This window comes from Pseudomonas sp. Irchel s3f19 (assembly GCF_900187555.1).
Lineage (GTDB): Bacteria > Pseudomonadota > Gammaproteobacteria > Pseudomonadales > Pseudomonadaceae > Aquipseudomonas > Aquipseudomonas capeferrum.
The window spans coordinates 1-56,564 of the sequence record NZ_FYDW01000013.1 but is presented as its reverse complement, the minus strand read 5'-3'; the positions used below and the strand labels follow the sequence as shown (position 1 = coordinate 56,564).

Annotated in this window: 52 protein-coding genes, 1 tRNA gene and 2 pseudogenes (1 of these 55 running past the window's edge); 26 read left to right on the top strand and 29 right to left on the bottom strand. The window is 61.5% G+C overall.

Annotation, left to right across the window (positions count from 1 at the left end; translation table 11 throughout):
- From dapA to CKW22_RS27625, 7 genes and pseudogenes are all read left to right on the top strand, one after another.
- A protein-coding gene (dapA, locus tag CKW22_RS22755; RefSeq protein WP_033699825.1) for a 4-hydroxy-tetrahydrodipicolinate synthase crosses the window boundary here: on the top strand, positions 1-720 show its 3' portion. Its footprint begins 159 nt before the window's first position; 720 of the gene's 879 nt are visible here — the last part of the coding sequence; the start codon falls outside the window, past its left edge; it ends in the stop codon at positions 718-720.
- Positions 721-737: 17 nt separating this feature from the next.
- Entirely contained in the window at positions 738-1,856 is a 1,119-nt protein-coding gene (gene bamC, locus CKW22_RS22750) for an outer membrane protein assembly factor BamC (protein WP_033699823.1), read from the top strand.
- Positions 1,857-2,615 carry an MBL fold metallo-hydrolase gene (locus CKW22_RS22745; protein WP_033699821.1) on the top strand — a complete coding sequence of 253 codons (759 nt, stop codon included), beginning with the start codon at positions 1,857-1,859 and terminating at the stop codon, positions 2,613-2,615.
- Between the two features lie 29 nt (positions 2,616-2,644).
- Positions 2,645-3,355, top strand: a complete 711-nt coding sequence (purC, locus tag CKW22_RS22740) for a phosphoribosylaminoimidazolesuccinocarboxamide synthase (RefSeq protein WP_012315794.1) — start codon at positions 2,645-2,647, stop codon at positions 3,353-3,355.
- 92 nt (positions 3,356-3,447) lie between these two features.
- Positions 3,448-3,537 (top strand) — tRNA-Ser (locus tag CKW22_RS22735).
- A gap of 109 nt (positions 3,538-3,646) precedes the next feature.
- Positions 3,647-4,092 (top strand): annotated as a pseudogene (locus tag CKW22_RS27990) (structural protein P5).
- Positions 4,064-4,575 (top strand): annotated as a pseudogene (locus CKW22_RS27625) (DUF2514 domain-containing protein). The pseudogenes CKW22_RS27990 and CKW22_RS27625 overlap by 29 nt, the downstream one beginning before the upstream one ends.
- 595 nt (positions 4,576-5,170) lie before the next feature.
- Here the strand turns inward: CKW22_RS27625 and CKW22_RS27385 are convergent.
- The 10 genes from CKW22_RS27385 to CKW22_RS22680 form a co-directional block, all read right to left on the bottom strand.
- Positions 5,171-6,013 carry a hypothetical protein gene (locus CKW22_RS27385; RefSeq protein WP_143500793.1) on the bottom strand — a complete coding sequence of 281 codons (843 nt, stop codon included), beginning with the start codon at positions 6,011-6,013 and terminating at the stop codon, positions 5,171-5,173.
- Between the two features lie 5 nt (positions 6,014-6,018).
- Positions 6,019-6,552 carry a fimbrial protein gene (locus tag CKW22_RS22715; RefSeq protein ID WP_050506092.1) on the bottom strand — a complete coding sequence of 178 codons (534 nt, stop codon included), beginning with the start codon at positions 6,550-6,552 and terminating at the stop codon, positions 6,019-6,021.
- Between the two features lie 8 nt (positions 6,553-6,560).
- The gene (locus tag CKW22_RS22710) at positions 6,561-7,064 is read right to left on the bottom strand and encodes a fimbrial protein (RefSeq protein WP_050506091.1); all 504 of its coding nucleotides are present in this window, start codon (positions 7,062-7,064) and stop codon (positions 6,561-6,563) included.
- Positions 7,061-7,540 (bottom strand): fimbrial protein, encoded by a 480-nt coding sequence (locus CKW22_RS22705; protein ID WP_160015248.1) that lies wholly within the window; start codon positions 7,538-7,540, stop codon positions 7,061-7,063. Before CKW22_RS22705 ends, CKW22_RS22710 begins: the two co-directional genes overlap by 4 nt.
- A 10-nt stretch (positions 7,541-7,550) precedes the next feature.
- Entirely contained in the window at positions 7,551-8,069 is a 519-nt protein-coding gene (locus CKW22_RS22700; protein WP_160015246.1) for a fimbrial protein, read from the bottom strand.
- A gap of 86 nt (positions 8,070-8,155) precedes the next feature.
- Positions 8,156-8,914 carry a fimbria/pilus periplasmic chaperone gene (locus CKW22_RS22695; RefSeq protein ID WP_047583240.1) on the bottom strand — a complete coding sequence of 253 codons (759 nt, stop codon included), beginning with the start codon at positions 8,912-8,914 and terminating at the stop codon, positions 8,156-8,158.
- Between the two features lie 22 nt (positions 8,915-8,936).
- A complete protein-coding gene (locus CKW22_RS22690) occupies positions 8,937-11,426 on the bottom strand; it encodes an outer membrane usher protein (protein WP_201773250.1) in 2,490 nt (829 codons plus the stop codon).
- Between the two features lie 46 nt (positions 11,427-11,472).
- Positions 11,473-11,997 carry a fimbrial protein gene (locus CKW22_RS27380; protein ID WP_033699814.1) on the bottom strand — a complete coding sequence of 175 codons (525 nt, stop codon included), beginning with the start codon at positions 11,995-11,997 and terminating at the stop codon, positions 11,473-11,475.
- Positions 11,998-12,202: 205 nt separating this feature from the next.
- The gene (locus CKW22_RS22685; protein WP_033699813.1) at positions 12,203-12,757 is read right to left on the bottom strand and encodes a fimbrial protein; all 555 of its coding nucleotides are present in this window, start codon (positions 12,755-12,757) and stop codon (positions 12,203-12,205) included.
- 179 nt (positions 12,758-12,936) lie between these two features.
- On the bottom strand, positions 12,937-13,563 hold the full coding sequence (locus tag CKW22_RS22680) for a response regulator transcription factor (protein WP_033699811.1): 627 nt from the start codon (positions 13,561-13,563) through the stop codon (positions 12,937-12,939).
- 199 nt (positions 13,564-13,762) lie between these two features.
- Here CKW22_RS22680 and CKW22_RS22675 point away from each other — a divergent pair, with 199 nt between their 5' ends.
- Positions 13,763-14,947: an EAL domain-containing protein gene (locus tag CKW22_RS22675; protein ID WP_033699810.1), complete on the top strand. Its 1,185-nt coding sequence runs from the start codon at positions 13,763-13,765 to the stop codon at positions 14,945-14,947.
- 95 nt (positions 14,948-15,042) lie between these two features.
- Complete coding sequence (locus tag CKW22_RS22670) at positions 15,043-18,672, top strand: ATP-binding protein (RefSeq protein ID WP_256577330.1); 3,630 nt, start codon at positions 15,043-15,045, stop codon at positions 18,670-18,672.
- Positions 18,673-18,896: 224 nt separating this feature from the next.
- On the opposite strand, the gene CKW22_RS22665 is transcribed toward CKW22_RS22670, so the two are convergent.
- The 3 genes from CKW22_RS22665 to CKW22_RS22655 all read right to left on the bottom strand — a co-directional run bounded on the left by CKW22_RS22665 (position 18,897) and on the right by CKW22_RS22655 (position 20,609).
- Positions 18,897-19,169 carry a DUF3077 domain-containing protein gene (locus CKW22_RS22665; RefSeq protein WP_095065173.1) on the bottom strand — a complete coding sequence of 91 codons (273 nt, stop codon included), beginning with the start codon at positions 19,167-19,169 and terminating at the stop codon, positions 18,897-18,899.
- A gap of 95 nt (positions 19,170-19,264) precedes the next feature.
- Positions 19,265-19,528, bottom strand: coding sequence for a hypothetical protein (locus tag CKW22_RS22660; protein WP_033699806.1), 264 nt, complete (start codon positions 19,526-19,528; stop codon positions 19,265-19,267).
- A 463-nt stretch (positions 19,529-19,991) separates the two neighbouring features.
- A complete protein-coding gene (locus CKW22_RS22655) occupies positions 19,992-20,609 on the bottom strand; it encodes a LysE family transporter (protein ID WP_047583238.1) in 618 nt (205 codons plus the stop codon).
- Positions 20,610-20,813: 204 nt separating this feature from the next.
- Here CKW22_RS22655 and CKW22_RS22650 point away from each other — a divergent pair, with 204 nt between their 5' ends.
- Entirely contained in the window at positions 20,814-21,005 is a 192-nt protein-coding gene (locus CKW22_RS22650; RefSeq protein ID WP_027594641.1) for a DUF4223 family protein, read from the top strand.
- Between the two features lie 85 nt (positions 21,006-21,090).
- Here the strand turns inward: CKW22_RS22650 and CKW22_RS22645 are convergent, their stop codons facing one another.
- From CKW22_RS22645 to CKW22_RS22635, 3 genes are all read right to left on the bottom strand, one after another.
- Positions 21,091-23,532, bottom strand: a complete 2,442-nt coding sequence (locus tag CKW22_RS22645; RefSeq protein ID WP_095065171.1) for a TonB-dependent siderophore receptor — start codon at positions 23,530-23,532, stop codon at positions 21,091-21,093.
- Positions 23,533-23,758: 226 nt separating this feature from the next.
- Positions 23,759-24,724 (bottom strand): FecR domain-containing protein, encoded by a 966-nt coding sequence (locus CKW22_RS22640; RefSeq protein WP_033699801.1) that lies wholly within the window; start codon positions 24,722-24,724, stop codon positions 23,759-23,761.
- 4 nt (positions 24,725-24,728) lie between these two features.
- Positions 24,729-25,259: a sigma-70 family RNA polymerase sigma factor gene (locus CKW22_RS22635; RefSeq protein ID WP_095065169.1), complete on the bottom strand. Its 531-nt coding sequence runs from the start codon at positions 25,257-25,259 to the stop codon at positions 24,729-24,731.
- Between the two features lie 334 nt (positions 25,260-25,593).
- Here CKW22_RS22635 and mqo point away from each other — a divergent pair, with 334 nt between their 5' ends.
- Positions 25,594-27,231 carry a malate dehydrogenase (quinone) gene (gene mqo / locus CKW22_RS22630; protein WP_033699799.1) on the top strand — a complete coding sequence of 546 codons (1,638 nt, stop codon included), beginning with the start codon at positions 25,594-25,596 and terminating at the stop codon, positions 27,229-27,231.
- A gap of 220 nt (positions 27,232-27,451) precedes the next feature.
- Here mqo and CKW22_RS22625 read toward each other — a convergent pair whose 3' ends face one another.
- Positions 27,452-27,787 (bottom strand): helix-turn-helix transcriptional regulator, encoded by a 336-nt coding sequence (locus CKW22_RS22625; RefSeq protein ID WP_033699797.1) that lies wholly within the window; start codon positions 27,785-27,787, stop codon positions 27,452-27,454.
- Between the two features lie 50 nt (positions 27,788-27,837).
- Between CKW22_RS22625 and xenA the strand changes: the two genes are divergently transcribed.
- Positions 27,838-28,929 (top strand): xenobiotic reductase XenA, encoded by a 1,092-nt coding sequence (gene xenA, locus CKW22_RS22620; RefSeq protein ID WP_033699795.1) that lies wholly within the window; start codon positions 27,838-27,840, stop codon positions 28,927-28,929.
- A 130-nt stretch (positions 28,930-29,059) separates the two neighbouring features.
- On the opposite strand, the gene CKW22_RS22615 is transcribed toward xenA, so the two are convergent.
- The 5 genes from CKW22_RS22615 to CKW22_RS22590 all read right to left on the bottom strand — a co-directional run bounded on the left by CKW22_RS22615 (position 29,060) and on the right by CKW22_RS22590 (position 35,690).
- Positions 29,060-30,316 (bottom strand): FAD-binding oxidoreductase, encoded by a 1,257-nt coding sequence (locus tag CKW22_RS22615; RefSeq protein WP_047583237.1) that lies wholly within the window; start codon positions 30,314-30,316, stop codon positions 29,060-29,062.
- 3 nt (positions 30,317-30,319) lie between these two features.
- A complete protein-coding gene (locus CKW22_RS22610; RefSeq protein WP_033699793.1) occupies positions 30,320-31,897 on the bottom strand; it encodes an aldehyde dehydrogenase (NADP(+)) in 1,578 nt (525 codons plus the stop codon).
- 218 nt (positions 31,898-32,115) lie between these two features.
- Complete coding sequence (locus CKW22_RS22600; RefSeq protein ID WP_095065167.1) at positions 32,116-33,063, bottom strand: dihydrodipicolinate synthase family protein; 948 nt, start codon at positions 33,061-33,063, stop codon at positions 32,116-32,118.
- A gap of 55 nt (positions 33,064-33,118) precedes the next feature.
- Positions 33,119-34,045 (bottom strand): 4-hydroxyproline epimerase, encoded by a 927-nt coding sequence (locus tag CKW22_RS22595; protein WP_033699791.1) that lies wholly within the window; start codon positions 34,043-34,045, stop codon positions 33,119-33,121.
- Positions 34,046-34,073: 28 nt separating this feature from the next.
- Positions 34,074-35,690: an APC family permease gene (locus CKW22_RS22590; protein ID WP_047583235.1), complete on the bottom strand. Its 1,617-nt coding sequence runs from the start codon at positions 35,688-35,690 to the stop codon at positions 34,074-34,076.
- A 319-nt stretch (positions 35,691-36,009) separates the two neighbouring features.
- On the opposite strand from CKW22_RS22590, the gene CKW22_RS22585 reads away from it, so the two are divergent.
- On the top strand, positions 36,010-36,792 hold the full coding sequence (locus tag CKW22_RS22585) for an AraC family transcriptional regulator (RefSeq protein WP_033699787.1): 783 nt from the start codon (positions 36,010-36,012) through the stop codon (positions 36,790-36,792).
- On the opposite strand, the gene CKW22_RS22580 is transcribed toward CKW22_RS22585, so the two are convergent.
- On the bottom strand, positions 36,780-37,667 hold the full coding sequence (locus tag CKW22_RS22580; protein ID WP_033699786.1) for a LysR family transcriptional regulator: 888 nt from the start codon (positions 37,665-37,667) through the stop codon (positions 36,780-36,782). The two genes, CKW22_RS22585 and CKW22_RS22580, sit on opposite strands and share 13 nt — an antisense overlap.
- Before the next feature lie 140 nt (positions 37,668-37,807).
- Here CKW22_RS22580 and moaB point away from each other — a divergent pair, with 140 nt between their 5' ends.
- The gene (gene moaB / locus CKW22_RS22575; protein ID WP_033699785.1) at positions 37,808-38,347 is read left to right on the top strand and encodes a molybdenum cofactor biosynthesis protein B; all 540 of its coding nucleotides are present in this window, start codon (positions 37,808-37,810) and stop codon (positions 38,345-38,347) included.
- 25 nt (positions 38,348-38,372) lie between these two features.
- On the opposite strand, the gene CKW22_RS22570 is transcribed toward moaB, so the two are convergent.
- A complete protein-coding gene (locus CKW22_RS22570; protein WP_095065165.1) occupies positions 38,373-39,272 on the bottom strand; it encodes a bestrophin family protein in 900 nt (299 codons plus the stop codon).
- 20 nt (positions 39,273-39,292) lie between these two features.
- On the bottom strand, positions 39,293-40,297 hold the full coding sequence (moaA, locus tag CKW22_RS22565) for a GTP 3',8-cyclase MoaA (protein WP_033699783.1): 1,005 nt from the start codon (positions 40,295-40,297) through the stop codon (positions 39,293-39,295).
- 219 nt (positions 40,298-40,516) lie between these two features.
- Between moaA and CKW22_RS22560 the strand changes: the two genes are divergently transcribed.
- Positions 40,517-42,847: an FdhF/YdeP family oxidoreductase gene (locus CKW22_RS22560; RefSeq protein WP_095065163.1), complete on the top strand. Its 2,331-nt coding sequence runs from the start codon at positions 40,517-40,519 to the stop codon at positions 42,845-42,847.
- A 31-nt stretch (positions 42,848-42,878) separates the two neighbouring features.
- Here CKW22_RS22560 and CKW22_RS22555 read toward each other — a convergent pair whose 3' ends face one another.
- Positions 42,879-43,340, bottom strand: a complete 462-nt coding sequence (locus tag CKW22_RS22555) for an Lrp/AsnC family transcriptional regulator (protein ID WP_033699780.1) — start codon at positions 43,338-43,340, stop codon at positions 42,879-42,881.
- Between the two features lie 128 nt (positions 43,341-43,468).
- Here CKW22_RS22555 and CKW22_RS22550 point away from each other — a divergent pair, with 128 nt between their 5' ends.
- Positions 43,469-44,653: a PLP-dependent aspartate aminotransferase family protein gene (locus CKW22_RS22550; protein ID WP_033699778.1), complete on the top strand. Its 1,185-nt coding sequence runs from the start codon at positions 43,469-43,471 to the stop codon at positions 44,651-44,653.
- A 68-nt stretch (positions 44,654-44,721) separates the two neighbouring features.
- Here CKW22_RS22550 and CKW22_RS22545 read toward each other — a convergent pair whose 3' ends face one another.
- Positions 44,722-44,958, bottom strand: a complete 237-nt coding sequence (locus CKW22_RS22545) for a YdcH family protein (protein WP_033699777.1) — start codon at positions 44,956-44,958, stop codon at positions 44,722-44,724.
- A gap of 298 nt (positions 44,959-45,256) precedes the next feature.
- Here CKW22_RS22545 and CKW22_RS22540 point away from each other — a divergent pair, with 298 nt between their 5' ends.
- The 4 genes from CKW22_RS22540 (at position 45,257) to CKW22_RS22525 (ending at position 49,438) form a co-directional block, all read left to right on the top strand.
- Positions 45,257-46,894 (top strand): phosphoethanolamine transferase, encoded by a 1,638-nt coding sequence (locus CKW22_RS22540; protein ID WP_033699776.1) that lies wholly within the window; start codon positions 45,257-45,259, stop codon positions 46,892-46,894.
- A gap of 108 nt (positions 46,895-47,002) precedes the next feature.
- Complete coding sequence (gene rnd, locus CKW22_RS22535; RefSeq protein ID WP_033699775.1) at positions 47,003-48,136, top strand: ribonuclease D; 1,134 nt, start codon at positions 47,003-47,005, stop codon at positions 48,134-48,136.
- Positions 48,133-48,426 carry a YcgL domain-containing protein gene (locus CKW22_RS22530; RefSeq protein WP_033699773.1) on the top strand — a complete coding sequence of 98 codons (294 nt, stop codon included), beginning with the start codon at positions 48,133-48,135 and terminating at the stop codon, positions 48,424-48,426. The genes rnd and CKW22_RS22530 overlap by 4 nt, the downstream gene beginning before the upstream one ends.
- 79 nt (positions 48,427-48,505) lie before the next feature.
- A complete protein-coding gene (locus CKW22_RS22525) occupies positions 48,506-49,438 on the top strand; it encodes a D-2-hydroxyacid dehydrogenase (RefSeq protein WP_033699772.1) in 933 nt (310 codons plus the stop codon).
- A 125-nt stretch (positions 49,439-49,563) separates the two neighbouring features.
- On the opposite strand, the gene CKW22_RS22520 is transcribed toward CKW22_RS22525, so the two are convergent.
- Positions 49,564-50,157, bottom strand: a complete 594-nt coding sequence (locus CKW22_RS22520; RefSeq protein ID WP_033699771.1) for a nitroreductase family protein — start codon at positions 50,155-50,157, stop codon at positions 49,564-49,566.
- Positions 50,158-50,302: 145 nt separating this feature from the next.
- Here CKW22_RS22520 and CKW22_RS22515 point away from each other — a divergent pair, with 145 nt between their 5' ends.
- Together CKW22_RS22515 and CKW22_RS22510 are read left to right on the top strand one after the other, a co-directional pair.
- A complete protein-coding gene (locus CKW22_RS22515; protein WP_033700206.1) occupies positions 50,303-50,752 on the top strand; it encodes a YcgN family cysteine cluster protein in 450 nt (149 codons plus the stop codon).
- 41 nt (positions 50,753-50,793) lie between these two features.
- Positions 50,794-52,008, top strand: coding sequence for a hypothetical protein (locus tag CKW22_RS22510; RefSeq protein ID WP_095065161.1), 1,215 nt, complete (start codon positions 50,794-50,796; stop codon positions 52,006-52,008).
- A 50-nt stretch (positions 52,009-52,058) separates the two neighbouring features.
- Here CKW22_RS22510 and CKW22_RS22505 read toward each other — a convergent pair whose 3' ends face one another.
- Positions 52,059-52,400 (bottom strand): DUF2892 domain-containing protein, encoded by a 342-nt coding sequence (locus tag CKW22_RS22505; RefSeq protein ID WP_033699769.1) that lies wholly within the window; start codon positions 52,398-52,400, stop codon positions 52,059-52,061.
- Positions 52,401-52,739: 339 nt separating this feature from the next.
- Between CKW22_RS22505 and CKW22_RS22500 the strand changes: the two genes are divergently transcribed.
- The 4 genes from CKW22_RS22500 to CKW22_RS22485 form a co-directional block, all read left to right on the top strand.
- Positions 52,740-53,468 (top strand): GntR family transcriptional regulator, encoded by a 729-nt coding sequence (locus CKW22_RS22500; protein ID WP_033699768.1) that lies wholly within the window; start codon positions 52,740-52,742, stop codon positions 53,466-53,468.
- A gap of 61 nt (positions 53,469-53,529) precedes the next feature.
- Complete coding sequence (locus CKW22_RS22495; protein ID WP_033699766.1) at positions 53,530-54,849, top strand: FAD-binding oxidoreductase; 1,320 nt, start codon at positions 53,530-53,532, stop codon at positions 54,847-54,849.
- Positions 54,850-55,033: 184 nt separating this feature from the next.
- A complete protein-coding gene (locus CKW22_RS22490; protein ID WP_047583229.1) occupies positions 55,034-56,362 on the top strand; it encodes an MFS transporter in 1,329 nt (442 codons plus the stop codon).
- Between the two features lie 74 nt (positions 56,363-56,436).
- Positions 56,437-56,564, top strand: a 128-nt coding sequence (locus CKW22_RS22485) for a dihydrodipicolinate synthase family protein (RefSeq protein WP_177447958.1), incomplete at its 3' end; no start/stop codon positions are given.

Sequence of the window (56,564 nt, the reverse complement as noted above, 5' to 3'; positions counted from 1 at the left end):
GAAGAGCACATCGAGGTCATCGAATTCGTGGTCAAGCGTGTCGCTGGCCGCATCCCGGTCATCGCGGGCACTGGCGCCAACTCCACCTCGGAAGCCGTGCACCTGACCCAGAACGCCAAAAACGCCGGCGCCGACGCCTGCCTGCTGGTCGTGCCGTACTACAACAAGCCGACCCAGGAAGGCTTGTACCAGCACTTCAAGCACATCGCCGAAGCCGTCGACATCCCGCAGATCCTCTACAACGTACCCGGCCGCACCTCCTGCGACATGCAGGCCGAGACCGTGATCCGCCTGTCGACCGTGCCGAACATCATCGGCATCAAGGAAGCCACCGGCGACCTGGCCCGTGCCAAGGCCATCCTCGATGGCGTCAGCAAAGACTTCATCGTCATGTCCGGCGACGACCCGACGGCTGTCGAGCTGATCCTGCTGGGCGGCAAGGGCAACATCTCCGTGACGGCCAACGTCGCCCCGCGCGAAATGGCCGACTTGTGCGAGGCCGCCCTTGAGGGCAATGCCGAGAAGGCCCGCGCAATCAACGAAACACTCATGCCGCTGCATAAAGACCTGTTCTGCGAAGCCAACCCGATTCCGGTGAAATGGGCGCTCGTCGAAATGGGCCTGATGCACAAAGGCATTCGCCTGCCGCTGACCTGGTTGAGCGAAGGCTGTCACGAAAAAGTCCGTACTGCCTTGCGCCAGTCCGGCGTACTGGTTTAATCGAGGAAGTACACCGCATGAAGCGACTGGCTGGTCTTTCCGCCCTTGCCCTGATCATTTCCAGCACCAGCGGTTGCGGCTGGCTGTGGGGCGACGAGGGTTATTTCCGCGACCGCGGCAGCGATTACCTGCAGGCGCACCCGACCGCGCCGATGCAGCTGCCGCCGGACGCCAGCAACGTCAAGCGCCTCGACCCGCTGTTGCCTATTCCGCGTAACGTTGCCGATGACAGCGCCACCGGCGAGTTCGAAGTGCCGCGTCCGCAACCGCTGACGGCCGGTGCCGAAGTCAGCGACTTCAGCTTGCAACGCAGCGGCAACAGCCGTTGGGTGCTGGCCCAGCGCTCGCCAGCCGAAGTCTGGCCTGCGGCCCGTCAGTTCTTTGAAGACAATGGCTTCCGCATTGCCGAAGAGCGCCCGCAAACCGGCGAATTCAATACCAGCTGGCAGCGTTTCGATGAACTCTCGGCCTCGCTCGGCCAGCGCCTGGCGAGCACCGCCAGCAGCGGCGACAGCGAAGTGCGCGTGCGTGTACGCATGGAGCCCGGCGTGCAGCGCAACACCTCCGAGGTGTACATCGTCAGCGTCGAGCGCCCGGCTGGCAGCACCGCCGAGCCTGGTTTCCCGTCCACCTCCAGCAATACCGGCGCCGATGCCCTGCTGGTTGACGAAATGCTCGCCAGCATGAACCGCAGCGCCGAGAAGGGCGGGTCTGTCTCGCTGCTGGCCGCGCGCGATTTCGATGCGCCAAGCCGCGTCAGCCTGAGCGAAGACGGCAGCGGCAACCCGGTACTGTTCCTGGGCGCCGACCTGGATCGCGCCTGGTCCAGCGTGGGCCGTGCCCTGGAGCAAGGTGGCGAGTGGCGTGTCGAAGACATCAACCGCAGCCTGGGCCTGTACTACATCAACCTGTCCGAAAAGCCTGACGACAAGCAGAACGAGCCGGGCTTCTTCAGCCGCATGTTCGGCAGTGCACCGACCAAGGAAGAGCGTGAAGCCCGTGCCGAGCGCTACCAGGTACGCCTGAGCAAGGTCGGCGAGAGCGTGCAGGTCACCGTCGAGAAAAACATCAACACCGTGGCTCCGGCCGATGTCGCCCGCCGTGTGCTGAGCGCCATTCAGGACCACCTGGGTTAAGTGCGCTTCGCGGTACTCGGAAGCGGCAGCCAGGGAAACGGCACGCTGATCGCCAGTGGTGACACGTTCATCCTGGTCGATTGCGGGTTCTCCCTGCGTGAGACCGAGCGGCGCCTGGCGCTGCTCGGGGTCTCGGCGGCACAGCTGAGCGCGGTGCTGGTTACCCACGAACATGCCGACCATGTGCATGGGGTGGGGTTGCTGTCGCGGCGCTACAATGTACCGGTCTACCTCAGCCAAGGGACGTTGCGCGGCCTGCGCAAGCCGGTGGAGGTGGCCGGTTTTCTCGCTTGTGGCGACAGCCTGCGCATCGGTGGCCTGGAGGTGACGGCAGCGCGCGTCGAGCACGACGCCTACGAGCCGTTGCAGTACGTGCTCAGCGACGGCCGGCGGCGTTTCGGCATGCTCACCGACCTGGGCTCGTACGATGCCTTGTTGCTGGAGCGCTACCAGGGCCTGGATGCCCTGTTGATCGAAGCCAATCACTGCCGCGACATGCTGGCACGCGGTCACTACCCGTCGTTCCTGAAGCAGCGGGTAGGTGGCATGCAAGGGCATTTGAACAATCACCAGGCCGCGCGCCTGGTGGACGAGTTGGGCTGGAGCAACCTGCAACACCTGGTGCTGGCCCACCTCAGCAGCAAGAACAACCTGCCACAACTGGCCCGCCAGTGCTTCGTCGACACCCTTGGGTGCGACCCAGACTGGCTTCAGGTGGCGAATCAGGAACACGGGCTCGACTGGCGCGAAATCGCCTAGCCCAACTACTCAAGCAAGCGGAGCCCATCATGGAAAAACGCGAAGAACTTTACCGCGGCAAGGCCAAATCGGTTTACAAGACCGACGACGCCGACCGCTTGATCCTGCTGTTCCGCAACGACACCTCGGCGTTCGACGGCAAGCGTATCGAACAGCTCGACCGCAAAGGCATGGTGAACAACAAGTTCAACGCCTTCATCATGCAAAAGCTCGAAGAAGCCGGCGTGCCGACCCAGTTCGACAAGCTGCTGGGCGACAACGAGTGCCTGGTGAAGAAGCTCGACATGATCCCGGTCGAGTGCGTGGTGCGTAACTACGCGGCGGGCAGCCTGGTCAAGCGTCTGGGCGTGGAGGAGGGCATCAAGCTGGAGCCGTCCACCTTCGAACTGTTCCTGAAGAACGACGAGAAGGGCGACCCCTTCATCAACGAATCCCACGTTGTCGCGTTCGGCTGGGGCACCGCCGAGCAGCTGGCAGAGATGAAAAAGCTGTCGCTGAAAGTCAACGAAGTGCTGAACAAGCTGTTCGATGACGCAGGCCTGTTGCTGGTCGACTTCAAGCTGGAGTTCGGCGTGTTCCACGGCCAGATCGTCCTGGGCGACGAATTCAGCCCCGACGGCTGCCGCCTGTGGGACAAAGAAACCCGCAAGAAGATGGACAAGGACCGCTTCCGCCAGGGCCTGGGCGACGTGATCGAAGCCTACGAAGAAGTTGCCAAGCGCCTGGGCGTGCCGCTGTAAGCGGCCTGTTCACGCAAGCGCCTGATACCACGCGATTTTTTTGAAAATAAAGGTTTGCGTTTTCAGAATTCGCTGGTATGATGCGCGGCATTGGAGAGATGCCGGAGTGGTCGAACGGGACGGATTCGAAATCCGTTGTACTGGCAACAGTACCTAGGGTTCAAATCCCTATCTCTCCGCCATATTAAAGGCCCCGAGCGCTGTATAGCCCTCGGGGTTTTTTCGTTTGGGGAAATTTGGGGGAATGGGGGAGCGTGTATTTCCCCCCAAGCGTTCGCTATCATTCCGCCATTGCCTACTACGAAAAGCGGCGTTCGGACCAAGAACCCCTGCAACATCAATTACAATCCGCGCAACGCCTAGCAGTGGCAGCTCGGCCGGAAAGAAGAGGCGGAAGCCCGCGCTTTGCCCGATTTGACAATACAGAGAATGGCATCCGTGCCTTGCAAGCTGCTGATCAACTACCGCGGCAAGGCCGGTATGCCTGGCGTGGGCGGGAACGGCATCGATACAGGGCTCGAGACCATCAACCGTTGGGTACCGAGCAGCGAGAACGACACCCAGGGCTATGCTGCTGTCGTGGTCAAGCGCCTGGGCGTCCGGGCGCGGACCCGATCGACATCAAAGACCCAGCCACGCTGCGCAAGGTGGTGCTCGGTATCATCATCCATGAGAGCGGCGGTAACCTGTATCCGTTGATGATAATTGATGAGTGTATCCGGCGGGCTTTGGCATGAGCGTCTGGCCTGCGCGGCTGCCGCTCTTCTTGTACTTCTGGCGTCCCATTGGGGGGCTACCAGCACGGCATAGCGGGCGAAGGGCGGTCAGGCATCAGTGCAACGGGGCAGCGGCGACCGCTTGGTCGAGGTAATCGGCGAACGATCGGCGCACCAGGAAGATCACCGGAGCGCAAACGCGCAGCAAGAGGCGCGGGTAAAAGCGTATGACGAAAGAACGATTGCTGGTGCTGGCGCTACTGACGCCGATGCTGCTGGTCACCGGCTGCGCAGTTAAGCCACCCAGCTCATAGTCACCGTCAGTTGCCCCGGTATGTATATCGCCGCTATCACCCAAGGCCAGGCAGCCACCCTTCCGCCACGGTGCTCTCAGATTTACTCACACGGGCCGATGCTCGAGCGGGAGAATTGGCGAAAGCTTATGACCGAGCCCTGTCAACTGGGCGTGCGTGTAAGGCGTCTTACATTGCTCTAAAAAGATAAACAAAATGCAGGAGTAGGGCTCTGTAAGGTCGTGATTCTGAACTCGATTAAGCCTTCGAGGTGAAGGTTGTCGAGCCGCGAAAAGTAGAAGGCTTTCTGTACTTAGAGTTTAGAGTTCTTTAGATGACCGCCCTCGATGATCATGATCAATCTGTGAGTGAGTCGCCCAATACGATTCGTTATCATAAGGTTGCGCTGCAGGGCTTGCTGAGATGAGATGCTAAAAGTATTTTGCATTAAAGAGTCGGAGCGCATATATTTACAGAGAGCTTGGACTTAATTGAATTTCTTGTCTAGTTGGTGGAGCTGGATTTATGCTTGTGCTTGATGACTTTCGCTTTGAATCCCATCGCTTGTTGCTTGAAATTGACGCTTCAACAAATCTCCTTATGATGCTTGTAGTGGCAAGGAACGTAACGGGTGATGTGTGGGCTAATGCAGTGAGTCGTCACGAAGCGGCCTATGAGGCGTGGGTTAGCATGCTCCGTAGTTCCTCTATTAGCAAATAGGACGTTTAGACACTCGTGACAGGATGTCAGGGAACTAGCGACGGCTTAACTTGTTTTTTTGCCATCCAGTCACGAGGGCATTAAATTTAAGGTGGTGTAACGGTAATAACTGTCGAGCCAGAGAACGCACCGGGGGCCACGGTTCCCCGGGTGGCAAGGGTCGACTCGATGTTTAATGGGGCTTGGCCATTTGGAACGGTCACGTTGATACCCGCTGTGGCGTCCTTGCCATTGATCGTGATCTTCGAGTACAGGCTTTTGTCGTCTCTGAGCTGCACCCCGTTAGTGTCTGTTCTGGATGCTGAGACGGTGACGCTGGCCGGGCCCCGACACTTTAGCTGGAGCTTGGTCGAAGCCTTAGCCCCGTTGGCTTCAATGTCGGATAAAGTTTTGTGGTTGATATTGGTGTCCCCTGTGATATCGCATTGTAGCGTCGGAGCAACAACACGGGTGCACGGGCCGAACAAGTTAAATGCGGCGCCAAGATTTCCAGAGGTTGTTGCATATGCAAAAGAGATACATAAATTATTGCTTGCGTCTTGGTTAGCTACTAGAATCGAGCCGCTTAGAGGAACTCTGAAGCCGACAGCCTGTAGGTCGGAGTACAGGTCGCCCAAGGTTGAAAGTTCTCGCCGAATAGGTACGCTCCATATAGCGTAATGACCTACCTGGTAGCCCGGCCCCCACGAAACCTTGGTCGCTGACAACATAATATTGCAAGTGTTTAATAGTGGGTCGCTATCCCTACACGGATTTACCCCACTTGTAGTTGTTGTCCAGTCGGTTACGGTAAAGTAGTAACGTACACCCCCCTGCTCATAACGACTTTGCGTCGTCGTGATGTTGATCGCTTGTGCTTGTGCAGCTACAACACACAGTAGTACTAATGCAATGGTGCGGCGTAACGTGGTCGTGTATGAGGCTTTCATGGTCGTTACTCGTAACTCAGTTCAAAGGTCATTGACGCTTCAAAATCGCCTAGTCCTAGGGTGCGATTGGCTAGAACCTCGGGTGCTCCTTTCAAGTAGGCATTGAAGTTGAGCGCGTTATAGCCGCTGGTCAGTTCGCCCATGGGATGGTTCTTGTTCAGCGGCAGTGCGGTACCGCCCGCCGTCTCCAGTCCTACCATCAAGCCTTGTACAGTGGTGCTTTGCAGCAACAGCAGGCCCGGCGGTTCGCTGCTTTCATTGCCGCTGAACGTGATATTGACCATGCGTTTTCCGACGTCTAAGTCGCAATTGTTCAACCGCAGCACGATCGGCCGCCCTTTGGTTCTCCCGTTGAGATAAAGGTCCTTGTTGACCACGCTTTTGAAGTCCAATTTGATCAACTCATCTCTCTCATCAAGCACGCAAGGCTCATTCACCAGCGTTCCTGAGAAGTACAGGTTATCTTCTGCTGCTTGCACCGCCGAGACCCACAGGCTGGCGGAGAGCCAGATGGTCAGGATAATGGCCCAATTGCCCATACAGCCTCCTAGTAGAGTTCAGCCATCAGAAGTGCCGAAGCGGTAAAGTTGGTGCTGGGTAACTCCGCAGCGGCAAGCTTCACCGGCACGGCCTCCAGTATCGGTGGTGTGGATGCGTTCACATCGATCTCTCGAGGCTCATTAGGAATGAGTGTGGTACCGCCGAGCAGTACCTTGATGCCTAGGTCGTTCACAGAGCTTGTCAGTGCGGTATGGTCGAAATCCGCATACTTGCCTATGAGAGTCAAGCGCATGTGCCAAGTGATACCAGTCCCGGAAGCACCCGGGCATGAGATCTGGTACGGAATCGCCTGGCGATAAAGTTCGCCATCAATGCGATTAACGGCGATATTGCGCTCGAAGCGCACATTGATACGGCCGCCTTTGTCGCTGACAGTGCAGCCCGGCGGCGCCAGCAGGTTGCCGGTGAACTTCAGGTTGTCCGCGCCAGCACAAATTAGGGGCAGGGTGGCGATCGAAAGTATCGCAAAGGTGCGGTGCAGCATAATCATCGATAATCCACCACGAGAGTTGCGCTGGCATCCAATTTGCCGGCTTGAACCTCACTGTTTTCGCGCTTGACCAAGACGGCTTGCAGCACAGGCTGTTTGCGGGTGTCTATATCTGCCCAGGTATTGAGCGCAAGCGGCACACCGTCTTTCTTCAAGGCGATACCGAGGTTGTCGTAACCGCGTACCACTAACAGTTGAGGATCGAACGCTGGGGTACCGCGTACTTGAATGCGTAACTCATTGGTCGCGGAGCGGCTGCAGTCGAGTGCGTATTCCAGGGTGATGGTCTTGTACGTGCCATCGATGCCGGTGGTCTGCACATCGCCAAAGGGGGCAGTGATGGGGGCGTTTTTATTGATCACGCACGGGATCGCCGCATAGATGACACCCTCGATCGTCACCTTTTGCTCGATGGCATGCGTCATGGTTGCGCAAGCAAACAGTATGGCTAGCAGTGCGGGCCGTGCGACGGTCATTGCCAGACCCTTAGTCATATGCAAGATTCACATTGAGGCTGGCGCGGAAGGCGCCCGGGCGCAAAGGGGCGGATGTGCGCTCAGGGCGGATGTAGTATGTCAGTTGGTTGTCACCCGGGGAGACGAACCACCCGGGGGCGGTTCGGCCCAGGCGTACATCGTTGCCTTGGATATCTAGCAGGCGTAGGCCGAAACCCTCGGCGCCGCTCACCCTTATAAGCGCGGGCGTATTGGCATCGGCGACCGCGTTGAACGCCATCGTGGCTACCGGCTCGATGGCGCTCCAGACCAAGGTGCCTTGCTGCTCATCCTGACGTCCGCCGTTGACGCGTATACAGCCTTGCAGTTTGAGATGCAGGGCTATAGGCGCACCCTGATCGCCAATGCGCAACAGGCGGGCAGTGCTCAAATCGCCCAGCGACAGAGTCTGGTACGCAGAACTGGGGTCCAGGTAGCAGGCGCTTTCTAACAAGGTGCCGGTGACCTGGAATTCGGCCGTCTGAGCAAGATTGCCGGCGGCATGGGTCAAGACACTGGCATTACATAGCCAGGCGGCAAGACAGATACGGAGTCCAGGCTTCATGATTTGCCCTCACTGGAATAAGTCGTCGGGTGTCAGCGATTGCTGTCAACGGGGCTGGCGTTGCAGCTGTCTGCAGTACAGTTGAACTGCAGTTGCGGGCGGCCGCCAAAGTCATTGACGTAGGTCAGCACTGGCTTGTCGCCCAGCGCCTTGCTGCTTACGCCCAGGTCGAGTTGGCCTCTAGGGGCGATCATCAGGGGTTTGAAGTCGGTTGCGCTGGCGGCCTTGAGGTTGGGCGTGGCATCGATCAGGGTGACGTAGTATGGCGTCGGATTGTTCACTAGATAGCGGTCGTTCTGGCGGGTCAGGGTCAGCTTTTCCTGCCACGGGGCTTCGTTAACACCGGACCTCGCGACGATCGCCGCCGGTCGATAAAACAGCTTCACACGCGTTTGCAGGGCAATTTGCAAGGTATTGGGCTGGTCGCTGCGTGGCGGGATTTCGCGCAGGTTGAAGTAGAACAACGATTCGCGGTCCTGGGGCAGTTGGCTAAGCTCAGGCAAGCCTTGAATCTTTACCTGGCTGTTGCCCCCTGCTTCCAGCCGCTGGATGGGCGGCACTACCACCAGGGGGCTAGTAATTTTTTCGGCCTGCTCATTCTCGATCCACGCCTGTGCAAGGTAGGGCAGTTGGGTGTTCTGGTTACTGACGCTGAGGCTGATCGATTTCTCGCTGCCGGTAAAAATGACTCGGGTACGGTCTAGCGACACTGCGGCCAGGCAGGTTTTCGCCGCGCAGGTGCCAGCGAGGGCAAGCAAAGTCAGGCTGATGCATTTAAAACGGGTGTTCATAGAAGTACCTATTGCAAATAGATTAAGCGGCGGAGTCGTCCGTATCGCTGACGGGCTGGCAAAGCAGTTCCAGTTGTCGTTCGGGCGATACCACCTGGTCAGGCAGTGTGAAATGGCAGCGCGCGCTGCCGTCCCATTGCAGCGACATGGTTTCGCCTGGCTTCATGCCGCTCAGGTAAGTCGATCCTTCTTCGCCAACAATGCCGGTCTCCTGGCCGCGGCTGTTCCGTGCGCTGGCGCCAAAGGGCGGCGCGCGGTGATTGGCCATGCGAATGATGACCATGGCCTTACGGCCGGAGATCACATCGAAACGGCGGTAGCCGATCGCGCCTTCGGTCAGGGTTGCCTGGGTGATCGACTGGGTGGCTTCGACATCGTCGGCCAAGTCGTCCAGCACAATGCTGGCCTGGTTGCGGTAGTAGCTGTTGACGTCCGTCACCACCGCCTTGCCGAAACGGTTGGTGCGAGTTATCCCGCCGTTGCCGCGCACGGGTACGTCGGCAACGCCCTGGGTATCAACCAGCAGGCGCGTGCCGCCCATGATATTGCTGCGATGCAGGGCCGCACCTTGTGCAGTCAGCGTGGCACCGCCTTGCAGAGACAGTCCTGCCGACGTGTACTCACCGGCCTGGTAACTGGCGCTCGCAACTACCTGAGCTTCATCCCCGTCATGCGACAGAAAACCGCTGGCCATTGCTCCGCTGGAGGACTTACCCGCGCTGAGCATGTAATTGTTACGCGCATCGATACGGTCGTAATAGCTCAGGCTATGAGAAGTGTCGCCGCGATTGACCGACGAGCTGTAACTGAACGAGCCCGTGCTGTCCCAGGGGATGTTGACCGATAAGTAGGCACCATCATCAGAGGTGCCTTTGCCCTTGTTCTGGTACGCGGTCAGGGATAGGCTGAGGTTCTTCAAACCACCGACATCGAAATAGCGCGACACTGACAGGCTGTAGCGGTCGCTTGCCTGGCTGTTCCAGTAAGTCTGGTGGTTGTAGTTGAAGTACATGCTGAGAGCTGAATCGCGAAATTGTTTGCTCACCGTCGCGGTGTACAGCTCCTTGCTCTGGTTCAAAGGTTGGCTGCCACGCCGGGCCTCGATGAATTCGTTCATGCTCATGTAGTTCTCTTCGGAGAACCGGTAGCCGGCGAAGGTAATCTGGCTGTCGTACTCGTCGAACCGCTTGGAATAACTGGCACGGTAGGACTTACCGCTCAGTGTGTCACGTTCCGGGATCGTGGCCCGTGACTGCGTGACGTCGAATGACAATGCACCGAAAGCCATCAGGTCGCGACCAACGCCAACGGCGAGGGATCCATAGTCCTTGGCACCAAGGCTACCGCCATACAGCGACCAGCCGTTGCTCACACCCCAAGAAAACTCACCGGTGGCGAAAGCGGGGCCATCGAGTTGATGTTCCCAGTCAGAGGGTTTGCCGGTGGCCAGCTTGTAGCGCACCGTGCCAGGACGTGTCAGGTAGGGAATGCTGGCCGTGTCCATCTGGAATTCCTGGACGCTGCCATCCTGTTCCTCGACGCGCACGTCTAGCTGGCCAGAAACCGCATCGTTGAGATCCTGAATTCGAAACGCCCCTGGGGGGACTTGGGTGTCGTAAAGCACGCGGCCTTGCTGGCGAATGATCACGCGCGCGTTGGTGCGGGCCACACCGCTGACTTCCGGGGCATAACCCCTTAGATTGGGGGGCAGCATGTTGTCGTTGCTGCTCAGGTTCACCCCGGTGTAGCGGAAACTACCGAACAGGTTGGAGTCGAGGTAGTCTTCCCCGACGATCAGGTTCGAGCGCAGAGACGGCATCGCGCGTAGCGCATAGAAACGGCTCCAGGCGAATTGGTTTTGTGACGGCTGGTTGTCACTACGTTGCATCTGGGTCTGCCAGTCGCCACGCAAGCGCCAGGCGCCGAGATTGATCCCGGCGGTACCGTTGCCGCTGAGGTTGTCGCTGCGGCCTTTGCCCCGCGTGCGGTCGGTGGTCTGGGCATTGAGGTTGTAATCGAAAAGCACACCGGAAATGCCCTCGTCCCAGCGAGATGGTGGGTCCCAGTTCGGCGCAGTATATTCCAACTGTTCTTGGGGAATGCTCACGTACAATGCCGAAGTGCCCAGGTTGCCACGGGCCTGCATGCCGGTAACGCTGGCCAGGTCCAGGCAGGCGCCATCGCGCCACCAGGTGAGCGACTTAATAACCTGTTCTTTCAGACCCAGTTCATTGACCAATGCCGGCGAAAGACAGGGGACGCTGCTTTTCGGATCGTCTTCGGCCGGAAGATAGTCGACAGCAAACTCCGTCAACGTATCGCGGTTCACGTGTACCATCAGGTTGTATTGGCCGGGCATGATGAAGTTGGCCGAAGCAAACACCCCAAGATCAAGGTTCTCGCGATCTTTGAGGTCCAGTACATCTGTGTTGAATTGGAACTCTTCGGCTGCACTTGCCCACGTCGCGATACAGCACAACGCCGTGGTAGCCAGTACCTTACGGTGATTCACGTGACTAAGTCCTTGAGCGAAACTGCACAAATGATTGTGGGGCAGTTCAGAAGTGCTGAATGTTAAGCTTGATGGTGGCGTGATAATCGCCTGCTTCCAGTGCATGTCCGACGCCAACGAGCGTCAATGAGTAGTTGAGCATTAGGCTGTCAGTAGACAGTTCGTTGTGCTCAAGTACCATGCCTGGCGATACTAATTTACCCTGGCGGTCTTTTATTTGCAGGGCAATGCCTTTAGCGATGCCCTCGATAGCAAAGTACTTTCCATTGGGTTGTCCTTCGAATGTCAGTTTAAAGCGCTGGGAAACATCGGTGTCGTTGGGCTTTTCCGATGCAATACAGTCGCTGATATAGAGGGTTAAGGAATGCTGCGATGATGTATCGCCGTTTAGCAGGCCATTCAGTGTCATAGGTTTGAACGCAATCGTTTGACGATCGCTACCCACTCGCATATTACAGGCGCTGTCCACGATGCTCCCGCCCAGTTGTACATGCCCTTCGAGTGCATCGGCAGCACTGGTGGGCATGATTAGAGGGCATAGAGTCAGCAGCAGGACGGTTGAGCGAATCATTTAAACCTCCGCAAACTCCCCGCAATAAGCGATCCGTGCTTACTGCGGGGCACCTCATCACGCGATCCGTGCGTACTGCGGAGCACCTCATCATTACGCGATCCGTGCGTACTGCGGGGCGCCTCATTACGCGATCCGTGCGTACTTCGGAGCACCTCATCACGCTATCCTTGCGTACTGCGGAGCACCTCAGTAACGGATTAGCTTACTGATAAGCGAGGGTGAAGTTGGCGAACGTTTCGAAGTCACCCGGTTTGATTGCGGCTCCTGTTGCTGCGCCGCCACCAGCTGGGGCAACCATGTCACCCTGCAGATAGGCTTTGAACTCGAGGTAGGTGTCGCCATTGGACAGCGTCTGGGCAGGAGAAGCGTCACCCAGCTTGATCAGCTCACCGGTGTGATCGGCGATGGCCAGGCTGGCGCCTTGGGCCGTACCTCTGATAGCCAGCAGGTCGGGGTTGGACGCAGGCGAACCGGTGAAGGTTGCAGTGGCCGACTTCAGTGCGCCCAGTTCACAACCGCGCAGTTCGATCTTGAAGGTTTTCGGAGTGGATTTTCCGCCGTCTTTCAGGGAAACATTGGAGACTTGATCCATCTCGACGGTTTGGTATGCCGACTCTTGGGCGATGGAGCACGGTGCCTCAATAATTGCGCCCCTGAAGGTAATGCGACCGTGACCTTGATCTTGGGCAAAGGTGACAGCCGAGGTGGATGCCAAGGCAACTGCCATGATCGCGCCAGCCAACGAACTAACTTTCATTTCATACTCCTAGGTTGATAGTGAAGTGCTTGAAGGGGGCTTAGTTGAACACTCTCTTTCTGCTCGGGTATCTGTGTACCGTTGAGCTGGAGTAAGCCTAGGGGGCGAAAGGGAAGAAATGAGTAGGAAATTGCCTACGGAAGCATAGGAAATTTCCTACGGGTGCATTTATGCAGCGATTACCGCGTCAATTCATTGCGTTTGGCAAACTCCGCCAGGTCAACCAGCGACGTAGCGCCCAGCTTTTGCAATAGCCGCGTTTTGTAGGTGCTCACAGTTTTATTGCTCAAAAAGAGCATGTCGCCAATTTGTTTGTTCGAGTAGCCCTGCGCCAAGTATTGCAATACCGTCACTTCCCGGGCGGTTAATGAGCGAATCTGCTCCAGTTCCGACAGTTGGTCGGCAGGGTTGACACTGTCGAACGTGAGCGAGGGAAAAAACGTATAGCCGGCATCCACCGATTTGATCGCTGTAATCAGGCTGCCCAGGTCCTCTTCCTTGTTGACGAAACCGCGTGCACCTAACTGGATACAGCGACGGCATACCGAATCGGCAGGTTGCGAAGTCAGGATAAGCACCTTGCTACGCACATCTAGCGTTTTAATCTTGGTGATAACGGTAAACCCATCCAGTTTGGGAATACCAATATCGAGAATGACCACCTGCGGGTTGAGCTCGCGTACCAGCTGAACCGCATCCAGGCCATTGTCCGCTTCGCCCACCACGCGCATGCCGTGCTTTTCCAGCAGCACCCGGACTGCAAGTCGAATGACTGGATGATCGTCAACTATCAGAACGCTATGCATAGTGTGAATCTACCTTGAGAACGCGCTTGTTACGGAACGGTATCGATAAGCCACTAGCAGGTTATCACCATTAGCTGCGTAGGACAGAGCTGTACTTGCTTCGGAAATTTCCGATGGATGAGAGGAAATTTCCCATGGAGGTGTCAGATGCGAGCCTTGCAGACTGTGGCTCCTTCAATTGCGTGCGTGTAGACCTGCGATGCAAGACTTGACTGTTCTGGTGCTGGAGGATGAACCCTTCCAGCGCCTTGTCACCGTGACTGCACTGGAAAAAGTGTTGCCGGGGCCCATTCTGCAAGCGGCGGACGGCCACGAGGCCGTTGCTGTGCTGTCAGCCTGCGACGCGGTAGACATTATTATCTGTGACTTGAGAATGGCTGGCATGGACGGCTTGGCGTTTCTTCGCCAAGCCAGTAGCAGCGGCAAAATTGGGGCTGTGGTGCTATGCAGCGAACTGGACCCGGCGCTGCGTCAAGCCACGGTCGCGATGATCCACTGTCTGGGCCTGACTTTTTTGGGCGACTTGGGCAAGCCTTTCAACCTGGAAGGATTCAGCCAGGTGGTCAAACGCTATAGGGAACACTGCAGCGCCGCGCCTAAAGTGTTGTCGCCGGCAGAGCTCCCCACGCTGAACGATGTGCAGCAAGGCTTGGACAACGGAGAGTTCGAGGCCTATTACCAACCCAAATTTACCCTGCAGGGGCAGCAACTGGTTGGCGCAGAAGTGCTTGCACGCTGGACGCACCCTCAATGGGGGGTGCTGCCACCCGCACATTTTTTACCGGTGATGGAAGCGCACAACCTGATCAACCGCTTGTTCTGGCAGCTGTTCGAACAGGGCCTGTCTCTTCAGCAAAGGCTGGCAGCGCAGCGCCAGGGGATCGACCTGGCGTTCAACTTGCACCCGGCGCAGCTGGCGTGCGCCGCGTTGACTGAGCGCATCACCCTGCTGATCAAGCGGTCACAGGTGCCAGCGGCCAGCGTGACGTTCGAAATCACCGAGTCTGGTCTCATCAGTGCACCTGCCAGAAGTCTGGAAAACCTGGTGCGGCTGCGTATGCTCGGTTGTGGCCTGGCCATGGATGATTTTGGCGCCGGTTATTCTTCATTGGATAGACTAAGTGAACTGCCATTTAGTGAAATCAAGCTTGACCGGGCGTTCGTGCGCAAGATGCAAAACCAGCCCAAGAGCGCTGCGATTATCAGTTGCTCGGTGGCGCTGGCCCGGGCGTTAGGCATCTCGCTGGTTATCGAAGGTGTAGAGACCGTCGAGCAACAGGCTCACCTGATTGAGTTGGGCGCCACCCTTGCCCAAGGGTTTTTGTTCGCCCGGCCGATGCCGGAAAGCCACTTCATCGACTTCTGCATGCAGCGCAGGTTGTGAGGCAGGTCCTCATGAACGAGCGACGGCAACCACTTTGAACTATTATTGCGCCGCCACTGGCGGCGATCCCCAGGCTCCTTCGGTTTCTATCTCGCATGCATTTACGTTCTTTCTGCCTGTCCATCGGCCTACTGTTGAGCAGCGTTCCGCTGCTGGCTGCCACCCTGCCTTTGGCCCCGCAGGTGTTGTCCAGCCAGCTGCGTATCGATCGTCACGATATGGCGATCACGACTGAAGACTGGCATTGGCTGCGGCACAAGGCTGAGCTCAAGGTGGGTGTGTATGCAACCGAGTCCGCGCCGTTTTCAGTCTATGCCCAAGATAACCTGTACGAAGGCATCAGCGCCGATGCAACCGCTCTGGTCGCTCAACTCTTGGGCTTGCAGGTGAAGGTCGTTCCCTTTGCCAATGAGCAGGACGCGCGCAAGGCATTACAGGCCGGTAGTGTCGATGTCATCAGTATTCACGGCAGTACAGAGCCTCGCCCCGACCTGCTGCTGAGCATTCCCTACGCCAGGGACCGGCTGGCGGTGTTCAAACGCAGTGCCGAACCCCGGCATTCACCCCCTGATCTTGCCGGCTTGCGTGTTGCGATCACCCACGAGCATAGCGCCGAGCTCAAACACCGCTACCCGCGGGCCGTTTTCAGGGTGTACGCCGACCATGAAAAAGCGATTGCCGCTGCCGCCTTTGGGCAGGCGGATGTTTACTTGGACGACCTGTACAGCGCCTATTACCTAATCAATCGTTCGTTCTACAACTTTGTCCGTTTTGAGCGTTTCTCGGATGTTCGCGGAGGCGACTACAGTTATGCGCTGAAGGTCGACAACACGCGTATGCAACGGCTTCTCAATGTCGCCCTCACATCCATCGGCGAAGATCAGTTGCGCAATTTGGCCAAGCGATGGGTGGGCAACAGCTTCATCCCCAGTGAAGACCCCATTAGCCTCACCGTAGAGCAAACACGCTGGATACAGCGGCATCCGGTGGTACGCCTGGTGATCAATGATGACCTGGCCCCGGGCGCCTATTTCGATGCTAGCGGGGTGTTTTCAGGCGGCATCGCCGATGTTCTTGAAGTGATCACGCTAAGTACCGGCCTGCATTTTGAAGTGGTTTCCCGCAGTGGTGGCTTCCCCCAGATTATCGACGCGGTGCAGAAGGGCAAGGCAGATCTGGCACTGATGACGGCAAGCTCGGAGCGCGAGGAATACCTGCGCTTTTCCCGGCCACTGCTCAACAGTCCCTTTGTATTGCTCAGCAACATTGACCAGCAAGGCAAGCTGGGCAATCTGATCGACAAGCGTGTGGCGGTTCCAACGGGTCATGTGGCCATCGAGCAACTGCGCGAGCGTTACCCCGAAGCCAGGGTGGTGGAGGCGGGTGGCTCGCTGGATACAATGAACTTGCTCTATGAAGGCAATGCTGATGCTGCGATGGTGGCGTTGCCTGCTGCACGCTATTACATCGAGCGGTTGTTCCACGACAAACTGGCCATCAACCAGATACTTGATGTTGGACCGGCGACGGTCAATTTCGCCATGCGTCGTAGTGACGTAGAGCTGCAGTCGATCATCGATACCGTCTTGCAGAGCATTGCACCGGACGAGCTCAATGCGATTTCCAACCGCTGGCGTTCGCCACCGGGTATGAGCGGTCAGACCTGGGTAGATTATGAGCGGCTGATCACTGAAATTGTCGCCGCTGCCGCGCTGTTGCTGTTGTTGTCACTGGTGTGGGTGTTTTACCTGCGTAGGCAGATCAAAGCCCGGCTCAAGGCCGAGCGCATGCTCAACGATCAGTTGCAATTTATCGAGACCCTGACCGACTGCATGCCGCCACCGCTTTATGTCCGTGATACCAAGGGACGAATGCTGTCGTGCAACCGCAGCTATCTCAAAAGCGTTGGCTTGAGCGCCGATGAGGTGTTGCATAAAACGGTCCGGCAGTTACCGAAGGAGAATTTCGAAAGCCTCCCGGAGTTCCATCGCAATTACTCTCAGGCCATGCGCGACGGGCAGACGATCGAGTCGGTACATGCCGTGCGGCTCCAGGGCAAGGAGGCGTGGATCAACCACTGGGTGCAACCGTTTCAGGACTCCAAAGGGGTGACAAAGGGTGTCATCTGTGGCTGGCTGGATATCACCGAGCACCGCCAGTTGGTGGCGCAGTTACGCGAAGCGAAGGCCCATTCGGACGACGCTAGCCGCGCCAAGACCAGCTTCCTGGCCACCATGAGTCACGAAATCCGCACACCGATGAATGCCGTGATCGGCATCCTCGAGCTTGCACTCAAGCGCGCCGACAGCGAGCCAATCGACCGCGCCAGCATTGAGATCGCTCATACATCGGCAAAAAGCCTGCTGGAATTGATCGGCGATATCCTTGACATCGCCCGCATCGAGTCTGGACGCCTTAGCCTGTCGCTTAAACGTGCGAACTTACGTGTTTTGATTGAGTCAGTGGCGCGGGTGTTTGAAGGGCTGGCGCGTCAAAAGCGCCTAGAGCTTTTGCTCGATATCGATTCTAGCATCAACTGTGACGTACTGATCGACGCTCTACGTTTCAAACAGGTTCTTTCCAATCTGGTTAGCAACGCAATCAAATTCACCGAAGCGGGAACAGTCAAAATCAGCATCAGTGGTGTGTTGAGCGAAGCAAGCGTGCTAACTATCAAGCTCAGTGTCGAAGACACTGGCGTGGGTATCAGTTCTGAAGATCAACAACGATTGTTCCGTCCTTTTGTTCAGGCTCAACGAAACTCACATCAAAGCGAAGGCACTGGGCTGGGGCTAGTGATCAGTCGCTCGCTTTGCGAAATGATGGGCGGCCGAGTGAACCTGAGCAGCGCCGTCGGTAGAGGGACGCGCGTCGAAGTCGAGCTAGGCCTGCAGATACTTGAACCTGTTAATTTTACGCCAGTAACTGCACTGCCGTTAATTCAACAGCCACGCTATCGTTTGCAAGTATTGATCGTCGATGATCATGAAGTCAATCGACAGGTACTGCGTCAGCAGCTGAACTTTCTGGGTCATGATGTCAGCGAGGCGGAAAACGGCCGGTCGGCTTTTGAACGCTGGTGTGAGCACGCTTTCGATATTGTCATTACCGATTGCCACATGCCGGTCATGAGCGGTGCCGAACTTACTCAGGCGATACGGCAGGTAGAGGAGGCTCAAGGGTTGGAGGCTTCCATAATCCTGGGTCTGACCGCTGATGCGCAATCGGAAGAGATAGAGCATTGTCTTAAAGTCGGTATGAATGACTGTCTAATTAAGCCGATTGCTTTGGATGAATTGGACGCTCGCTTGTTGCAGTGCTCTAAGAACGAAAGTCCTGCGATCGACTTGCAGTCTACGGAACGATTAGAGGCGAGGCCTGTTTCAACGAGCGTGGTCGACCTTGGGCCCTTGGAAATGTTGATCAGCAGCGAGCCTGAGAAGTTTAGACAGATTCTTGACGAGCTGATCAATAACAACCGCAAGGATTGTAAAGCTCTTGGTATCTTCATGCAGGAAGACCAATTCGAAAAGCTGGCGGAGCTGGCGCACCGAATCAAGGGCGCTGCAAGGGTGGTAAAAGCTGAGCAACTGGTTGAGTGTTGTCGTCAACTGGAGGTTTTGTGCCGTACACCGGAGATGTATCAGAGCCAGATCAGCGATGTCGTGGTAGAGGTACAGGCTGCTATTACAGCCCTGGAGCAGGCGCTTATGAGTTACAGATAGCGCTCAGGCGACAAACTTAGCCTTTTGGTGAGGCCGTGATCAGGCGTCTCTGTTGATAGTGCTTGCGATGGCAATTGCTCTACGCTGCCCAGCCTGTATACGTCTCAGTGTCCACAGACCCTCCGTCAAGAACGCTGCGAATATTTCGGTATTGTCGAGAAAGCGCGAGGCCTCGAACGGTTTGGTGTTGCTCAAAATCAGATCGAGACTCGCATAGCGTTGCCTTAATGTTTCATCATCCCCAGCTCAGCATCATCTAGCAGCGCCTTGGCCATCGCGCTCAGGTAATGCGAGGCCCAGATCAGCTTTTGATCACCATCCATCAATCCAGCCAAGGTCATGTCGTGTACGTAGCCCATCAATTCGGAAGCCTGTTCGCGGGCGCTTTGGCAGCAGATGCCGGGCTCGATGCGAAAGAGTGGGTGGGTTTGGTTTTCGCCTTGGTAGAACGTGGTTTTGCCGGCTGTAGTGGGCGGCTTGGGGGTGTCTGTAGTCATCATTGAACTCCCTGGAATGTTCAGTTCCCGGGCGTGCCTGTTCGCGGTTTTACCCGCGAACAGGCACGCCCAGGCGATGCATCACTTCAATGGTTTCAGTGCAGGGTGCGCGGCTCTGCCGGAGCATGCGGCTGCATCTGCAGTTGCATCAAGGCGGACTCCACCAGGCTTTGTACGGCTTCCATCTCGTGGATGACGGCTTGCATCACGATCGAGCTGGGCGAGGTGGGTTTGAGTTGCACGGACTGACGGGCTACGGACAGGGCGCAGAGGACGTACTCTGTGGATTGGATCAGGGTGTCCTGCAGGATTTGCGAGGCATCGAGGGAGTAGGGCGGATCGGGGACTATCTTGCGCATATACAGCTCCTTGAGTCAGGTGGAGCTGCCTGCTAACGCTGTCAAACGAATGGAGGCAGCTATACATGGGTTGACAGACCGGTGACCCAAGGAACCCGGCGCACACGAGTGTGCCCCATGTACAGCTGCCATTAAGCGCTGCAAGTGAGTTCTTAAGTCGGGACGGCCTGTCAAAGCCGGTCGCTACAGTGGCAACGACACGGCGAGACTAGAGCGCGACCCAAGCACTAGCAACCGTTTGAGCGGGTTGGGAGTATGTTTGGGAAATGGACTACAAGATAGGGGAAAAAACTGAAGGTTAGCTGTAGGGCGGAAGGCTAAGTTGCCGTCTTTTATCGTTCAGGGAATGAAGACTGGGCTGACCTGTTGGTTATGGTTTGCTGGATAGATCCTGGGGCCGCTTTGCGGCCCATCGCAGGGCAAGCCAGCTCCTACAGGGCAGCGCAAGCCTTGTGGAAAACCCTCAGCGCATCGCCGCCAGCTTGATCCCGAACCCGACCAGGCACACCCCCGCCAATCGCTCGAACAGGTGGGTAATCCGCGGATTCGCGCGCATGCGTTCAGCCAGCTTGTGGGTCAACACCACCGCAATCAGCCCATACAGCAACGTCACCACCGCCACGGTCGCCGCCAGGAAGCCAAAGGTCACCAGCCCCTGGTGCTTCACCGGGTCGACGAACAGCGGGAAAAACGCCATGTAGAACATGATCGCCTTGGGGTTGAGCAAGGTGATCATCATGGTCTGGCGCAAGTAGTGGCCGTTGTCCATGCGGCTTGCACGCGGGGCGCCGCCGGGTTTGCTCAGCAGCATGCGCAGCCCCAGGTAAGCCAGGTACGCAGCGCCCGCCCACTGCACCACATGGAACGCGGCAGGGTAGGCGGCCAGCAGGGTGGCAACGCCGGCCACGGCCAGCCACAACAGCACCTGGTCACCCAGGATCACCCCGCAGGTCGCCGCCATGCCAGCCTTGATGCCGCCTTTGCCGGTCGCCGTGATCAAGGCAAAGTTGCCCGGGCCGGGGATGGCCAGGACGATGATGAAGGCGATGACGAACGCGCCGTAGTCGGTAACACCGAGCATGGGGAAACTCCTGTAAGCGTGCAGGTGCGAGGCAGAACGACAGACTATCTTCCGTGGCGGCCTACTTTTCAACTGTCGGTTAATGCTGCGATAACGCGACGTATTGTTACATCGCGGCCCGCACGACTTGGATCCAATGCCTTGGTTCTGTATGATCCGGGCGCCATCAGCACGATGGCCGACGATTCATTTAAAGGACTTTGTATGAAAAAGCTGTTGAAAGCCACTGTTGCTGTTGCTGTCGTTTCGGGCGTTGCCCTGCTGTCCGGCTGCACTGGCCAAGTCTACAACCAGCAGAAGAACTGCTCGTACGACTACCTGTTCCACCCTTCGGTTTCCATCTCCAAGGTCATCGGTGGCTGCGGCCCAATCGATAAACTGCCTCAGCCGCAGTAATCTTGGCGATACCCTGATCGCGCCGCTTGCGACGTGATCCAAAGACCCCGGCCATGCAAGTGGCCGGGGTCTTTTGTTTAACGGCTCACCAGCGCAGCGACACCGTGCCCAGCAAGGTGCGCTCCTCACCCCAGTAGCAACGCCCGGCGTTGTTGCAACCGGCCACGTACTCTTTGTCGAACAGGTTGCGGGCGTTGACCTCGACCGACCAGTTGTCGTCGAGGGTGTAACCCACCTTGGCGTCCACCAGCGTGACATCGCCGGTATCGAGCTTGCCGTACAGGCTGGCTGGGGTATAAGCGAATGTGCTGTCGAAATGACGCACGCCGCCGCCAATCTGCAAGCCCTTCAACAGCCCATCACGAAAACGGTAGGTGCTCCACACCGACGCCTGGTTGCGCGGTACCCCGGTCATCTGATGGTCTTCATACAGCGAGCCGGCCACGTCTTTGGTAATGCGCGAATCGGTGTAGGTATACGCCGCCGTGAGGTTGAGGTTTTCGCTCAGGTCGCTGTTGAGCTCCAGCTCCACGCCCTTGGCGCGGCTGGCGCCGATCTGGCGGTAGTCACCGACGCTTGAGTCGAACAGCACATCGTCCTTCTTGCGCAGGTCGTACACCGACGCGGTGAAGGCGGTGTTCCAGCCTTTGGGTTCGTACTTGATACCCACTTCGTACTGTTCGCTGGTGGTCGGGTCCAGCGGGCCGCTCTTGCTCTCGGTCTGCTGGGTCGGGGCGAAGGCAGTGGAGTAGCTGAAGTAGGGCGACAGGCCGTTTTCGAACTGGTACATCACGCCGGTCTGCCAGGTGAAGTCGCTGTCCCAGCTGTCCATGTCCGCTGGAACGTTGAGCGTGCCAGCCTTGTTGCGGAACTGGCTGTTGACCCGGTCCAGGCGCCCGCCGAGCAGCAGCACCCAATTGTCGACCTTGGTCTGCAACTGGCTGTAGAGGCCGTACATGGTCTGTTCGAGCAAGGCGTTCTGCACGTGCAGTGGCGTGCTTGGCTTGCCGTTCCACACCGGGTCGAACACGTTGATGGTGCCGCCGTTGCCGGCGTCCCAGTCCTGGTTGAACGAGGTGCGGTCAAGGCTCGCCCCCAACAGCAGGGTGTGCTCGAACGCGCCGCTGTTGAAGTGGCCTTCGAACTGGTTGTCCAGCGAGTAGGCGATGGACTTGTTGTAGCGGTCGTAGGCCTGGTTGCTCAGGGTGGTGCCGAAGCCGCCATTGTTGAGGCTGCCTGGCCAGGTCTCCTGGCGGTCGATGCGCGACTGCAGGTAACGCGAGTTCTGGCGGAACTGCCAGGTATCGTTGAAGCGGTGGCTGAACTCGTAGCCCAGGCTCCAGGTTTCGCGTTCGAAGTTGTCCCAGTCCGGGTTGCCGGACAACTGGTCCTTGTCGATCTTGCCATTGGGGTTGTGCAGCAAGGTGCCGGCGGCCGGGTAGCCGAGTTCCATCAGCGTGCGGTCGCGCTGGTAGGTGGCCAGCAGGGTGAGGCTGTTGAAGTCGTCGAAGTTCAGGGTCAGCGAGGGGGCGATGTAGAGGCGGTCATCGGGCTGGTGATCGACCTGGGTATCGGCGTTGCGGCCCATCATCACCAGGCGGCCCAGCACGTTGCCTTCTTCGTTCAGTGGGCCGGACACGTCGACGCCCAGTTGGCGGCGGTTGTGCGAGCCGTAGCTCAGCTGCACTTCGCCACGGGGTTCGGCGGTCGGCCGCTTGCTGACCAGGTTGACCACGCCACCTGGGGCATTCTCGCCATAAAGGATAGAGGTCGGGCCGCGGAATACTTCCACGCGCTCCAGGCCATAAGGTTCGCTGCTGGTGTCGTAGCGGTTGCCTTGTACCCGCAGGCCGTCGCGCAGCAGGCCGTAGCCATAGTCGGTGGCGTTGAAGCCACGGATGAAGAACAGGTCGCCCGCCTGGCCATCACCGCCGGCAAACGGTGGGGAGAAGATGCCCGGCACATAGCCGAGCACTTCGGTAAGGGTTTGTGATTGCTGGTCGTCCATGCGCTGGCGGGTCACCACCGAGACCGAGCGCGGCGTGTCGGCCAGGGCGCTGCTGGTCTTGCTGGCGGTGGCGCTGGCTACCGCGCGGTAGCCACTGTCGCCCTGGCCATTGCTGGCGACCAGGGTTGCGGCGTTGATGGCGGTGGCATCGAGTTGCAAGGCATTGCCGTCGGCGACCGGTTGCAGCACATAGCCGGCGCTGCCTTGCGGTACGGCTTGCAGGCCACTGCCTTGCAGCAGGCGGGCCAGGCCTTGGGCGACGCTGTAGCGGCCTTGCAGGCCCGGGCTGGTCTTGCCGGCGGCCAATGCATTGCTGCCGGCCAGGTAGATGCCGGCCTGGCTGCTGAACTGGTTGAGGGCGCCGGCCAGCGAGCCGGGGGCGATGTTGAAGGTGGTCTCGGCGCTGGCGGCTTGTTCGGCATGGGCCAGCGTTGCCGGCAGCATGAGGGGGGCGGCGGCGCATAGAGACAGTGGGGCGGCAAGCGCCAGGCGAAGGGCGGGGTGGAAGGGCGTCGGCATGCTGGTCCCTGGGGTGGATACGGTGAGTTGAAGGGGGTTGTGAGGGGGTAACCGAACGAGATTGGGAAAAGGGAACTGGGCGGTGGGGGTTTTTTGGGGGTTTTGGGGCTTTTGGGTGTATGCCGTTGTTTTTGTATTGCCCTTGAGATCGAGCGCCGCGCGGGCGGCGCTCGATCTCAAGGGCGCTGCAAACCTATCGGCATGCACCTGTCACCCCCACACCCCCTCAAGCGGGCTCCACACTCACCCACCATGGCGTCACCCGCTGCACCCGCACCGGCAGCGCCGCCTGCAACAGCTCAAGCGCGCGGTCGGTATCATCAAGCGGAAAAGCCCCCATCACCGACAACTGCGCCACCGCCGGATGCCACCCCAGGTGCCCATGGCGATAGCGCCCCAGCGTCTGCAGCAACTGCGCCAGAGGCATGTCCTCGGCATTCAATCGCTGCTGAATCCACGACTCGCCCGCACTCTGCGCCGGGCGCGCTGTGCTGATGCCCTGGGCACTGAAATCCACCTGCTGCCCGGCCTGGACGATAAGGCGCTCACCCCGCAGCGCAGTACAAACCTCGACCGCACCGGCATACACGTTCAACCGCGTGCTGTCGCCCAGTTGGCAGACCGCAAACCGTGTACCCAGCGCCTGCATGCGCCCTTGCGCGGTGTCGACGAAAAACGGCCGGCGCGGGTCGGCGGCGGTCTCCACCAGTATTTCGCCAAAGCGCAGCTTCAACACTCGGCTCAGCGCCGAAAATTCCAGGTCCACCGCACTTTGTGCACCCAGCCACAACTGGCTGCCGTCGGCCAGGCGCGTTACCCGGGTTTCGCCAATGCCGGTGGCAAGGTCGGCGCTCCAGCTCGACAGCGGCGCCCCCCGCCAAGCCTGCCAGCCCAGCAGCGAGCTGGCGCCGAGCACCAGCAACGTCTTGAGCCCCGTGCGCCGGCTGAAGCGGCGCGGGTCGTGCTCGCGCAGGGCGCGGCCCGCAGCAGCGCCTTCGGCCTGCAAGGGGGCGAAGCGTTGACCGACGCGTTGCACATAATGCCAGGCCGCCTGGTGGTCGCCGTGCTGGTCCAGCCAGCGCTGCCACTGGTGGCGCACCTGCGGGTCGGCGGCTTCGTCCTGCAGTTGCACATACCAGTGCGCGGCTTCCTGCAGGCTGGCGTGGCTGAGTTTCTGCGCGGGTGTACTCATGGCGTCATTCCACCAGCACGCCGTCGAGTTCGGCTTCAAGGATGGCGCAATGCAAAAACGCCTGCGCCAGGTACTTCTTGAGCATGCGCTCGCCAACGCCCAGGTGCGCGGCAATATCGCGGTAGGCCAGGCCATCGATCTGCGCCAGCAGAAACGCCTGGCGCACTTTGCCGGGCAGGCGCAACAGCATGGCGTCGACCTCGTGCAGGGTCTCGACGATGATCGCCCGCTGCTCGGGGGAGGGCTGCAATGCTTCCGGCTGCAACGCCAGCTGTTGCAACCAGGCCTGCTCCAGCTTCTGTCGCCGCCAGTGATCCACGCACAGGCCACGGGCGATGGTGGCGAGGTACGAGCGTTCACCACGCTCACCGTCGAACTGGCGGGGGCGGTTGAGGATGCGCAGGAAGGTGTCCTGCACCAGGTCAGCGGCATCGCAACGGCTGCCCAGGCGCCGGTACAAAAAGCCAAGCAACCAGCGCGAATGGCTGTGGTACAGGGTATGGATCGAGGTGTTCAACTCAGGTATCGAAACCACGGCGGCATCCGGCGCGAGCGCGTACTGGTGCGAATGAGAAATGATCGCAATAGTAGGGGCGGCGGAACAATACTGCAATCGGTGTCGTTCTTTCCCGTGCACCTGGGACAACCTGCCGCCTTGACGCGAACCCCCTCAATTTGTTTGTGCTGTCAATTGGGTTACAATCGGAAAAACGTTTCAGCGATGGCCGGTCAATTCGACCAACGGCTGAGCGTTCACTGTTTCTCTTGGCTGCTGACTCCAATGACCAATAACAAGCGCGCGCTGAAGGACAGAGAAATACAAGGCCCCGCCTAGGCCTTCCTTACGTGCTAACCATTGGAATCAATCAATGTTCAAGAAAGCTGGCAAGACCTTGCTGGGTCTGGCTGTCGCGGCGAGCGTCATGCAAGCGCACGCGGCAGAAACCAAGAAAGTCGACGTGCTGCTGGTCGGCGGCGGCATCATGAGTTCCACCCTGGCTGTCTGGCTGCACGAGCTGGAGCCGAGCTGGTCGATGGAAATGGTCGAGCGCCTGGACGGCGTCGCGGAAGAAAGCTCCAACGGCTGGAACAACGCCGGTACCGGCCACTCCGCGCTGGCCGAGCTGAACTACACCCCGGAAGACAAAGACGGCAACGTCAACATCACCAAGGCCATCGAAATCAACGAAGCCTTCCAGATCTCCCGCCAGTTCTGGTCGTGGCAGGTCCGCCAGGGTGTGTTGAAGAACCCGCATTCGTTCATCAACAGCACCCCGCACATGAGCTTCGTCTGGGGCGATGACAACATCAAGTTCCTCAAGAAGCGTTACGACGCGCTGCAGGCCAGCCCGTTGTTCCGCCCGATGCAGTACTCCGAGGACCACGCGCAGATCGCCAAGTGGGTCCCGCTGATGATGGAAGGGCGCGACCCTAACCAGAAGCTGGCCGTGACCTGGACGCCGATCGGCACCGACGTCAACTTCGGCGAGATCACCCGCCAGTTCGTTGGCCACCTGAAGACCCAGGACAAGTTCGACCTGAAGCTGTCCAGCGAAGTGCAGGACATCACCCGTAACAAGGACGGCTCCTGGCACGTCGAGTACAAGAACCTGAAGGACGGTACCGAGTCGGCCACCGACGCCAAGTTCCTGTTCATCGGTGCCGGCGGCGGCGCGCTGAAGCTGCTGCAGAAGTCGGGCATCCCGGAGGCCAAGGAATACGCCGGCTTCCCGGTGGGTGGTTCGTTCCTGGTGACCGAGAACCCGACCGTTGCCATGCAGCACATGGCCAAGGCCTACGGCATTGCCTCGACCGGCGCGCCGCCCATGTCGGTACCGCACCTGGATACCCGCGTGCTGGACGGCAAGCGCGTGATCCTGTTCGGGCCATTCGCCACGTTCTCGACCAAGTTCCTGAAAAACGGCTCGTACCTCGACCTGCTGGGCAGCACCACGCTGCACAACGTGTGGCCGATGACCAAGGTCGGTATCGAACAGTACCCGCTGGTCGAGTACCTCGCTGGCCAGCTGATGCTGTCTGACGACGACCGCTTCGAAGCGCTGCGCACCTACTTCCCTAACGCCAAGAAAGAAGACTGGCGCCTGTGGCAGGCCGGTCAGCGCGTGCAGATCATCAAGCGTGATGCCGAGAAGGGTGGCGTGCTGAAGCTGGGCACCGAAGTGGTGGCTTCCCAAGACCGCACCATCGCCGGCCTGCTGGGCGCCTCGCCAGGTGCTTCGACCGCGGCCCCGATCATGCTGAATGTGCTTGAGACCGTGTTCAAAGAGAAAGTGGCGACGCCAGAGTGGCAGGCCAAGATCAAAGAGATCGTGCCAAGCTACGGTACCAAGCTGAATGATTCGGCTGCGGCCACGCAGAAAGAGTGGAACTACACCGCTGAAGTGCTGCAGCTGGAGAAGCCGCCGGTGATCGACGCCAGCGTTGATTTCGGCAACGCGCCGAGCGAGCCGGTAGAAAGCAAGCCTGAGAACGACATGGCGCTGTAAGCCCCATTGTTGTAATCGAAAGCCACGGGGGTGACCTCGTGGCTTTTTTTTGGGTTCTTCACGCCATGTTGGGGAAGAATGGCTGCGATTTGTTCATCGGGAGATCGGGTGAGGGCGGCTAGGGGCCTGTCATGGGATGGGTGGAGGGGCGTATATCGAGCGCCGCCCGCGCGGCGCTCGATTTCATAGCCGCTGAAACTGCTATGGCGAGCACACGGCATCACCGCTGACGCAAAACACACTCCAGCAACCCAGGGAACCGTTCGTCGAGCATTTCGCTGCGCAGCGAATTCATGTGGGTAGTGCCGACGTTGCGCGTGTGCACCAGCCCCGCATCGCGCAAGACGCGAAAATGGTGGGACATGCTCGACTTCGGCCGCCCGCCGTCAAGCTCGCCGCAGCTGGCCTCCGCCACGCCCGCCAGGTGGCGCACAATCTCCAGGCGCACGGGGTCGCTCAGGGCGTAAAGCAGGCGCTCGAGAATCAGGTCTTCAGGGTTGGGATGTTTGTAGGCTCGCATGGTCGACATGATAACGGGCCTTTCAATTATTGCCATAGTTCGATTATGATCGAACTATCGTATTCAGATAACCCGGGAGCTTCTCCATGTCCGCATTGTTCGAACCCTACACCCTCAAGGACGTCACCCTGCGCAACCGCATCGCCATTCCGCCGATGTGCCAGTACATGGCCGAGGACGGCATGATCAACGACTGGCACCACGTGCACCTGGCCAGCCTGGCCCGAGGTGGTGCCGGCCTGCTGGTGGTCGAAGCCACCGCCGTGGCGCCGGAAGGGCGCATCACCCCCGGTTGTGCCGGTATCTGGAGCGACGCCCACGCCCAAGCCTTCGTGCCGGTGGTGCAGGCGATCAAGGCCGCAGGCTCGGTGCCCGGCATCCAGATCGCCCACGCCGGGCGCAAGGCCAGCGCCAACCGCCCCTGGGAAGGTGACGACCACATCGCCGCCGACGACGCCCGTGGCTGGGACACCATCGCCCCGTCGGCCATTGCCTTCGGTGCTCACCTGCCGAAAGTGCCGCGCGAAATGACCCTGGGCGACATCGCCCGGGTCAAGCAAGACTTCGTCGACGCTGCACGCCGTGCGCGGGATGCGGGTTTTGAATGGATCGAACTGCACTTTGCCCACGGTTACCTGGGCCAGAGCTTCTTCTCCGAACACACCAACCAGCGCACCGACGCCTACGGTGGCAGCTTCGAGAACCGCAGCCGCTTCCTGCTGGAAACCCTGGCCGCGGTACGTGAGGTGTGGCCAGAAAACCTGCCGCTGACCGCGCGTTTCGGCGTGCTGGAATATGACGGTCGCGATGAGCAGACCCTGGAAGAATCCATCGAGTTGGCCCGCATGTTCAAAGCCGGTGGCCTGGACCTGCTGAGTGTCAGCGTCGGCTTCACCATCCCTGACGCCAACATCCCGTGGGGCCCGGCGTTCATGGGGCCGATTGCAGAGCGTGTACGCCGCGAGGCGGGCCTGCCGGTGACGTCGGCGTGGGGCTTTGGTACGCCGCAGCTGGCCGAAGGCGCGCTGAAAGCCAATCAGCTCGACCTGGTGTCGGTAGGGCGTGCGCACCTGGCTGATCCGCATTGGGCGTACTTTGCGGCCAAGGAGCTGGGCGTGGATAAAGCCTCGTGGACCTTGCCGGCGCCTTATGCGCACTGGCTTGAGCGTTATCGCTGAGTTGCTGATTATTCAGTAGCCTGGGCCGGCCTCTTCGCGGGGCAAGCCCGCTCCCACAGCTACTCCGCTGGCCTTGAGGTTGGCAGTTACCTGTGGGAGCGGGCTTGCCCCGCGAAGAGGCCGGCCCTGATCAAAACCGATCCAAACGATAGGCCTCCATCTGCGGCCCTTTTTCCTGGTCGGCAAGCCGCCCCACCCATTCGGCCGTCACGGCCGCCTGGGTCAGCCCCAGGTGCTGATGCCCGAATGCCAGCAACACCCGCCCATCACACACACGGTCGATCACCGGCAATGAGTCCGGCAACGATGGCCTGAAGCCCATCCACGGCGTCGCGCCCTCGGCATCCAGGTTCTGCTTGAACAAACCCTGGCTCAGCCGATGCAGCTGCCATGCCCGCTGCATGCTCGGCGGCGCATCCAGCCCTGCGAATTCCACCGTGCCGGCCAGGCGCAAGCCGTCGGCCATCGGCGTCATGATGAACTTGCGCTCCAGTGAGGTCACGGCGAACGGCAGCCGTTGCTGCTCGCCAGGCAACATCAGGTGGTAGCCGCGCTCGGTATCCAGCGGCACCCGCTTGCCGGTGAGGGCTGCGGTAAGTGTTGCCGAGTGCGCGCCGCAACTGATCAGCACCTGGCGGGCGTTGAACGTGCCCTGGTCGCTGACCAGGCTGACCCCGCCGCCGTGCAACTGCCCACCTTCGACCTGCGCCCGGACGAAGCGCACCCCACTGGCCCTGGCTGCTTCGAACAGTTCGCAGACCACGCGGTACGGGTCGATAAAATGCCCGGTAGCGGGGAAAAACAGCCCACCTAAAAGCGCTGGGCTCAACTGGGGCGCCGCTGCCTGCACCGCATCGGCCGACCACCAGTCGACCGGCACGGCCTGCTGTTGCATGCGCGCCTGCAAGGCCACGAGTGCTTGGCGCGACTCGCTGCGTTCGAACACCAGCAACGACCCCTCTTCCTTGAACAGGTCGCTGCGCCCAATGGAGCCGAGCAACTGCTGCCACGCCGCCAGGCTGCCTTCGTTCAATGCACGGATACCGGCTACGCTGCGCTGGAACGGCGCCGGCCGCAGGTTGAGCAGCAGGCGGGTGAACCAGGGCATGGCCTTGGGCAGGTACTTCCAGTCCAGGCGCAGCGGGCCCATCGGGTCCATCAGCATGCTCGGCAGGCGCTTGAGGATCGACAGGTCGGCGATCGGGAATACCTGCTCGGTGGCCAGGTGCCCGGCATTGCCGTAGGAGGCGCCATGGCCGGGTTGCTCGCGGTCGATCAGCAGCACCCGGCGGCCCTGGCGGGCCAGTTGCAGGGCGCAGGCGACGCCGACGATGCCGGCGCCGACCACGGCGATATCGGTGTCGGCAGCGTTGAGTGGCTCGACCATGGCCTAGCCTTCCCGCTTGCCGTCGAGCAGCCGGCGCAGTTGCAGCGGGTTGCCGTGGCGCAAGGCCTCTGGCAGCAGGCCGTCAGGGAAGTCCTGGTAGCACACCGGGCGCAGGAAGCGCAGGATCGCCGCCGTCCCCACCGAGGTGGTGCGGGCATCGGAGGTGGCAGGGAACGGCCCGCCGTGGACCATCGCATCGCACACCTCGACCCCGGTAGGCCAGCCGTTGACCAGAATGCGCCCGGCTTTGCGTTCCAGGGTTGGCAGCAGCGCGCGGGCGCTGTCGAGGTCGGCCTCGTCCAGCTGCAGGGTGGCGGTCAGTTGGCCTTCCAGGTGCTCGGCGACCTGGCGGATCTGCGCGTCGCTATCGCATGCCACCACCAACGAGGCGGCGCCAAAGACTTCGGCCTGCAGCGCCGGGTCGGCCAGAAACGCGCTGGCCTGGGTCACGAACAAATGGGCCTGGCACTGGTTCGGGCCTTGCGGTGGCTGGCCGCTGGCCGCGACCTCGGCATTGCTGTTTTCGGCCAAGGCGCCGACGCCCGTTGCATAGGCGCTGAAAATACCGGGGGTGAGCATGGTCTGTGCCCCCGCGCGTTGCACCTGTGCGCTGGCGGCGGCGACAAAGCGTTGCAGCGCCGGCCCTTGGCGCGCTATCACCAGGCCAGGGTTGGTGCAGAACTGCCCGGCACCCTGGGTCAGCGAAGCGACGAAGCCTTGCGCCAGCGCCTCGCCACGGTTGTGCAGGGCGGCATCAAACAGGAACACCGGGTTGATCGAACTCATCTCGGCGTACACCGGGATGGGCTCCGGGCGTGCCTGGGCGGCCTGGCACAGGGCGATGCCACCGCTGCGCGAGCCGGTAAAGCCGACCGCCTTGATGCGCGGGTCGCTGACCAGCGCGATGCCCACTTCACGGCCCGCGCCGTACAACAGCGAGAACACGCCTTCGGGCAGGCCGCAGCGTTTCACGGCCTGTGCCAGTGCCTGGCCCACGAGCTCGCTGGTGCCTGGGTGGGCGCCGTGGGCCTTGACCACTACCGGGCAGCCAGCGGCCAGTGCCGAAGCGGTGTCGCCGCCGGCCACCGAGAAGGCCAGGGGGAAGTTGCTGGCACCAAACACCGCCACCGGGCCCAGGGCCACCTGGCGTTGGCGCAGGTCGGGGCGCGGCAAGGGCTGGCGCTCGGGCAGGGCGTTGTCGACGCGCACGTCCAGCCACTCGCCGGCACGTACCACGCGGGCGAAGGTGCGCAGTTGCGTGCAGGTGCGGCCGCGTTCGCCCTGGATGCGCGCCTTGGGCAGCCCGGTTTCGGCGACGGCGCGGTCGATCAGCGCATCACCCAGGGCCTCGATCTGTTCGGCGATGGTTTCGAGGAAGTGGGCCCGCTGTTCCACCGAGGTTTCGCGGTATTCATCGAACGCCGCCCAGGCCAGTGCGCAAGCTTGGGCCACGTGCTCGCCGGTGCCGCCGGCATAGGCGGGCTCAAGGGCTTGGTCGGTGGCCGGGTCGATGGCGCGGATCGCTTCGCGGCTGCCGGTCACGGCGCGCTGGCCGATCAGCAGGTTGCCAGTCAGGGTCATGGAGCCTCCTTTGGAGTCAGATTCGGCTTACCCTGCGGGAAAGCGCCCAACCCTTTCGGGCTGCGCCTTCACACAGAGAACAAGGGCATTCATTGTGGGAGCGGGCTTGCCCCGCGAAGCAGGCACCGCGGAGGATGGCACGGGCATAGCCCGTGTTCGCGGGGCAAGCCCGCTCCCACAGGGGTCACGCTTGAGCAAGACAGTTGCTCCCAGAGTTATCAGGCGACGTTCTGCTCGGCCGACCAGTTGGCGTACCACTGGCGGAACAACGCGTACTGCTGTTCGGCGTAGTTGCGCTGGGCGTCGGTAAGGGCGTCGGTCTCATTGAAGTGCAGGCTGTATTCGCGGTCGCCGTTCAGCACCATCAGGTGCTTGTAGTACAGCACCAGGTCGCAGCCTTCATCGAACGACGACAGCACTGCCAGCGCCGCTTCCAGTTCGCGGGCCAGGCGCCGGGCCTTGGCGTCGCCCTTGGAGGCCTGTTTGCTCAGGCCCACCAGTTGCAGCACCTCACGCGGCAGGGCGTTGCCGATACCGGTGATGGCGCCGGTGGCGTTGCAGTTGACGAAGCCATGCACCACCTGGGTGTCGACGCCGACCATCAGGGTCACGTCGTCGTCCTTGGAGGTGATGTGTTCGGCGGCGTAGCGCAGGTCGGCACCGCCGCCGAATTCCTTGAAGCCGATCAGGTTCGGGTATTCGCGGCGCAGTTCGAAGAACAGGTCGGCGCGGGTGGCGAAGCCGTAGTACGGGCTGTTGTAGATCACCGCCGGCAGCTTCGGCGCAGCCGCCAGAATGGCCGAGAAGTGGTGCTTCTGGGCGATCAGCGAGGCGCCGCGGGACAACACCCGCGGGATTACCATCAGGCCGGCGGCGCCGACTTCGGCGGCATGGGCGGCGTGGGCGACGGCCTCGCGGGTGTTCACCGCGCCGGTGCCGACGATGGTCGGGATGCCGGCCGCCACCAGGCGCGCCACGCCTTCCTGGCGCTCGGCCTCGGTCAGCAGCGGCCAGTCGCCCATCGAACCGCAGTACACCACGGCGCTCATGCCGGCTTCGATCAGCTCGCGGCCTTTGCGCACCAGGGCGTCGAAGTCTGGTTTGCGCTCGGCGGTGCAAGGGGTCATCAGGGCAGGCATGCAGCCGGTGAAGATGTTGTCGCTCATGGGTGTCACTCCTTGCAATATTCAGTAGGGGGGGCGAATAAAAGGCCTGGGCGGGTCAGATGCCCCAGGCGAAAGGGTCCTGTTCGTCGATCAGCAAGGTGCTGTCGGCGGTCATGTAGGCGCGGCCGGTGATGAACGGGCGAATACGCTCGCCTTCGCGTTCGTAGCGGCCCTGGAACTGGCTGCCGGTGATGCTCGCCTGGACCCAGGTCTGGCCCTCGTCGAGCTTGCCGTCGGCGGCCAGGCAGGCCAGCTTGGCGCTGGTGCCGGTGCCGCAGGGGGAGCGGTCGTAGGCCTTGCCGGGGCACATGACGAAGTTGCGGCTGTCGGCGTCGGGGTCATCGGCAAACAGCTCGACATGGTCGATCGGCTGGCCGTTCTCGCCGGTGATGCCCTGGGCCTCCAGGGCTTTGAGCATTGCCCAGGTGTAATCGGTGAGCGCCTCGACGTTGTCCATCGCAATGCGCTGGCCGTGCTCGGACACCAGGAAGAACCAGTTGCCGCCCCAGGCGATATCGCCGTGCACCACACCATGGCCCGGTACCTCGACCGGCACCTGCTGGCGATAGCGGTAGGCCGGCACGTTGCCTACGGTGACCGCGCCGTCTTCATGCAGGGTGGCGCTGACCTGGCCGACCGGCGTGTCGATCTTGTGCACGCCCGGTGCGATGAGCCCCAGGTGCTGCAGCGAGGCGATCAGGCCGATGGTGCCGTGGCCGCACATGTTCAGGTAGCCGGCGTTGTTGAAGAAGATCACCCCGCAGGTGGCGCCCTCCGACACCGGTGGGCAGTACAGCGCGCCCACCAGTACATCGTTGCCGCGTGGCTCCAGCAGGCAGGCGCGGCGCCAGGGGTCGTGCAGCTCGCGCAGTTCGTCGCGCTGTTCGGCCATGGTGTGGCCATTGAGCTGCGGGAAGCCTTTCATCACCAGGCGGGTCGGTTCGCCGCCGGTATGCGAGTCGATGACGTGAATGTGTTTCATGGGCATGTCCCTTGGGTAGAGGCCGAGGTCAGGAGGCGACGGCGGCAGGGCGGTGGCCCAGGTGGGTGTCGGCGCTGGCTTCGCTTTCATCTTCGCCATCCAGGCGCACCAGATGGGCCGGCACGCCGGTGGCCGCGCCCCAGTAGTAGATGCCCAGGGCGCAGGCCGCGACGGCCACGGTGTCGAGTGGATGGCCAATCACGCCCAGGCCACCGAAGCTGCCCAGCCAGGAGAGCAGGATGGTCACGGCATAGAAGCCGATCAGCCAGGCCGACGAGCGCACTTGCTGGCCAAGGGACAGGTGCTGGGTGGGCACGAAGCGGGCGCACAGCAGGTACAGCACGAACATCACGATTTGCAGGGCCAGCAGCCACGACACGGTGTTCCAGCCAGACCAGTAGACGATCAGCGCGGCGATGATGAACGACAGCGGGCCGAGTACGCTCATGCCCTTGACCCGGAACGGGCGCGGCATGTCAGGGGCGTTGCGGCGTAGCGCGGCGACGGTGACCGGGGCCACGGCATAGCTCAGCACCAGTGCCGCCGACACCACGTTGATCAGCGCTTCCCAGGAGGGGAACGGCAGGGTCCAGAACACCGACAGGGCGAAGGTCAGCCACAGGGCCGGGCGGGGGATGCCGGACTGCTCGTCGATGCGCGTGAAGAACTTGAAGAAGGTGCCGGTCTGCGCCCAGCCATAGATCACCCGCGGGGTGGCATTCATGTAGATGTTGCCGCAGCCGCTGGGCGAGATCACCGCGTCGGCCACCACCAGGTAGGCCAGCCAGCCCACGCCCAGGGCCAGGGCGATGTCACGGTAGGGCAGGGCGAGTTCCTTGGTCACCCCGGCCCAGCCGTTGGCCAGCATTTCGGTCGGCACGCTGCCGAGAAACGCCAGTTGCAGCAAGGCGTAGATCGCAGTGGACAGCAGCACCGAAAGAATCAGCGCAATCGGGATGGTGCGCTGCGGGTTCTTCACTTCACTGGCCACCGAGATGATCGGCGTCAGCCCCAGGTAGGCGAAGATGATGCCGCCGGCCGACACGGCCATTTCCACACCGGACAGGCCGTAGGGCGCAAAACCCTGGACTTCGAAGTTTGCCGGCTTGAAGAAGGTGAACAGCACGCCGATCACCAGCAAAGGCACGATGAACTTGAACACGCTGACCAGGTTGTTGGCTTTGGCAAAGGTCTTCACACTGCGGTAATTGAGCACGAAGAACAGCCCCAGCAGCGCGAACTGCACCAACCAGCCGAGCACGCTCGGGTCACTGGAGCCGGCCTTGGTCAGTTCGGGGAACCAGGCAGCGGCGTATTGGCGCGAAGCGACCACTTCGATGGCGATCAGGCTGGAGAAAGCGATCAGGGTGATGAAGCCCATCAGGTAGCCGAGCAGCGGGCCGTGGGAGTACACCGGGTAACGCACCACGCCACCGGCGCGGGGCAGGGCGGCGCCGAGCTCGCAGTAGACGATGCCCAGCAACAGCACGGCGAAACCGCCGAGGAACCAGGAGAGGATACCGGCGGGGCCGGCGATGGCCGAGACGTGGCTGGCAGCGAACAGCCAGCCGGAGCCAAAGATGGCGCCTAGGCCGATGAAGGTGAGGTCCAGCAATGACAGCTGTTTTTTGAATTTACCTGACATGGGTGCGCCTTTTTGTAGGTTTTGGATAGGCAGGTCTGATGTCACGAGATGCGGCTTTTGGGCCGCGCTCTTGTAGGTCTTGGGCGGCTTGCGTGGGGCATAGAGTGGACCGATCGGGGCGTCGGTTCTTGATGGTTTTCTGCAAGGGGGATGACGAAATCGGCACAGTTGCAGAAAAAGCTGGCGGCTGGCGGGGGCGGGCGGATAGGCTGGAAGCCATACCGGCTGTGGGCTGGCGAGGAGCAGTGACGCTTCTGGCGCCTTCGCGGGGCAAGCCCGCTCCCACAGGTGGTCAATAGCGTCGCCCCCGAGAAGCGAGATGACAGATCACCCCCTGGCAACCTTGTATCAGTGCTTCGACCCGCACCGCCCCGCCACCCTGGAGGCGCTGCTCGCCGGGGTCTCCCTGCTGCTGCCGATCCTCGACGCCATCCCCAACGCCGCGATCTTCATCAAGGACCCCGACGCCCGCTACGTGCTGGCCAACGACACCTTGGTCCAGCGCTGTGGCCTCAAGCGCCTGCAGCCGTTGCTGGGCAAGACCAGCGCCGAAGTCTTCCCGGCGCAACTGGGCCCCGGCTACACCGAGCAGGACCGCCGCGTACTCAAAGATGGCCTGGTGCTGCAAGACCAGCTCGAACTGCACCTGTACGGCAGCCGCGAGCCCGGTTGGTGCCTGACCCACAAGCGGCCGCTGTATAACCCGCAAGGCGCCATCATCGGCTTGGTGGGCATCTCGGTCGACCTGCAGTCAGCCGCCGACACCCATCCCGCTTACCAGCGCCTGGCCGCCGTGGATGAGCATATTCGCCAGCACTTTCACCAGCCGATCAGCATGGGTGAACTGACCCGCATCGCGGGTATTTCCGTGGCGCAACTGGAGCGCTATTGCAAGCGGGTGTTCCACCTCACGCCGCGGCAGATGATCCACAAAGCGCGCCTGGAGCATGCCCATCGCTTGCTGCATTCGGACCTGCCGATCACCGACGTGGCGATGCGCTGCGGCTACACCGACCACAGCGCCTTCAGCCGGCAGTTCAAGCAACTGACCGGCTTCACCCCGCGCCAGTACCGCCAGGCGACGGCGGCTCAGGGGGCTTGAAACAGGGCACGGGCCTCGTCAAAGCACTGCTCGGCAATTGCCGAACGTGGCTCGCTGCGGCGCAGCAGCAGGCCCACCGGGCTGTGGATGCTGGCATCGACGATGGGCAGTATGCGCATGTGGTCGCTCAAGTCTTCCAGCCCGCAATCGAGTGGCATGATCGCGCAGCACACGCCGGTGTTGATGGCCTGGATCAGCTGGAAGCTTGAGTCGCTTTCCAGCACGGCGTTGGGCTCCAGGCTGCGGCTGCGAAAACTCAGGTCCAGCGACTGACGGTAGTGCATGCCTTTGCTCAGCAGGCCCAGGGGGATCTCGCCGAGCTCCTCCCAGCGCAGGCTGTCGGCCTCGAACTGGAAGTGCCGGGTGTCGTGCAGCAGGCCCATGGTGGTGGTGCCCAGCTCGATCACTTCGAAGAAACTGGCGTTGACCTGGTCCAGGTAGCAGATGCCCAGGTCGAGCTGGTTGCGGCTCAGGCCATCCATGATCTGTTCGGTGCTGTGCGAGCTGAGCTGAAACTGCAGCTCGGGGTATTTTTCGCGCAGTGGCAGCAGCAATTGCATCGGGTTGAAGCTGGCCAGCGGCACCGTGCCCAGGCGCAGGCTACCGACCACCTGGCCACGGCAACTGGCGGCTTCGGCCTGCAGGCCGTCGTGGGCGGCCAGTAGGGTGCGAGCCCAGGCCAGGATGCGTTCGCCGGCCTCGGTAAACCCTTCGAAGCGCTGTCCGCGCTTGACCAGCACCAGGTCCAGTTCGTCTTCCAGGTTGCGCAGGCGCATCGACAGCGTCGGCTGGGTGATGTGGCACAGCGCTGCGGCCTGGCCGAAGTGGCGGGTCTGGTCGAGCGCGATGAGGAACTTGAGTTGCTTGATGTCCATGGGAGTGCCTGGCGTCTGGTTGTGCTGACCTTAACCAAGTCAGCGATAGATGTCATTGATCACCCGGTACGCCATATCGATTGGACGCCCCCAGGCCATGCCTCTAGCGTGGTGACAATGCCCTTTCAGGAGTAGCCCACGTGAGCGTCAAACCCGACGCGGTCTTCGTACCGCTCAATATCGCCGTGCTGACCGTCAGCGACACCCGCACCTACGACAACGACACCTCCGGCGAGCTGCTGGCCAGCCGCTCGGTGGAGATCGGCCACCGCCTGGTGGCACGGGCGTTGCTCAAGGACGACCTGTACAAGATCCGCGCCCAGGTCGCTACCTGGATTGCCGAGGAGCAGGTGCAGGTGGTGCTGATCACCGGCGGCACCGGCTTTACCGGGCGTGACAGTACGCCGGAAGCGGTTGAATGCCTGCTGGACAAACGTATTGATGGCTTTGGCGAACTGTTCCGGGCGTTGTCGATTCTCGATATCGGCACCTCGACCGTTCAGAGCCGCGCTTTGGCCGGATTGGCCAACGGTACCCTGGTGTGCTGCCTGCCGGGCTCCACCGGCGCGTGCCGCACGGCATGGGAAGGGATCCTGGCGGAGCAGCTGGATGCGCGGCACCGGCCGTGCAATTTCGTGCCGCACCTGAAGCCCGTCGAGGCTTGTGCCAGCCGAGGGTAACGGCCAGCCAGAAAGCAGAAAACCCTCAGCTCAATACATACCCCACCGGCTCCAAAGCCGGTGGCAGTGGCGTTACCCCCAACCCCGCCAGCACATCGCGCTCCACGGTACGCACCAGCGCATCGGTGGGCAGGTCGTTCTCATCCCGCCCGAACGGGTCTTCCAGCTCATTGCCAATCGCATCCAGCCCGAAAAACGTATACCCGACGATGGTGGTGAACAAGGGCGCCAGCCAGCCCAGCGGTTCGGCCAAGGCGAACGGCAGCAGCAGGCAGAAGATGTAGATGGTGCGATGCAGCAACAGGGTGTAGGGGAACGGCAGCGGCGTGCCCTTGATGCGTTCGCAGGTGGCCTGTACTTCCGACAGGCCCACCAGGCGCTGCTCCAGCACGCTGTAGCGCCAATCGCTGATCTGTTGTTGCTCGGCCAGCCGCGAACAGTGCCCGCCAATCTCGCTCAGGATGCTGTTGCACACGTTATGCGGGCTGATTGCAGCCGGGCTGGCCAGCCAAGGTCGGGCAGCGGCCAGGTCATCCTCGTTGCGCAGCCGGGCATTGAGCGCATGGGCAAAGCCGCACAGGTTGCGCAGCAGCTCGGCACGCAGCGCCGGGTCGGCGATCACCATACTCTCGCGCACGAATGAACGGGTCTCGATGATCAGCTTGCCCCAGGCCTTGCGGCCCTCCCACCAGCGGTCGTAGCAGGCGTTGTTGCGAAAACTCATGAAAATCGACAGCGACAGGCCGAGCAAGGTGAACGGAGTGGCGCTGACCGGGTAGAAGAACGCCGGGAAATGCCGCTCGACCAGCACGATCAGCGCGGCCAGCACGGTGACCATCAGGCAGCGCAGGGCAATGCGCTTGACGATCGAACCCTTGAGGGTGAACAGCACGCGCAGCACATCGGGGCGGGGGTGGACGATCATGGAAATCCAGAGGCAGCCAATCAGCCGCCGGTCATGTTCATGAAGCGCAGAATCTGCACCTCACCGCCCACTTCGAAGTGATGGCGGTAGGGCTTGAGGTGCAGCGAGTCGCGGATGGCTTTTTCCAGCCGCGCGGCATCGCCAGGGTGGGCACGCAGGACCTGTTTCAGGTCCACCGAATGCTCGTTGCCCAGGCACAGCAGCAGGCGGCCTTCGACGGTCAGGCGCACGCGGTTGCAAGTGGCGCAGAAGTTGTGGCTGTGCGGCGAAATGAAGCCCACCCGGGTGTGTGCCGCTTCGGCCAGGCGCCAGTAACGGGCCGGGCCTTGGGACGACTCGGTGGACTCGATCAGGGTGAACTGCTCGGCCAGGCGGTCACGCACCTGGTCGCTGGAGTAGAACGACTCACCGCGCTGGTGTTCGCTGATTTCACCCAGGGGCATTTCTTCGATGAAGGTGATGTCCAGCTCGCGGTCGATGGCAAAGCGCACCAGGTCGACCAGCTCGTCATCGTTGCGGCCTTTGAGCACCACGCAGTTGAGTTTGGTCTTTTCAAAGCCTGCCTTGCGTGCGGCGTCGATGCCGGCGATGACCTGGTTGAGGTCGCCGGTGCGGGTCAGCTGCTTGAAGCGCCCGGCGTCCAGGCTGTCGAGGCTGATGTTCAGGCGCGATACGCCGGCGTCGAACAGCGGCTGGGCCAGGCGCCCGAGCTGCGAGCCGTTGCTGGTCAGGCACAGTTCGCGCAGGCCGGGCAGGGCGGCGATGCGCCCACACAGCTCGACGATGCCCTGGCGTACCAGCGGCTCGCCCCCGGTCAGGCGGATTTTGCGGGTGCCCAGGGCGACGAAGCGCTCGGCCACCTGGAACAGTTCTTCGAGGCTGAGGATCTGCTGGCGTGGCAGAAACTGCATGTCTTCGGCCATGCAGTAGACGCAGCGGAAGTCGCAGCGGTCGGTGACCGACATACGCAGGTAGTCGATTTTCCGGTTGAAGCCGTCGATCAGGGCCCGGCTGTTCTGTTCCACGATTGTGCTCGAATGGGTTGGACTCATCTCCAAGCTATAACCTGGGTGCACCCCCGTCAAATTGCTTTCCCCGACCGAATGATCAATATGCTCTATCACGGCTGCTGGGCCAGCCCCCCATGATCGAAACGGCTTATCACGCCGTAAGATCTTTCGATTGGACGCCCCCACCCCACGCTCAATAGTCTGGAAAAAACACCGAGCGTGAGGATTCACCGCATGAGCCAGGACGAACACATCAGGGACTACAAAGGCGCCGCCGCCGGCTGGGGTGCGCTCAAGAGCGTGACCAAAAGCTGGCTGGGCAGCGAAAACGCCTTCAAGAACCTGCGGGCCATGCTCAAGACCAACCAGAACGGCGGCTTCGACTGCCCAGGCTGCGCCTGGGGCGAGTCGCCGGAAAACGACATGGTCAAGTTCTGCGAGAACGGCGCCAAGGCGGTCAACTGGGAGGCTACCGGCCGCTCGGTAGACCCGGCATTCTTCGCCAAATACAGCGTCAGCGCGCTGGCCGAGCAGACCGACTACTGGCTCGAATTCCAAGGCCGGCTGACCCACCCGATGCGCTACGACGCGGCCACCGACCACTACGTCGAAACCTCCTGGGAAGACGCCTTCGCCCTGATCGCCCAGCACCTGCAGGCACTGGACTCGCCCGATCAGGCCGAGTTCTACACCTCGGGGCGGGCCAGCAACGAAGCGGCGTTCCTGTACCAACTGTTCGTCCGCGCCTACGGCACCAACAACTTCCCCGACTGCTCGAACATGTGCCACGAGGCCAGCGGGGTGGGCATGTCGGAAACCCTCGGCGTGGGCAAGGGCACGGTGGTGTTCCATGACCTGGAGCTGGCCGACGCCATCTTCGTCATCGGCCAGAACCCCGGCACCAACCACCCGCGCATGCTCGAACCGCTGCGCGAGGCGGTCAAGCGGGGCGCCCAGGTGGTCTGCTTCAACCCGCTGAAAGAGCGTGGCCTGGAACGGTTCCAGCACCCGCAGCACCCATTCGAGATGCTCAGCAACGGCTCCGAGCCGACCAACACCGCTTACTTCCGCCCGGCCCTGGGCGGCGACATGGCGGCCATGCGCGGCATCGCCAAGTACCTGCTGCAGTGGGAGCGCGAGGCCCAGGCCAAGGGTGAGCCGGCCGTGTTCGACCATGCCTTCATCGTCGAGCACACCAGTGGCGTCGATGCCTACCTGGCGGCGGTGGATGCCACCGCCTGTGCGCATATCGTCGAGCAGTCGGGGCTGACCCAGGCCGAGATCGAGTTGGCCGCGCGCATGTACCGCAAGGCCGAACGGGTCATCATGTGCTGGGCCATGGGCATCACCCAGCACCGCCATTCGGTGGCCACCGTGCAGGAAATCGTCAACCTGCAGCTGCTGCGCGGCAACGTGGGCAAACCGGGTGCCGGCCTGTCGCCGGTGCGTGGCCATAGCAACGTGCAAGGCGACCGCACCATGGGCATCGACGAGAAGCCCAAGGCCGGCTTGCTCGACGCCCTGGAAGAACGCTTCCAGTTCCGTGTGCCACGTGCCCACGGGCATAACGCGGTGCTGGCGATCAAAGCCATGGAAGAAGGGCAGGCCAAGGTCTTCATCGCCCTGGGCGGCAACTTCGCCCAGGCCACGCCGGACACCCCGCGCACTCATGCGGCCCTGCGCAATTGCGCACTGACCGTGCAGATTTCCACCAAGCTCAACCGCTCGCACCTGGTCACCGGCCGCGATGCGCTGATTCTGCCGTGCCTGGGCCGTACCGAAATCGACCTGCAGGCCAGCGGGCCGCAGGGTGTCACCGTGGAGGACACCTTCAGCATGGTGCACATCTCCCACGGCCAGCTGCGCCCACGTTCGCCGCACCTGCGTTCGGAGCCGGCGATCGTTGCCGGCATGGCCCAGGCGACCTTGGGCAAGAAGCCGATCGACTGGGAATACGCCATTGCCGACTACGGCCGCATCCGCAGCATGATCGCTGACGTGATCCCGGGTTTTGCCGACTTCAATGCGCGCCTGCAGCACCCGGGTGGGTTCCACCTGGGCAACAATGCGGCGGATCGCAACTGGCGCACCGCGACCGGCAAGGCGCGTTTCAGTGCCAGCCAGTTGCCGGAGCAACTGGTCAATGCCCAGGTGCTGGCCCGTGGCGACAAACCGGACCTGATCCTGCAGACCTTGCGTTCGCACGACCAGTACAACACCACGCTGTATGGCCTGGACGACCGCTACCGCGGGGTGTTCGGCCTGCGCGAGGTGGTCTTCGTCAATGAGGCCGACATTCGCCGCCTGGGCTTTGAGCCCGGCGAGCATGTTGACCTGGTGTCGCTGTGGGAGGATGGTCGCGAGCGGCGGGTGTCGGGGTTCCGCCTGGTGGCGTATGACGTGCCCGAGGGGCAGGCGGCGGCCTATTACCCGGAGACCAATCCGTTGGTGCCGCTGGAGAGTTATGGCGAGGGGACGTATACGCCGACGTCGAAGTTTGTGGCCATCAAGCTAGAGAAGGCCAAGGCCGGGAACCGGATCGAGGCGGTGTTGGCGGCGGATTGATCGGTGGCCTGGAAGGGCCTCCAGCATCCCGTCAGGGGCGGTGCACGGGGTACGCCGTGGTGTACTTCATCTGCTCCATGGCAAAACTCGAGGTGATGTTGGAAAGCCCATCCGTGCGAGTGATCAGCTTCTTGTAGAACCGGTCATAGGCGGCGATATCACCCACCACCACCCGCAGCATGTAGTCCCAGTCCCCGGACATGCGGTAGAACTCCATCACCTCTTCGAAACTGGTCACGGTGGCGGCGAATTGCTCCAGCCAGGCGCTGTCGTGGCGCTGGGTCTTGAGCTGGACGAACACGGTCAGGCCCAGCCCCAGGCGCGTGGGGTCGAGCAACGCGACACGGCCGACGATGTAGCCGTCTTCTTCCAGGCGCTTGACCCGCTTCCAGCAGGGCGTGGTCGACAGGTTGACCGCCTCGGCCAGGTCCTTGAGGGAAACCGACGCGTCGCGTTGGAGCAGGGTGAGGATGTGCTGGTCGAAACTGTCCATATCGATAGAAGGCTGGCTGTAGAAAATTCTTCTCCAGATTACGCCAGAATGCAGGAAATTAATCCCCCTTGCTGCGCGCCCTTGCCGAGCGCGGCGGTTGTGCGATAGTTGCAGGCTCTATTCAGTCAATGGACCGGATCATGTCCGACAAGCCGCGTAATTTCGCCACCCGCACCATCCACGCCGGCGAACAGCATAGCGTTGCCGACAACGCGATCTTCCCGCCCATCTATACCGCCAGTTCCTACATCAAGCGCAGCCTCGACGATAACCCCGAGTATGCCTACAGCCGTGTCGGCAACCCGACCCGGCATGCCTACGAGAGCTGTGTGGCGGCGCTGGAAGAAGGCGTTGGCGCGGTGGCTTGTGCCTCTGGCGTGAACGCCACCGCGACGGTGCTCGAACTGTTGCCCAAGGATGCCCACGTGGTGGTGATGAACGGTGTCTATGGCGGCACCTTCCGTATCCTGGAGGACTACCGCAGCCATACGTCGGGGCTGACCACCACCTACGTCGACCTCAACGACCTGCAGGCCGTGGCTGCGGCGATACGCCCGCAAACCCAGCTGATCTGGATAGAATCACCGACCAACCCGCTGCTGCACCTGGTCGATATCAAGGCGGTCTGCGACCTGGCGCGTGCGCGCGGTATCCTCACCTGCATCGACAACACCTTCTGCTCGCCCTGGAACCAGCGGCCGATCACCTTGGGCGTGGACCTGGTGATGCACTCGGCAAGCAAATACATCGGCGGCCACTCCGACCTCACCGGCGGTGTGGTGGTAGCGGCCAATGACGCACTGCTGGCGCGTTTGCGCAAGATCAGCATGGCGGTCGGGGCCATCCAGGGGCCGTTCGACTGCTACCTGGCGCTGCGCGGCCTGAAGACCCTGGATGTGCGCATGGAGCGCCAGTGCGCCAATGCCCTGCAGGTGGCGCGTTTTCTCGAAAGCCACCCGCAGATCGAACAGGTCTATTACCCGGGGCTTGAAAGCCACCCGCAGCATGACCTGTGCAAGCGCCAGATGCGCGCGGGCGGGGCCGTGGTGGCAATGAAGGTCAAGGGCGGCGACCGGGCCGCGCTCAATCGCCTGGTAGAGGCCTTGCAGATCTTTGTGCTGGCCGACTCGCTGGGCGGGGTGGAAAGCATGATCAACCACTCCTGGAGCATGTCGCACAACTCGCTGAGCCCGGAGCAGAAAGGCGAGATGGGGATCGGTGAGAACCTGCTGCGGTTGTCGGTGGGGATCGAAGACTACCGCGACCTGATCGAGGACCTGGACTGCGCGCTGCGGGCGTCGGCAGCGGTGTGAGGGTTGCCGGCCTGTTCGCGGGTTTGCCCTGCGAACAGGCCGGCGCATTCAAATTCAGGTTGTGTGGGTCAGGCTTTGGGCGGATGAACGATGCGTTCGATCTTGTCCTTGATCAACAGCCGCTCCTTGCGCAAACGGGTGACGGTGTCATCGGTGCTGGCGTTGCCCTCGGCGGCCAGCACTTCCTTGTCCTTGGCGTTGTACTCCTTGTGCAGTTTGTGCAGGTCATGGTCCTTGTCAATGCGCATCTGGAAGTCGTCGGCAGTGATGTTCAGGTCAGCGAGCAGATCGTGCGGAACGGGCATTTCTTCACCTCTCTTGGGGGTTGGCGAATGGTCCTGACTTTTGAGGATAGTCGCCTTTGCGCCGAGGGGGGGCTGGGGTAGGCTGTCGCATCCCCCTGTGAGCCGTACGCCAAGCTTCGCCTGCCTGGCTGAATGGCGGCTGAATGAACTTCATTTAATGTGATAAAGATGCCCGCTCACTGTTTTGTTGGCGTCTTTTTCACGAAACATTGATGGTGCCCTTTCTAGAGTTCAGCCAACGTTCCCCCGGTGCCGCACAGGCCCACGGGCTGATACTCACTCTTGATTGCGAACCCTGATGCTCAACGTCAAATCCCTGCGGACTGAATGGGTCACGCTGCTGGCCAGCCTGTACCTGCTGATCGGCTTCAATGTCTTTCTCTGGCAACACCTGGAACAGGTGGTTCCGCCAGGGCTGCCGGGGCTTTGGCTGAGCCTGGCGTTTGCTGTGCTGATGCTGTTCGCGTTTAATTTGATCTTGACCTTGTTTGCCTTCCGGTTTGTGTTGAAACCGGTGCTGATCCTCTTGTTCATGAGTGGTGCAGGTGTCGCTTACTTCATGAATCAGTACGGTGTACTTATTGATGCCGGTATGTTCCGTAATATCGCCGAAACCAATGTCACGGAAGTGCGCGACTTGCTCTCGCTGAAGTGTGCCTTGTATATCCTGGGGTTGGGTATTTTGCCTTCGGTGCTTTTGTGGAAGGCGCCGATCGCCTACCGCGCCTGGCACCGCGAACTGCTGGGCAAGCTGGTGGTAAGCGGCGCCTGCGTGGTGGCCTTGGGGTCGGTGGCGCTGGTCAACTATCAGGGGTTGTCTTCGCTGTTTCGCAATCACCACGAACTGCGCCTGATGCTGACGCCGAGCAATATCGTCGGCGCCTCCATTGGTTATGTCAGTGAACGTGTGGGCACGGCCGCCCGGCCATTCCAGCCTTACGGTGAAGATGCCCGGCGCGATGCAGCCTGGCAGCAGCACGCCCGTAAGTCGTTGACCGTGCTGGTGGTGGGTGAGAGCGCGCGTGCAGAAAACTTTGGTGTGCTCGGCTATGCCCGCGACACCACGCCAAACCTTGCCAAGGAGCAGGGCCTGCTGGCGTTTTCCGACGTGCATTCGTGCGGTACCGAGACGGCGGTGTCGGTGCCGTGCATGTTCTCGGGCATGGGCCGTAAGGAGTACGACGCGCGCGTCGCCAAGAACCGTGAAGGGCTGCTCGACATCCTCCAGCGCGCAGGCCTGGCCGTGCAGTGGCGCGACAACCAGTCGGGCTGCAAGGGTACCTGTGATCGGGTGCAGTTCATCGATGTCAGCAACCTCACCGACCCGGCCCTGTGTGCCCATGGTGAATGCCATGATGAGATTCTGTTGCAGGGTTTGGCCGAGCTGCTCGACAACCTTGACAAGGATACCGTGCTGGTGCTGCACCAGATGGGCAGCCATGGCCCCGAGTACTTCAAGCGTTACCCGGCGCAAACCGAGCGGTTCACCCCGGTGTGCCACAGCAATGCCCTTAACCAGTGCAGCCAGCAGGAGATCGTCAACGGCTACGACAACACCCTGGCCTACACCGACAAGGTCCTGGCCATGTTGATCGATACCCTGCGCAGCAAGCAGGACAAGGTCGATACCGCCATGATCTACCTGTCCGACCATGGCGAATCGCTGGGCGAATACAACCTGTTCCTGCATGGCACCCCCTACATGCTGGCGCCTGAGCAACAGAAACACGTGCCGTTGCTGACCTGGTTTTCGGACAGCTACCGCGAAGATTTTGGCCTGGACACCGACTGCCTGGCCAAGCTCAGCGACGCACCGCTGTCCCAGGACAACCTGTTCCACTCGATGCTTGGCCTGTTGCAGGTGCGCACCGAGGTCTACCAGCAGTCGCTGGACATGTTCGCCAGCTGCCGGCCTTGGCTGGCAGCCAAGCGTTGACTGCCAATGGCCTGCATACCACCGTTTATCTATTCCAAGGATGGCGCAGGTTTCACCCGCAGTGCCCGCGCCGTATATACTGCGCGCCAATGTTAGTGGGAGAGCCTCGTGGCCATCGAAATACACTGGATCCGTGACGACCAGACCCTGGCCGAACTCTGCCGAAGCTGGCGCGAACTGCCCTTCGTAGCGCTCGACACCGAATTCATGCGGGTAGACACCTTCTACCCCAAGGCGGGGCTTATCCAGATTGGCGACGGCCAACGCGCCTTTCTGATCGATCCGCTGCTGATCAAGGACTGGCAGCCCCTGGCCGAGTTGCTGGAAGACAGCGGCGTGGTCAAGGTGCTGCACGCCTGCAGCGAAGACCTCGAAGTGTTGCTGCGCCTGACCGGCAAGCTGCCACAGCCACTGTTTGACACGCAGTTGGCCGCCGGCTACCTGAACCTGGGCTTCTCCATGGGTTATTCGCGCCTGGTCCAGGAAGTGCTGGGGCTCGAGCTGCCCAAGGGTGAAACCCGCTCCGACTGGTTGCAGCGCCCGCTTTCCGAAACCCAGATCAGCTACGCCGCCGAGGATGCCGTGCACCTGGCCGAGCTGTTCACCGCCCTGCGCCCGCGCCTGTCCGACGACAAGTACGCCTGGGTGCTGGAGGACGGCGCCGAGCTGGTTGCCCAACTGCGCCGCGAGGTCGAACCCGAGAGCTTGTACCGCGACGTCAAGCTGGCCTGGAAGCTTGCGCCCCAGCAGTTGGCGGTGTTGCGCGAGCTGTGTGCCTGGCGCGAGCGCGAGGCACGCCACCGCGACGTGCCGCGCAATCGCATCCTCAAGGAGCACTCGCTGTGGCCGATGGCCAAGTCCCAGCCGTCCAACCTGTCGGCGCTGGCCAAGATCGACGAGATGCACCCGCGTACCATCCGTCAGGACGGTGAGTTCCTCGTTCAGCTGATCAAGCGGGCTGCCAGCCTGCCTGCCGAGCAGTGGCCGCAGGTCCTGCCCGAGCCCTTGCCGATCGAGGCTGCCGGTATCCTCAAGCAGCTGCGCGCGATCGGCCAGGCCGAAGGCGAGCGCTTGGGCATAGCCCCCGAGCTGATGCTGCGCAAGAAAACCCTGGAAGCCCTGCTCAAGAGCGGCTACCCCAACGGCCCCTATCAACTGCCCGATTCGCTGCGCGGCTGGCGCCGTGAGCGTATGGGCCAGGCCCTGCTGGACAACCTGGCAGGTGCCGGAGAAACCCGATGAAACGTATCTGCTCGATCTACAAGAGCCCCCGCAAGAACGAAATGTACCTGTATGTGCTCAAGGCCGAAGGCCTGGAGCGCGTGCCCGAGGCCCTGCTGCCGTTCTTCGGCGCCCCCGTGCATGCTTTCGACCTGGTGCTGACCCCCGAGCGCAAGCTGGCGCGCGAGGACATCGCCAAGGTGCTGGAAAACCTCGACAACCAGGGCTATCACCTGCAGATGCCGCCGGTCGAAGACGAGTACATCGAGCACCTGCCCGAAGAGCTGCTGCGCCGTAACGATCCGGTCTGACCCAGGCCTGGTTCCCCTCTTTCGCCAAGTGGCCCGCGCGTCGGGCCGCTTTGGTTGTCTGCCAAGGTTGTTTTCACGAATGCGCGTTCTGATTGCCGAACAGGATCATGCCCATTACGCCCAGTTGTTGGGCCAGGCGGCCCCTGACCTGGAAATCCTGACCAGCAGCGACTCTGCCGAACTGGCGCTGCAGGCGTCGCAGTGCCCAGTGTGGCTGGGTCAGCCTGACTTGCTGGCGAGCCTGCTACGCCAGGGCCACAAGCCGGCCTGGATGCAGTCGACCTGGGCGGGCATTACCCCGCTGCTGGCCGACGGCTTGCCACGGGATTATCGCTTGACGCGTGCGGTGGGCATTTTTGGTCAGGTGATGGCGGAATACATGCTCACCTACATGCTTGGCCATGAACGCGAAGTGCTGCCGCGCCTGCTGAGCCAGGTGGAGCGGCGCTGGGACGACCGCCCGGGCGGCACGCTGGAGGGGCGCCAGGTGTTGATCGTCGGCACCGGCGATATTGGCCAGCGGGTAGCCGAGTTTCTCCAGCCGTTTGGGGTAACCCTGTACGGTATTGCCAGCAGCGCCCGTGAGCAGGCGCCGTTCGCCGAAGTGGCCGCGCTGGCGGACCTGCCGAGCAGGGTCGAGCGGGCCGATTACGTGATCAACCTGCTGCCGGACACGCCGGCTACCCATGATCTGTACGATGCGGCGCTGTTCCAGCGTTTCAAGCCCAGTGCGTTGTTCATCAATGCCGGGCGCGGGGTGGCGGTGGTCGATGGCGACCTGGTCGAAGCACTGAAGCAAGGCCACCTGGCGGGCGCGGTAATCGATGTGTGCCGCCAGGAGCCGCTGCCCCAGCGTCACCCGTTCTGGACCGCCTTGGGCTTGCTGCTGACCGGGCACAGCTCGGCGCCCACCTCGCCGGCGGCGATGGTGCGGCTGTTTGTCGAGAATGTGCGGGCATATGAGGCGGAGCAGGGCTTGCGCGGGGAAGTGGATTTCACCCGGGGTTACTGATGTGCAGTGGCTTTACTGGCCTCTTCGCAGGGCAAGCCCGCAGGTACTGAGCAGTTCTGCAACTTGCTCAGTGCCTGTAGGAGCGGGCTTGCCCCGCGAAGAGGCCAGTACAGCCAATAAAGCGCTTACAGGCTGAAATCACCCTCAGCCGCCAGCTCGCTCAGCGGCCGGCGTGGGCTTGGCACCTCACGCGCCTGCAGTGCCTCGGCCAGGGTCGCCTTGTCGCCCAGCTTGCCGATCGCGATCATGGCATGCAGCTCGTAACCTTCAGGCACTTTGAGTTCGGTACGCGCCAGTGCCTTGTCGAAACCGGCCATGCCGTGGGTGTGCCAGCCACTGATGCTGGCCTGCAGGGCCAGGTGCCCCCAGGCGGAACCGGTATCGAAGGTGTGCCACAGGGCCGGGCTCTCTTCCGCGGCGCCAGGCGCTGCGAAAGTGGTCTTGGAAATGATCAGCACCAGCGCCGAAGCCTGTTGCGCCCAGCTGCGGTTGAAGGGCACCAGCAGGTTCAGGTAGCGCTCCCAGTTCGGCGTATCGCGACGGGCATAGAGGAAGCGCCAAGGCTGCGAGTTGTACGCCGACGGCGCCCAGCGCGCGGCTTCGAGGAAGCTCAGCAGGGTCTCTTCGCTGATCGGCTCGGCAGTGAAGGCGCGCGGCGACCAGCGGTTGATGAACTGCTCGTTGATCGCGTAATCGGCAATACGGGGTGTGGCGCTCATGGCTGCTCCTGCAAGAGGATGGGAAAAACCGCACGCTACTGCGTCCCGTCGTCACTGACAAGCGGTCTGGCTTTGCCGAAGGCCAGGCTCTAGACTGGCGCCGCCGCGCGCCGCCCATTGAAGATGAATGCAGGAAACCCGTGTGATGATCGCTGACAGCGCGCCGTTCTGGCGGCGCAAGACCCTCGAACAACTCAACCCGCAAGAGTGGGAATCGCTCTGCGACGGTTGCGGTTTGTGCTGCCTGCAAAAGCTTGAGGACGAGGACGACAACAGCATCTATTACACGCGCATCGCCTGCAAACTGCTGGACCTGAACACCTGCCAGTGCAGCGATTACCCCAACCGCTTTGCCCAGGTGCCCGACTGCATCCAGCTCACCCCGGGCAAGGCCGATCAGTTCAAGTGGCTGCCAAGCACCTGCGGTTACCGCCTGGTCAGCGAAGGCAAGGACTTGCCGGACTGGCACCACCTGATCTGCGGCGATCGCCAGCAGGTCCATGAACAGCGCATTTCCCAGTCAGGGCGTATGCTCAGTGAGCATGATGTCGACGAGGACGATTGGGAAGACCATCTGATTTTTCGCGCCAGCTGACCGGCGCGCCCCGTCGCCTCTGGGAAACAAGGAGTTTCTGTATGCGTTGCCCGCTGTTGCTGCTGTTAAGCCTGGTGGCCTGTTCGCCGGCCTGGGCGAAGAAAGTCGACCTGGATTATCACGTGCGTCTGTTGCCCGCCAATGGCCAGGCTGAAGTGCGCCTGACCCTGGCTGAGGGCAGCAGTGTGCGCAGCCTGGATTTCGACCTGGGCAAGGGCGGCACCTACAGCGGCTTTCAGGCCGACGGCCAATGGCAGGTGGCAGAGCAGGGCGCGCGCGGGGTGTGGCACCCGGCGCCGGGCAAGACCAGCCTCAGCTACCGCGTGCAGCTGGACCAGCAGCTGCGCAGCGGCGCCTACTCGTCGCGTATCACGCCCCATTGGGCGTTGTTCCTCGGTGACCAGTTGGTGCCGCCTGCGCACCTCGACCAGCAGGACGGTACCGAGCTGGTGGCGCGCCTGTGGTTCGACCTGCCCGAAGGCTGGAAGAGCATCGAAACGTCCTGGCCACGTGTCGGCAAGGACAAGTTTCGCATCGACAACGTTTCACGCCTGTTCGACCGCCCCACCGGCTGGATGCTAGCCGGTGACCTGGGCAGCCGCCGTGCACGTCTGGGCGAAACCGAAGTCACCGTTGCCGCGCCGGTCGGGCAGGGCATGCGGCGCATGGACAGCCTGACCTTGCTGACCTTTGTCTGGCCGCAGTTGCAGGCGGTGTTCCCCCGTAACCCGCCGAAGTTGCTGCTGGTCGGTGCCCGTGACGGCATGTGGCGTGGCGCGATGGCGGCGCAGGGGTCGCTGTATCTGCACAGTGCCCGGCCGATGATCAGCGAGAATGGCAGCAGCCCGTTGTTGCGCGAACTGGTGCAACTGTTTGCACAGATCCATGGGCGTGATGGCAATGACTGGCTTGTCGAGAGCCTGACCGACTACTACGCCAGCGAATTGCTACGCAGAGCGGGTGGGGTAAGCGATGACCGCTACCAGGCCTGGCAGGCGCGCTTGAGCAAGCAAGGCGCCAAGGTCACGCAGCTCAAGGGCGAGCAGGCCAGCCCGGCTCAGGTTGCCCGGGGGGTGATGCTGTTGCAGGCACTGGACAAGGAGATCCGCATCCACACCCAGGCCAAGCGTTCGCTGGATGATGTGGCGCAGGCGCTGATGCGTTTGCCGAGCGTAAGCACCGAAGAGTTCGTGCAGATCAGCGAGAGCGTGCTGGGGCGCCGGTCCGAGGTGTTGCAGAGCAAGGCGTTGCGCTAAAGGCCTCTGTAGCCTGTGCCCGCGAACCGGCTGGCACAGGCCAAGTAACATCAAAGGCCGGTCAACGGATCCTTCCCTGTCACCGTCACCCCGCGCGTAGCTGCCTTGGCGCTCGCCTTCAATGCCTGCAACTGTTCCGCGCTGCGTTCGATGTCCGAGCGCAACCGGTTGTATTCCTGACGGTGCCGTTGCCACCAGGCCTTGGTCGAGCAGTGCCCGCTGACCCCACGCGCCACCGCCAGGCCGCCCACTACCATCTGCAGCAGGCCGACCAGGCCGCCATGGCGCAGCCCCTTGCTGAACATCAGCGCCCCCCCAGCCAGCGAACCGACCCTTTCCAGGCCCTGAACATTGTGCTCCGGCGACGCCGCAGCGGTATGGATATCGAGCATGGCAAGCCCTCCGTGTGAAGTGTAAGTAGCTGACCGCAGGCTGATTGCAGCCGTTCATTCGTGTTGCTCAACGGCATGCGGGATGAGTGGCTGCAAAGTGGAAGGGGGTGGTCGCAAATAATCCGCAATGTGTCCGGTCTGGATAACATTTTGTCCGGTTTGGAAATGCAGCGCCAACGGTGTTTAATCTCACCCCAGGTAACCCCTCAAGCCCTTTGAATCAGGGGCTTTGAGAGATTCAATCGCTCATCGAAAATGCTGTAGACACATTGTCTAACAGTGCCCTATAGTCGTTATACAAATAGTAGACACAGCGCCATGACAACAAAGAAGGCCGCCATGAAAGCCACCGTTCAAGCCATCAGTGCGCCCGCAGGCGCTGAAGCGCCGCAGGATCGCAAGGCCGTCCTCGCCGAAGCGCTGCGCCGCCGGATCCTCAGCATGGAACTGGCCCCAGGGGCTGTGGTGGACGAGCTGGCGCTGTGTGACGAGTTCGGCCTGTCGCGCCCACCGGTGCGTGAACTGCTGCGCCAGATTGCCGCTGAAGGCTATATCGAGCTGGAAGCCAACCGTGCGCCACGGGTTGCCGCGATGAACCATGATTCGCTGCACAGCTTCTTCGTCGCCGCGCCGCTCATCTATATCGCCACCACTCAGTTGGCCGCCACCAACGCCAGCACAGCGGAAATCGAGGCGCTCAAGGCTATCCAGGTGCTGTTTCGCCAGGCCATCGAAGCGCGTGATGTGGAAAACCGGGTGGTCTACAACGATGCCTTCCACCTGGAAATCGGCAAGATGGCGCACAACGACTACCTGATGCCGAGCCTGCGCCGCCTGCTTATCGACCATGCCCGCCTGGGCAAGATTTTCTATCGCCACCCGACCACCGATGACATGCAGCAGGACCTTGAAGTCGCCTGCGATCAGCATGACCAGATGATCCACGCCATCGAACACCGCGACCCCGCGCGCGCCGGGCAACTGGTGCGTGAGCACTTCGAGCTGTCGCGCCGGCGCATGGCCGAATACGCAGCGCCGCAAGGGCTGGATGTACCCATTCAGCTATGAGATTCCCAGGTCTCGCCGCTGGCGCCGACCGCTCGTCAACAGCAAGATCCAGGTTAGTGACATGACAAGAATAAGTTCGTTACCTGCCGATGATGCCACCTGTGGTTGGTATCACCTGAGCAAGCCCCGTAAGCCCCGGCCGGCCCACAGTGGCCACAGCCAGGCGCGTTGGGTGGTGGTCGGTGCTGGTTTCACCGGCCTGGCCGCTGCACGCCAGCTGGCAACGAACTTCCCGGACGACGAAATCGTGTTGGTCGAGGCCCAGGAAGTCGGTTTCGGCACCTCCGGGCGCAACGCCGGTTTTGCCATCGACTTGCCCCATGACATTGGTGCCGAGGATTACATCGGCGACATCGATATCGCCAAGACGGTGCTCAAGCTCAACCTGGGCGGCCAGTCCTATCTCAAAGCGCTGATCGAACGCTACGACATCGACTGCCAGTTCCGTCACTGCGGCAAATACCAGGCGGCCGTCGAAGATCGCGGCATCGCGGTGCTGGATGCTTATCGCCGTGGCCTGGACAAACTGGGCCAGCCGTATGAAGTGATTGAAGGCCGCGACATGCCGGAGCATATCGGCACCAACTTCTACCGCAAGGGCCTGTTTACCCCCGGCACTGCCTTGCTGCAGCCCTCGGCGCTGGTCAAAGGCCTGGCCGACAGCCTGCCGAGCAACGTCTCGTTGTACGAAAACACCCCGATTACCGACGTCGAATATGGTGCGAAGGTGGTACTGCGTCATGCCAACGGCTCGATCACGGCCGACAAGCTGGTGCTCACCACCAACGCCTTCGGCATGAGTTTCGGCTTTCTCAAGGGCCGCATGCTGCCTGTCTTCACCTATGGCAGCATCACCCGCCCGTTGACCGATGAGGAACAGGCACGCCTGGGGGGCAAACCCTACTGGGGCGTGATCCCGGCCGACCCGTTCGGCACCACGATGCGGCGCACCGTCGACAATCGCCTGCTGATCCGCAACAGTTTCAGCTACAACCCGGACGGGCGCAGCAACCGCAAGTACCTGGAACGCTTTGTCCAGCGCCACCGCGAGTCGTTTGCCCGGCGCTTCCCGATGCTGCCCGAGGTGAACTTCGAATACACCTGGGGCGGTGCCCTGGCGTTGTCGCGCAATCACATGGGGTTCTTCGGCCAGTTGGCGCCCAATGTCGTAGGCGCCCTGTGCTGCAATGGCTTGGGCGTTACCCGTGGCACCGTCACCGGCGCATTGCTGGCCGACTGGCTGGCCGGCGACAAAAACGAACTTATCGCGTTTCTGCTCAATGCCCCCGGGCCTTGCGCAAATCCACCGCAGCCCTTGGTATCCCTGGGCTTGAACGCAAACTTGATGTGGGGGCAACTGCGCGCTGGCAAAGAAAGCTGATCCTTATCTGAGTTAGGCCATTGAACATTTAACGCCGGGTGTGAGTTAGCCGGCACGGGCGCGCTTTGCCCGAATTTGATGATCGAGATGCGCTGTCCGGTCACCCGGGGCTGAACCGTGTTTTCAGTTTCGCGGCCGCGCTCGCCTTGAATATGTGCATGCAGATGAAGTGGTAGGAACAATAATGACAAGTCCGAATATTTCGATTGAAGATGTACCGATCAACCGCTTCCACCAGTTGCTGACCCTGCGCTCGGGTGGCGGATCGTTCGTCGATGGCTATGTGTTGAGCATCATTGGCGTGGCCATGGTGCAAATGTCTGCAGGCCTTGGCCTGAACAGCTTCTGGCAGGGCATGATCGCCGCCTCGGCGCTGATCGGCATTTTCTTCGGCGGCTTCTTCGGCGGTTGGTTGACTGACCGCTTTGGCCGCAAGCGGGTGTTCTTCGTAGGCCCGACCCTGTTCATCCTGGCCTCGCTTGCGCAATTCTGGGTGGAGTCGGCGCTGGCGTTGTTCCTGCTGCGGTTTGCCATCGGTATCGCAGTGGGCATCGAGTACCCGGTGGCCACTTCGCTGCTGGTGGAGTTCTTGCCGAAGAAGAACCGCGGCCCGCGCCTGGCTACCTTGACCGTGCTGTGGTTCGCCGGTGCCGCTACCGCCTACGTGGTCGGTGAAGCGCTGCTGCGCAACGGAGGCGAGGATGCCTGGCGCCTGGTGCTGGCCAGTGCAGCGGTGATCGGCGCGCTGCTGTTCGTCATGCGCCTGGGCACCCCGGAGTCGCCGCGCTGGTTGATCAGCAAAGGCCGTTCGTCCGAGGCCGAGCAGGTGATCAAGCGCGTCTATGGCGAGGGCTTCTCGCTGCGCAACCTGCCGGAAGAGCCCAAGGCCCGCAAGCTGTCGTTCTTCAGCCTGCTGCACTCCGGCTACGGCAAACGCATGCTGTTCGTCACCATGTTCTGGACCTGCTCGGTGATCCCGGTGTTCGCCGTGTACGCCTTCGCCCCGAAAGTGCTGGGTGCACTGAACCTGAAGGGTGACTGGGCATCGATCGGTTCGGTCGCCATCACCTGCCTGTTCGTGGTCGGTTGCATCGTCGGCACCCGCTTGCTGAACACCATTGGCCGGCGCACTACGCTGCTGCACAGCTTCTTCTGGTCGGGGCTGGCCCTGCTGGGCCTGGCGGCGTTCAGCAACGGCAACGAGATGCTCATCCTGGTGCTGTTCGGGGCCTATGCATTGTTCATTGGCGGTGCCCAAGTACTGCAGCTGGTCTACCCCAACGAGCTGTTCCCTACCGAAATCCGCGCTGGCGCCGTTGGCGTGGGCACCTCCATGTCGCGGGTCGGTGCTGCGGTCGGCACCTGGCTGGTCCCCATCGCCCTCGACAACTATGGCATCGGCGCAACCATGTATGCCGCTGCCGCCGTCACCTTTGTCGGCCTGGCCTTCTCCGTCGCCCTAGCACCGGAAACCCGTTCGCTGAACCTGCAGCAAGCAGCTTCGCTGACCTGAACCCATGACCACCGGCCGCAGCGTCGCACCGCTGCGGCCTCTACAACACTGATCAACGCACTGGAGAACCTACCGTGAAATTCGAAGGCATCTACACCCCGGCAATCACTCCGCTGGCTGCGGACGGTTCGATCGACAAGGCGGCGTTCGCCGAAGTGCTCGATTACCTGGTCGAATCGAAAATCCACGGCGTGATCATCGG

Bases quoted from the DNA above. Each gene is read 5' to 3' on its own strand.
- CKW22_RS22650 (WP_027594641.1), top strand. From the start codon at position 20,814: ATGAAAAAGCTGTTGAAAGCCACTGTTGCTGTTGCTGTCGTTTCGGGC.
- CKW22_RS22625 (WP_033699797.1), bottom strand. From the start codon at position 27,787: ATGGCAATAATTGAAAGGCCCGTTATCATGTCGACCATGCGAGCCTAC.
- CKW22_RS22640 (WP_033699801.1), bottom strand. From the start codon at position 24,724: ATGAGTACACCCGCGCAGAAACTCAGCCACGCCAGCCTGCAGGAAGCC.
- CKW22_RS22695 (WP_047583240.1), bottom strand. From the start codon at position 8,914: ATGAACACCCGTTTTAAATGCATCAGCCTGACTTTGCTTGCCCTCGCT.
- CKW22_RS22660 (WP_033699806.1), bottom strand. From the start codon at position 19,528: ATGCGCAAGATAGTCCCCGATCCGCCCTACTCCCTCGATGCCTCGCAA.
- CKW22_RS22545 (WP_033699777.1), bottom strand. From the start codon at position 44,958: ATGCCCGTTCCGCACGATCTGCTCGCTGACCTGAACATCACTGCCGAC.
- CKW22_RS22710 (WP_050506091.1), bottom strand. From the start codon at position 7,064: ATGATTATGCTGCACCGCACCTTTGCGATACTTTCGATCGCCACCCTG.
- CKW22_RS22655 (WP_047583238.1), bottom strand. From the start codon at position 20,609: ATGCTCGGTGTTACCGACTACGGCGCGTTCGTCATCGCCTTCATCATC.
- CKW22_RS22675 (WP_033699810.1), top strand. From the start codon at position 13,763: ATGCAAGACTTGACTGTTCTGGTGCTGGAGGATGAACCCTTCCAGCGC.
- CKW22_RS22550 (WP_033699778.1), top strand. From the start codon at position 43,469: ATGGACCGGATCATGTCCGACAAGCCGCGTAATTTCGCCACCCGCACC.
- bamC (WP_033699823.1), top strand. From the start codon at position 738: ATGAAGCGACTGGCTGGTCTTTCCGCCCTTGCCCTGATCATTTCCAGC.
- CKW22_RS22555 (WP_033699780.1), bottom strand. From the start codon at position 43,340: ATGGACAGTTTCGACCAGCACATCCTCACCCTGCTCCAACGCGACGCG.
- CKW22_RS22715 (WP_050506092.1), bottom strand. From the start codon at position 6,552: ATGGGCAATTGGGCCATTATCCTGACCATCTGGCTCTCCGCCAGCCTG.
- CKW22_RS22685 (WP_033699813.1), bottom strand. From the start codon at position 12,757: ATGAAAGTTAGTTCGTTGGCTGGCGCGATCATGGCAGTTGCCTTGGCA.
- CKW22_RS22500 (WP_033699768.1), top strand. From the start codon at position 52,740: ATGAAAGCCACCGTTCAAGCCATCAGTGCGCCCGCAGGCGCTGAAGCG.
- CKW22_RS22515 (WP_033700206.1), top strand. From the start codon at position 50,303: ATGATCGCTGACAGCGCGCCGTTCTGGCGGCGCAAGACCCTCGAACAA.
- mqo (WP_033699799.1), top strand. From the start codon at position 25,594: ATGTTCAAGAAAGCTGGCAAGACCTTGCTGGGTCTGGCTGTCGCGGCG.
- CKW22_RS22705 (WP_160015248.1), bottom strand. From the start codon at position 7,540: ATGACCGTCGCACGGCCCGCACTGCTAGCCATACTGTTTGCTTGCGCA.
- CKW22_RS22590 (WP_047583235.1), bottom strand. From the start codon at position 35,690: ATGTCAGGTAAATTCAAAAAACAGCTGTCATTGCTGGACCTCACCTTC.
- CKW22_RS22525 (WP_033699772.1), top strand. From the start codon at position 48,506: ATGCGCGTTCTGATTGCCGAACAGGATCATGCCCATTACGCCCAGTTG.
- CKW22_RS22610 (WP_033699793.1), bottom strand. From the start codon at position 31,897: ATGACCCTGACTGGCAACCTGCTGATCGGCCAGCGCGCCGTGACCGGC.
- CKW22_RS22585 (WP_033699787.1), top strand. From the start codon at position 36,010: ATGACAGATCACCCCCTGGCAACCTTGTATCAGTGCTTCGACCCGCAC.
- CKW22_RS27385 (WP_143500793.1), bottom strand. From the start codon at position 6,013: ATGAAAGCCTCATACACGACCACGTTACGCCGCACCATTGCATTAGTA.
- CKW22_RS22580 (WP_033699786.1), bottom strand. From the start codon at position 37,667: ATGGACATCAAGCAACTCAAGTTCCTCATCGCGCTCGACCAGACCCGC.
- CKW22_RS22510 (WP_095065161.1), top strand. From the start codon at position 50,794: ATGCGTTGCCCGCTGTTGCTGCTGTTAAGCCTGGTGGCCTGTTCGCCG.
- CKW22_RS22670 (WP_256577330.1), top strand. From the start codon at position 15,043: ATGCATTTACGTTCTTTCTGCCTGTCCATCGGCCTACTGTTGAGCAGC.
- CKW22_RS22505 (WP_033699769.1), bottom strand. From the start codon at position 52,400: ATGCTCGATATCCATACCGCTGCGGCGTCGCCGGAGCACAATGTTCAG.
- CKW22_RS22600 (WP_095065167.1), bottom strand. From the start codon at position 33,063: ATGAGCGACAACATCTTCACCGGCTGCATGCCTGCCCTGATGACCCCT.
- CKW22_RS22520 (WP_033699771.1), bottom strand. From the start codon at position 50,157: ATGAGCGCCACACCCCGTATTGCCGATTACGCGATCAACGAGCAGTTC.
- CKW22_RS22490 (WP_047583229.1), top strand. From the start codon at position 55,034: ATGACAAGTCCGAATATTTCGATTGAAGATGTACCGATCAACCGCTTC.
- CKW22_RS22540 (WP_033699776.1), top strand. From the start codon at position 45,257: ATGCTCAACGTCAAATCCCTGCGGACTGAATGGGTCACGCTGCTGGCC.
- CKW22_RS22665 (WP_095065173.1), bottom strand. From the start codon at position 19,169: ATGACTACAGACACCCCCAAGCCGCCCACTACAGCCGGCAAAACCACG.
- CKW22_RS22615 (WP_047583237.1), bottom strand. From the start codon at position 30,316: ATGGTCGAGCCACTCAACGCTGCCGACACCGATATCGCCGTGGTCGGC.
- CKW22_RS22680 (WP_033699811.1), bottom strand. From the start codon at position 13,563: ATGCATAGCGTTCTGATAGTTGACGATCATCCAGTCATTCGACTTGCA.
- CKW22_RS27380 (WP_033699814.1), bottom strand. From the start codon at position 11,997: ATGATTCGCTCAACCGTCCTGCTGCTGACTCTATGCCCTCTAATCATG.
- CKW22_RS22560 (WP_095065163.1), top strand. From the start codon at position 40,517: ATGAGCCAGGACGAACACATCAGGGACTACAAAGGCGCCGCCGCCGGC.
- CKW22_RS22645 (WP_095065171.1), bottom strand. From the start codon at position 23,532: ATGCCGACGCCCTTCCACCCCGCCCTTCGCCTGGCGCTTGCCGCCCCA.
- xenA (WP_033699795.1), top strand. From the start codon at position 27,838: ATGTCCGCATTGTTCGAACCCTACACCCTCAAGGACGTCACCCTGCGC.
- CKW22_RS22595 (WP_033699791.1), bottom strand. From the start codon at position 34,045: ATGAAACACATTCACGTCATCGACTCGCATACCGGCGGCGAACCGACC.
- CKW22_RS22570 (WP_095065165.1), bottom strand. From the start codon at position 39,272: ATGATCGTCCACCCCCGCCCCGATGTGCTGCGCGTGCTGTTCACCCTC.
- purC (WP_012315794.1), top strand. From the start codon at position 2,645: ATGGAAAAACGCGAAGAACTTTACCGCGGCAAGGCCAAATCGGTTTAC.
- CKW22_RS22530 (WP_033699773.1), top strand. From the start codon at position 48,133: ATGAAACGTATCTGCTCGATCTACAAGAGCCCCCGCAAGAACGAAATG.
- CKW22_RS22495 (WP_033699766.1), top strand. From the start codon at position 53,530: ATGACAAGAATAAGTTCGTTACCTGCCGATGATGCCACCTGTGGTTGG.